At 43.9% G+C, this 57,671-nt stretch carries 39 protein-coding genes (2 of these 39 running past the window's edge); 12 read left to right on the forward strand and 27 right to left on the reverse strand.

The window, feature by feature from the left end:
* The 16 genes from AC5JP1_RS05880 to AC5JP1_RS05955 form a co-directional block, all read right to left on the reverse strand.
* Positions 1 to 198, reverse strand: the 5' end (the start) of a protein-coding gene (locus AC5JP1_RS05880; protein ID WP_493843503.1) for a lipopolysaccharide assembly protein LapA domain-containing protein. 210 nt of this gene lie to the left of the window's left edge; the window shows 198 of its 408 coding nt (coding positions 1-198); its start codon is at positions 196 to 198; its stop codon lies off the left edge, out of view.
* 57 nt (positions 199 to 255) lie between these two features.
* The gene (locus AC5JP1_RS05885; RefSeq protein WP_319050085.1) at positions 256 to 561 is read right to left on the reverse strand and encodes an integration host factor subunit beta; all 306 of its coding nucleotides are present in this window, start codon (positions 559 to 561) and stop codon (positions 256 to 258) included.
* A 322-nt stretch (positions 562 to 883) separates the two neighbouring features.
* Positions 884 to 2,572, reverse strand: coding sequence for a 30S ribosomal protein S1 (gene rpsA, locus AC5JP1_RS05890; RefSeq protein ID WP_443524522.1), 1,689 nt, complete (start codon positions 2,570 to 2,572; stop codon positions 884 to 886).
* Positions 2,573 to 2,868: 296 nt separating this feature from the next.
* A complete protein-coding gene (gene cmk / locus AC5JP1_RS05895; RefSeq protein WP_493843504.1) occupies positions 2,869 to 3,636 on the reverse strand; it encodes a (d)CMP kinase in 768 nt (255 codons plus the stop codon).
* A 178-nt stretch (positions 3,637 to 3,814) separates the two neighbouring features.
* Positions 3,815 to 4,402 carry a tRNA adenosine(34) deaminase TadA gene (tadA, locus tag AC5JP1_RS05900; protein ID WP_493843505.1) on the reverse strand — a complete coding sequence of 196 codons (588 nt, stop codon included), beginning with the start codon at positions 4,400 to 4,402 and terminating at the stop codon, positions 3,815 to 3,817.
* Positions 4,403 to 5,140 (reverse strand): uracil-DNA glycosylase, encoded by a 738-nt coding sequence (locus tag AC5JP1_RS05905; RefSeq protein ID WP_493843506.1) that lies wholly within the window; start codon positions 5,138 to 5,140, stop codon positions 4,403 to 4,405.
* Positions 5,141 to 5,349: 209 nt separating this feature from the next.
* Positions 5,350 to 7,896 carry an ATP-dependent Clp protease ATP-binding subunit ClpA gene (gene clpA, locus AC5JP1_RS05910; RefSeq protein WP_493843507.1) on the reverse strand — a complete coding sequence of 849 codons (2,547 nt, stop codon included), beginning with the start codon at positions 7,894 to 7,896 and terminating at the stop codon, positions 5,350 to 5,352.
* A gap of 711 nt (positions 7,897 to 8,607) precedes the next feature.
* Positions 8,608 to 8,988 (reverse strand): ATP-dependent Clp protease adaptor ClpS, encoded by a 381-nt coding sequence (locus AC5JP1_RS05915; RefSeq protein WP_493843508.1) that lies wholly within the window; start codon positions 8,986 to 8,988, stop codon positions 8,608 to 8,610.
* Positions 8,989 to 9,189: 201 nt separating this feature from the next.
* Positions 9,190 to 9,969 carry a hypothetical protein gene (locus tag AC5JP1_RS05920; RefSeq protein WP_493843509.1) on the reverse strand — a complete coding sequence of 260 codons (780 nt, stop codon included), beginning with the start codon at positions 9,967 to 9,969 and terminating at the stop codon, positions 9,190 to 9,192.
* A 190-nt stretch (positions 9,970 to 10,159) separates the two neighbouring features.
* On the reverse strand, positions 10,160 to 11,227 hold the full coding sequence (gene argC, locus AC5JP1_RS05925) for an N-acetyl-gamma-glutamyl-phosphate reductase (RefSeq protein WP_493843510.1): 1,068 nt from the start codon (positions 11,225 to 11,227) through the stop codon (positions 10,160 to 10,162).
* An 86-nt stretch (positions 11,228 to 11,313) separates the two neighbouring features.
* Positions 11,314 to 12,450, reverse strand: a complete 1,137-nt coding sequence (gene hemE, locus AC5JP1_RS05930) for a uroporphyrinogen decarboxylase (RefSeq protein ID WP_493843511.1) — start codon at positions 12,448 to 12,450, stop codon at positions 11,314 to 11,316.
* Between the two features lie 231 nt (positions 12,451 to 12,681).
* Positions 12,682 to 13,854, reverse strand: a complete 1,173-nt coding sequence (gene proB / locus AC5JP1_RS05935) for a glutamate 5-kinase (RefSeq protein WP_443524535.1) — start codon at positions 13,852 to 13,854, stop codon at positions 12,682 to 12,684.
* Between the two features lie 78 nt (positions 13,855 to 13,932).
* Positions 13,933 to 15,135, reverse strand: coding sequence for an Obg family GTPase CgtA (cgtA, locus tag AC5JP1_RS05940; protein ID WP_443524536.1), 1,203 nt, complete (start codon positions 15,133 to 15,135; stop codon positions 13,933 to 13,935).
* 303 nt (positions 15,136 to 15,438) lie between these two features.
* Complete coding sequence (locus AC5JP1_RS05945) at positions 15,439 to 16,881, reverse strand: glyceraldehyde-3-phosphate dehydrogenase (protein WP_493843512.1); 1,443 nt, start codon at positions 16,879 to 16,881, stop codon at positions 15,439 to 15,441.
* A gap of 353 nt (positions 16,882 to 17,234) precedes the next feature.
* On the reverse strand, positions 17,235 to 18,401 hold the full coding sequence (locus AC5JP1_RS05950; RefSeq protein WP_493843513.1) for a lipocalin family protein: 1,167 nt from the start codon (positions 18,399 to 18,401) through the stop codon (positions 17,235 to 17,237).
* A gap of 455 nt (positions 18,402 to 18,856) precedes the next feature.
* Complete coding sequence (locus AC5JP1_RS05955; RefSeq protein ID WP_493843514.1) at positions 18,857 to 20,044, reverse strand: NUDIX domain-containing protein; 1,188 nt, start codon at positions 20,042 to 20,044, stop codon at positions 18,857 to 18,859.
* Between the two features lie 298 nt (positions 20,045 to 20,342).
* Between AC5JP1_RS05955 and hemP the strand changes: the two genes are divergently transcribed.
* Positions 20,343 to 20,501 (forward strand): hemin uptake protein HemP, encoded by a 159-nt coding sequence (hemP, locus tag AC5JP1_RS05960; RefSeq protein WP_227672156.1) that lies wholly within the window; start codon positions 20,343 to 20,345, stop codon positions 20,499 to 20,501.
* Positions 20,502 to 20,627: 126 nt separating this feature from the next.
* Here the strand turns inward: hemP and AC5JP1_RS05965 are convergent, their stop codons facing one another.
* Entirely contained in the window at positions 20,628 to 25,622 is a 4,995-nt protein-coding gene (locus AC5JP1_RS05965; RefSeq protein WP_493843515.1) for a translocation/assembly module TamB domain-containing protein, read from the reverse strand.
* Between the two features lie 100 nt (positions 25,623 to 25,722).
* On the reverse strand, positions 25,723 to 29,118 hold the full coding sequence (locus AC5JP1_RS05970) for an autotransporter assembly complex protein TamA (RefSeq protein WP_493843516.1): 3,396 nt from the start codon (positions 29,116 to 29,118) through the stop codon (positions 25,723 to 25,725).
* A 448-nt stretch (positions 29,119 to 29,566) separates the two neighbouring features.
* Between AC5JP1_RS05970 and AC5JP1_RS05975 the strand changes: the two genes are divergently transcribed.
* The 7 genes from AC5JP1_RS05975 (at position 29,567) to AC5JP1_RS06005 (ending at position 39,129) form a co-directional block, all read left to right on the forward strand.
* Complete coding sequence (locus tag AC5JP1_RS05975; RefSeq protein WP_443524544.1) at positions 29,567 to 30,898, forward strand: MFS transporter; 1,332 nt, start codon at positions 29,567 to 29,569, stop codon at positions 30,896 to 30,898.
* Between the two features lie 217 nt (positions 30,899 to 31,115).
* A complete protein-coding gene (gene coq7 / locus AC5JP1_RS05980) occupies positions 31,116 to 31,754 on the forward strand; it encodes a 2-polyprenyl-3-methyl-6-methoxy-1,4-benzoquinone monooxygenase (protein WP_493844442.1) in 639 nt (212 codons plus the stop codon).
* A gap of 220 nt (positions 31,755 to 31,974) precedes the next feature.
* Positions 31,975 to 33,156 carry a tetratricopeptide repeat protein gene (locus tag AC5JP1_RS05985; protein ID WP_493843517.1) on the forward strand — a complete coding sequence of 394 codons (1,182 nt, stop codon included), beginning with the start codon at positions 31,975 to 31,977 and terminating at the stop codon, positions 33,154 to 33,156.
* Positions 33,157 to 33,480: 324 nt separating this feature from the next.
* On the forward strand, positions 33,481 to 35,952 hold the full coding sequence (locus tag AC5JP1_RS05990) for an esterase/lipase family protein (RefSeq protein WP_493843518.1): 2,472 nt from the start codon (positions 33,481 to 33,483) through the stop codon (positions 35,950 to 35,952).
* Positions 35,953 to 36,404: 452 nt separating this feature from the next.
* Positions 36,405 to 37,901, forward strand: a complete 1,497-nt coding sequence (locus AC5JP1_RS05995) for a cytochrome ubiquinol oxidase subunit I (RefSeq protein WP_442967625.1) — start codon at positions 36,405 to 36,407, stop codon at positions 37,899 to 37,901.
* The gene (gene cydB / locus AC5JP1_RS06000) at positions 37,901 to 38,917 is read left to right on the forward strand and encodes a cytochrome d ubiquinol oxidase subunit II (RefSeq protein ID WP_443524549.1); all 1,017 of its coding nucleotides are present in this window, start codon (positions 37,901 to 37,903) and stop codon (positions 38,915 to 38,917) included. The genes AC5JP1_RS05995 and cydB overlap by 1 nt, the downstream gene beginning before the upstream one ends.
* 95 nt (positions 38,918 to 39,012) lie before the next feature.
* Positions 39,013 to 39,129 (forward strand): DUF2474 domain-containing protein, encoded by a 117-nt coding sequence (locus AC5JP1_RS06005; RefSeq protein WP_423725573.1) that lies wholly within the window; start codon positions 39,013 to 39,015, stop codon positions 39,127 to 39,129.
* A 111-nt stretch (positions 39,130 to 39,240) separates the two neighbouring features.
* Here AC5JP1_RS06005 and murU read toward each other — a convergent pair whose 3' ends face one another.
* Positions 39,241 to 39,987 (reverse strand): N-acetylmuramate alpha-1-phosphate uridylyltransferase MurU, encoded by a 747-nt coding sequence (murU, locus tag AC5JP1_RS06010; protein ID WP_493843519.1) that lies wholly within the window; start codon positions 39,985 to 39,987, stop codon positions 39,241 to 39,243.
* A gap of 111 nt (positions 39,988 to 40,098) precedes the next feature.
* Positions 40,099 to 41,214, reverse strand: a complete 1,116-nt coding sequence (locus tag AC5JP1_RS06015; RefSeq protein ID WP_493843520.1) for an aminoglycoside phosphotransferase family protein — start codon at positions 41,212 to 41,214, stop codon at positions 40,099 to 40,101.
* A 386-nt stretch (positions 41,215 to 41,600) separates the two neighbouring features.
* Here AC5JP1_RS06015 and AC5JP1_RS06020 point away from each other — a divergent pair, with 386 nt between their 5' ends.
* Together AC5JP1_RS06020 and AC5JP1_RS06025 are read left to right on the forward strand one after the other, a co-directional pair.
* Positions 41,601 to 44,492, forward strand: a complete 2,892-nt coding sequence (locus AC5JP1_RS06020) for an LPS-assembly protein LptD (RefSeq protein WP_493843521.1) — start codon at positions 41,601 to 41,603, stop codon at positions 44,490 to 44,492.
* A gap of 158 nt (positions 44,493 to 44,650) precedes the next feature.
* On the forward strand, positions 44,651 to 46,045 hold the full coding sequence (locus AC5JP1_RS06025) for a peptidylprolyl isomerase (RefSeq protein ID WP_493843522.1): 1,395 nt from the start codon (positions 44,651 to 44,653) through the stop codon (positions 46,043 to 46,045).
* A gap of 513 nt (positions 46,046 to 46,558) precedes the next feature.
* On the opposite strand, the gene AC5JP1_RS06030 is transcribed toward AC5JP1_RS06025, so the two are convergent.
* Complete coding sequence (locus AC5JP1_RS06030; protein WP_443524556.1) at positions 46,559 to 47,689, reverse strand: endonuclease/exonuclease/phosphatase family protein; 1,131 nt, start codon at positions 47,687 to 47,689, stop codon at positions 46,559 to 46,561.
* Positions 47,690 to 48,136: 447 nt separating this feature from the next.
* On the opposite strand from AC5JP1_RS06030, the gene asd reads away from it, so the two are divergent.
* Positions 48,137 to 49,270 (forward strand): aspartate-semialdehyde dehydrogenase, encoded by a 1,134-nt coding sequence (asd, locus tag AC5JP1_RS06035; RefSeq protein ID WP_443524558.1) that lies wholly within the window; start codon positions 48,137 to 48,139, stop codon positions 49,268 to 49,270.
* Positions 49,271 to 49,383: 113 nt separating this feature from the next.
* Here the strand turns inward: asd and AC5JP1_RS06040 are convergent, their stop codons facing one another.
* A complete protein-coding gene (locus AC5JP1_RS06040) occupies positions 49,384 to 50,040 on the reverse strand; it encodes an SOUL family heme-binding protein (RefSeq protein WP_443524560.1) in 657 nt (218 codons plus the stop codon).
* Between the two features lie 293 nt (positions 50,041 to 50,333).
* Between AC5JP1_RS06040 and tgt the strand changes: the two genes are divergently transcribed.
* Complete coding sequence (gene tgt / locus AC5JP1_RS06045) at positions 50,334 to 51,485, forward strand: tRNA guanosine(34) transglycosylase Tgt (protein ID WP_319050055.1); 1,152 nt, start codon at positions 50,334 to 50,336, stop codon at positions 51,483 to 51,485.
* Positions 51,486 to 51,630: 145 nt separating this feature from the next.
* Here tgt and AC5JP1_RS06050 read toward each other — a convergent pair whose 3' ends face one another.
* The 5 genes from AC5JP1_RS06050 to bamA all read right to left on the reverse strand — a co-directional run.
* Positions 51,631 to 52,983 (reverse strand): sodium-dependent transporter, encoded by a 1,353-nt coding sequence (locus tag AC5JP1_RS06050; RefSeq protein WP_443524561.1) that lies wholly within the window; start codon positions 52,981 to 52,983, stop codon positions 51,631 to 51,633.
* Positions 52,984 to 53,291: 308 nt separating this feature from the next.
* A complete protein-coding gene (gene lpxA / locus AC5JP1_RS06055) occupies positions 53,292 to 54,071 on the reverse strand; it encodes an acyl-ACP--UDP-N-acetylglucosamine O-acyltransferase (protein WP_493843523.1) in 780 nt (259 codons plus the stop codon).
* 176 nt (positions 54,072 to 54,247) lie between these two features.
* Positions 54,248 to 54,775, reverse strand: a complete 528-nt coding sequence (gene fabZ / locus AC5JP1_RS06060; RefSeq protein WP_443524564.1) for a 3-hydroxyacyl-ACP dehydratase FabZ — start codon at positions 54,773 to 54,775, stop codon at positions 54,248 to 54,250.
* A 46-nt stretch (positions 54,776 to 54,821) separates the two neighbouring features.
* On the reverse strand, positions 54,822 to 55,838 hold the full coding sequence (gene lpxD, locus AC5JP1_RS06065; RefSeq protein WP_493843524.1) for a UDP-3-O-(3-hydroxymyristoyl)glucosamine N-acyltransferase: 1,017 nt from the start codon (positions 55,836 to 55,838) through the stop codon (positions 54,822 to 54,824).
* A 138-nt stretch (positions 55,839 to 55,976) separates the two neighbouring features.
* Positions 55,977 to 57,671, reverse strand: partial view of an outer membrane protein assembly factor BamA gene (gene bamA, locus AC5JP1_RS06070; protein ID WP_443524566.1) — the 3' portion only. It continues 705 nt past the right edge of the window; only the last 1,695 of its 2,400 coding nucleotides appear in the window; its start codon lies off the right edge, out of view; it ends in the stop codon at positions 55,977 to 55,979.

Consider the following 57,671-nt stretch of genomic DNA (forward strand, 5'->3'; position numbering starts at 1 on the left):
GACACGGAATATAAGCAATGACAGCAAGATGCCAATGACAATACCGAGAATTAAGCACAGGATGAGTAGCAGCCCCAAGTTCATCGTAGGCGCTTGCGAAAACAGTAAATTGACTCCGACCTCGGTATTATTTGCTAACACCAAACCAAGCGAATAAGCAAAGCTCAAGAACAGCAATACAAATAGTAAAAAGCGCATGAGACAGTTACCCCTGTTTGAAATGATAAGGTGTGCTTGGTCAATAATAGATAAATATTAGCTATGGGCTACTTTATCGTTGACTGCTTCACGCAGAGCCTTACCTGGTTTAAAGTGTGGAATGGCCTTGGCTGGGACTGGTACACTTTCACCCGTCTTAGGGTTGCGTCCCACACGAGCACGGCGATGATGTAGACAAAAACTACCAAACCCGCGAACCTCGACTCGACCATCACTAGCCAAAGTATGAGTCATTAAATTTAATATTTCACGAACGGCATCATCGACAGTAGTATCTGCCATGTTGTCACAATTCGCACTCAAGTTACTAATAAATTCAGATTTGTTGATCGCTTGCTGCATTATTACACTTGCCTTGTTGATTAATGGATAAACTGATGATGAAACAGTATCGTGTGCTTAGTAAGTAATTTAATAGCTAATGATTAGCTATTCATTAAAAAATACATTCATGGCTAAAGTTAGGTTATAGCTCTGCATACACTGATGCTCACATCTCGTTACTCAATGTTGCAAATGATAGCGGATATTGCGGTAAATAGGAATAAGAGTTTGTCCATTTAGCCAAAAACCTTCGTTATTAATTATCCCTATCAAAATTTAATCAAAAAAAAAGCGACCGAAGTCGCTTTTTTATATTACTACTATATCAATAACTTACAGCTTACTGCATTTGTTCTTTGATCAAGTCACCAATAGTTTTTGGCTGTGCATCAGAACCTGGAGCAGCAGCAGTATTGGTGCTACCAAGATCTTTAATCGCTTGACGCTCTTCAGCTTCGTCTTTCGCTTTGATAGACAAGTTGATGTTGCGTGTTTTACGATCAACACTGATGATTTTCGCTTCAACGTCATCACCAACGCTCAGATGCTTAGTTGCATCTTCAACGCGGTCACGTTGGATCTCAGAAGCACGTAGGTAGGCTTCAACTTCGTCAGCAAGCTCGATAGTAGCGCCTTTAGCGTCTACTTCTTTTACTTTACCATTAACGATAGCACCGCGGTCGTTACCAACTAGGTATTCGTTAAATGGATCAGAGCTCAACTGTTTCACGCCTAGGCTGATACGGTTAGCTTCTGCATCTACAGACAATACCATAGCTTCTACAGTATCGCCTTTATTGTAGTTACGGATAGCATCTTCGCCAGTCTCGTTCCAAGAGATATCAGATAGATGAACAAGACCATCAATACCACCGTCTAGACCGATAAAGATACCGAAGTCAGTGATTGATTTGATCGTACCAGTGATTTTATCACCGCGCTCATGTTTCTTATCAAACTCATCCCATGGGTTAGCTAGAGTCTGCTTGATACCAAGGCTGATACGGCGACGTTCTTCGTCGATATCAAGAATCATTACTTCAACTTCATCGCCCACTTGAACAACTTTAGATGGGTGGATGTTTTTGTTGGTATGATCCATTTCTGATACGTGTACTAGACCTTCAATACCTTCAGAAATCTCAGCAAAACAACCATAATCAGTTAGGTTGGTTACGCGTGCTTTAACAACACTACCTACTGGATAAGTACCGCCAACGTTATCCCAAGGATCAGTACCAAGTTGTTTTAGACCTAGGCTTACGCGGTTGCGCTCACGGTCAAACTTCAATACTTTAACTTTTAGGTCTTGGCCAACTTCAACAACTTCAGATGGATGCTTGATACGGCGCCATGCCATGTCAGTGATGTGCAATAGACCATCGATACCACCTAGATCAACGAACGCGCCGTAATCAGTAAGGTTCTTAACGATACCTTCGATCTCGATGCCTTCTTCAAGCTTGTTCAATAGCTCTTCGCGCTCAGCTGAGTTTTCAGCTTCCATAACTGCACGGCGGCTAACAACAACGTTGTTGCGTTTTTGGTCAAGTTTGATGACTTTGAATTCTAGCTCTTTGCCTTCAAGATGCGTTGTATCACGGATAGGACGTACATCTACCAATGAACCTGGTAGGAACGCGCGTACTGAACCGATATCTACGGTGAAACCGCCTTTAACTTTGCTTGAAATAATACCTTTAACGATTTCATCGTTATCAGCGATTTTTTCAAGGAAGTTCCAAGTTTCAACACGCTTAGCTTTCTCACGTGACAGCAAGGTTTGACCCATGCCGTTATCAACCGCTTCAACTACGACATCAACGCTATCGCCAACTTCAACTTCAAGTTCGCCTTCTTCGCTTAAAAACTCTTCACGAGCGACGATACCTTCAGATTTCAGACCAGTATCTACTGTGATCCAATCGCTATCGATGGCCACAACAGTACCGTTGATAACCGAGCCACGCTCGATATCTAGGCCTGTTTCTTCGATGCTCGCTTCAAATAGTTCAGCAAATGATTCCATTATGTCTACCTTTGTATAGCCGTATCCTGTCCAGCACAGTACGGATCAAATTTATGATTGCATAAAACGAGGATACTGGTTTTATATCTCATACAATCATATAAAAAAACGTTTGTTGTTAGTAAGCATATTATCGAAATTACTAACAACAACTGTCTTTTTCTGAATTTTTCAGCTGACTATCATAGTCTGGTTAAAATACTGAATCCTAACTGTATAATTCTACATCAAAAACAAAGCTTGTGTTGAACTTTTTGGTACTTAATATGTTGTTTTTATTAGCTATTACTCTTTTATTAACTACTAAAAAAAACGCCTTGATCTTGGCAGTGCTTCTTTACTTGCTCATAAACAGCATCGGCATTGAGAGTAGAGCTATCAAGTAATAGAGCATCTGTCGCAGGTTTTGATGGCGCTGTACTACGATTTTCATCACGGTCATCACGTGCTTTGATCGTTGATAAAATCGCCTCAAAATCTGCCGTTTGACCCGCATCAGTCAGCTGGGTAACACGGCGCTGAGCACGCGCTTCAGCACTGGCAGTCAAATACACTTTGACATCCGCATCTGGGAATACAACCGTTCCCATATCGCGACCATCAGCGACAAGCCCTGAACGTGTGGCCATGTCTTGTTGTAATGTGAGCAAAGCCTCACGAACTTGTGGAAACACTGCAATTTGCGACGCATATCCACCGACTGTCTCATTGCGTACTTGATCACCAACTGCTTGCCCATTCACGATGATGTCTACACGTCCTGAGTCATTGTTCGGTACAAACGCTATATCCAAGCTTTTTGTAAGTGCCAATAAAGCATCTTCGTCAATTGGTTGGCTAGCATCTGCGGTTATTAATCCAGCTTCAAATGCCTTGAGTCCTACGATTCTATATAGCGCCCCGGAATCCAACAGTTGATAACCCAGTACTTGTGCCAAACGCCAAGTCACTGTGCCTTTGCCAGCACCGCTAGGACCATCAATACAGATCACAGGATAGCGCCTTGGATAACCTTTGCTGTCATTTTTGTTGAGCAAATCGTTGTCGGATGTGGAGACGGTCATAGTGCTTACTCAACAATAATAATTGCTACTTATGGGATCTATCACATACTCTCAAGAAAGTAATATTTACTGATATATCATACGTTTGGTAGCAGAACAAAAGGTTCGCTACCAAATAGGGCGACATTATAGCAAAAAATAGACGCTATCACTAGCACCAAGACTGATATCTTGTTTATTAGTTATTTTCAATCAAAGCCTTACTTTTATTCTTTTTTGCTGCTCGCCTACGCTCACGAAAAAACGTCTTTAGCATCTGACTACTATGCTCACTGCACAACCCTCTATGAACTTGGATATTGTGGTTGTAAAAAGGCTGAATTGATAAATCGAGCTGACTACCTACCATACCAGCACGCGGTTCATTCGCTGCATATATGAGCCTGTCTACACGGGCGTGAATCAAGGCGCCAATACACATCGTACACGGCTCCAAAGTCACATATAGAGTTGTGTGTAGTGGCAATCGATAGTTTTCTAAGCGTTGACACGCATCTCTCAACGCGACTATCTCAGCATGAGCTGTCGCATCGTGACCGCCAATTGGTTGATTAAACCCTTGACCGATTATCTGCTGCTCATGAACTAACACTGCCCCGACTGGTACTTCCCCACACTCAGCTCCCTGTTCAGCGAGCTTCAGCGCTTTTTGCATCCATTTGGCATCTTCAGCTAACCAAAATGTACTGGTATGCACACCTTCGACATCTGGCTGACGACTCAACGATTGATAAGGTTTCAAACTTGTACTCGATATGGTCATCATCTATTGTGGCAGTTGCCAATTAATCGGGGTCTGACCATATTGCACCAAATAATCATTGGTTTTGGAAAAAGGTTTGGTACCAAAGAACCCACCACGGTTGGCAGCCAAGGGTGAAGGATGTACTGCAGTCAGAATCAGATGCTTGTCGGTATCAATATACTTTCCCTTCTTCTGTGCTTTACTACCCCATAGTATAAACACAGTATGCTCTGTCTGTTCGTTCACCGCATCGATGACTGCATCAGTGAACTGCTCCCAGCCTTTATTTTGATGACTATTCGGCTCGCCTTCTCGTACAGTCAGTGAACTATTTAACAGTAAAACACCTTGCTCAGCCCAATAGGTCAGATCCCCATGCGCTGACGGACGAATACCAATATCATCTGCCATCTCTTTTAGGAGGTTATTGAGTGATGGCGGCTTGGGGATGGCTTTAGGAACAGAAAATGACAAACCCATAGCCTGTCCTGGGCGATGATAAGGATCCTGACCCAAGATAACAACTTTGACCTGTGATAAAGGGGTAAGATTCAGCGCATTAAACATAAGTGGTGCTGGTGGGTAGATACTATCACTCGACTGGTAAGCTTCTTTCAAAAATGCGCGTAAAGTATCCATATTTTCAGACGTCAACTCATCGGCCAATGCCGTCTTCCAGTCTTCTGGCAAGCGGACATTATCTAGAATAGCTTGTTTTTGCTCTGGCGTTTTGGTTGTTTGTTCGTCAAACAGTTCCATAGTAAATCCTTTTTATATTTATTATGAGATAGGGCTCAATAATTGGTTTATTTTAAAGGTTAATGGTAACAAAAAACCATATGAGCTTTGTTGATAAATTATAGCAATAAAAAAACGGCTACCGCATTCATACGGTAACCGTTTGTCATTCACTCGAACTCAGCACCTTAGAACTAAACGCATTAGTAGTAAGCGCTTTAGTAAGCTGCTTAGCTGGCTACTGACTCAGAGTCCGAACGCGGCTCGTGAGTTTCAACGACTGTCAGAACGATTCGACTGTCAGATGAGCCTTTATCCGTAGACTTATCTAGCTTCACGGTATCGCCATCTTGTATGTCGTCTGCTTTGGGTTCCAAGGTCAAGTGAACTACCCCACCATTCACCAATTCGCCGAATAAGATCATACTTGCCAATGGCTTTTTGATTTCATCCTGAATCAGGCGCTGCATCGGACGCGCACCCATCAGACGGTCATAACCTTTGTCAGCTAGATAATCCCGTACGTCATCATCAATCTCTAAAGTGACTTGCTTATCATCAAGCTGTACTTGCAGCTCAACCAAGAACTTATCAACAACCGATACGACAACTGAAGTATCTAGGGGATTGAATTGAATAATCGCATCTAAACGGTTACGGAATTCTGGCGTAAAGACGCGCTTGAGTGATTCGGTATTATCACGACTATGATCTTGCTGAGTAAAGCCCATAGAAGAGCGACTGATACTATCAGCACCAACGTTCGTCGTCATAATAACGATGACTTGCTTGAAGATAGCAACACGGCCGTTATTGTCCGTCAAGGTACCATGATCCATGACTTGCAGTAACAAGTTGAACACATCAGGATGCGCTTTTTCAATCTCATCAAGAAGTAATACGCAATGCGGATGTTGGTTGATTTTTTCAGTGAGCAAACCACCTTGATCATACCCGACATAGCCTGGAGGCGCACCAATCAGGCGCGAGGCAGTATGGGCTTCCATATACTCTGACATATCAAAACGTACCAGCTCTACGCCTAACAAGTTAGCAAGCTGACGTGATACTTCTGTTTTACCCACGCCTGTTGGTCCTGCAAACATAAACGAGCCAATTGGCTTATCTGGTGCTTTTAATCCTGCACGAGACAGTTTAATGGCATCAGCAAGTGTTGCAATCGCCTCATCCTGACCAAACACTAGATGCTTAAGGTCGCGATCCAAATGTTCAAGAATGCTCTTGTCATCACTTGATACAGACTTAGGCGGAATACGTGCAAGCTTAGCAATAATAGCTTCAATATCAGCCACGTCGATTTTCATTGGCGGTTTCTCTGCTTTTGATACTTTTACACCATCAGTAGACTTAGCGCGGTCATCTGCCTTAGCAGCTTCGGCTTCATCTAACATTTCATTATCACTGTCATTGTCTGCATCGATATCAACCTCTTCAGCATCGATTTGCGCATCAAAATCTTGCTCTAAATCGGCAATAAAGCTCTCTTCGGCATCAATGTCTTCTACATCAGGTACCACGCCCAAACGCTTATAAGCACCTGCTTCGTCGATTACGTCAATAGCTTTGTCAGGCAAGAAACGTTCGTGAATGTGCTTGGCTGATAATTGTACTGCCGTGACTAATGCTTCATCGGTATATTCGACATTGTGGAACTCTTCGTAACGAGGTTTGAGACCGCGTAAGATATCAATAGTATCATCGACGCTAGGCTCTTTTACATCGATCTTCTGGAAGCGACGCGATAGTGCATGATCTTTTTCAAACACCTGACGATACTCAGTAAAGGTAGTTGAACCAATACAGCGTAGCTCACCATTAGCAAGTGCAGGCTTAATTAAGTTTGATACATCCATATTACTACTCATCGACGACCCTGCGCCAATGATCATATGAATCTCATCAATAAAAAGAATAGCATTTGGTTTCTTCTTCAAAGCATCAAGCAATGATTTCATACGCTTTTCAAAATCACCGCGATATTTGGTGCCCGCGATCAGTGAACCAATATCAAGGCTATAGATCACGCAACCATTAAGTGGTTTTGGCGCTTTGTCATTGATGATTAACCATGCTAAACCTTCAGCGATAGAGGTTTTACCAACACCAGGCTCACCCACCAATAATGGGTTGTTTTTGCGGCGGCGACATAAGACTTGAGCTGCACGCTCAATTTCAGAAGCACGTCCAATTAAAGGATCTGTCTTACCTTCTGCAGCACGTTGGTTTAGATTGGTCGCGAATTCAACCAATGGATCTTTGCTGGTTTTTTCAGATGCACTGCGGCGCTCGCCAGACATAGAAGTACGAGGTTCAGACGGCTCTTCTTTGTCTTGACCATGTGACAAATACTGGGTCAGCTCAAGGCGACTAATGCCCTGTTTTTTGAGCAAATAAACGGCATAAGTATCATGCTCTGAGAACATAGATACCAAAATATCAGAGCCTTCAACTAGGCGACCACCGCCTATAGATTGCACATGAAAAATAGCACGCTGCAAAATACGATCAAAGCTTTGCGTTGGTTGCGGCGATTGTTCCGTGTTTGCATCGATAGTTGGCGTATGCTTATTGATATACGCTTCAAGCTCAGACCGCAGTGCCGACACGTTGGCATTACAAGCAGTCAACGTATTGGCAGCGTGGGTGTTTTCTAGTAGCGCTAGTAGCAGATGTTCAACAGTGAGATACTCATGCGATTTTTGGCGCGCAAGCGTCATTGCTAAACGTAGAGAAACTTCAAGATGACGACTTAACATAACAACTTCCTACGGTTATATCTATCTTTATAATTGATAGTTTTATGAATGAGTTAGTAAGTAAATCAGGGCGGCAGATCGATTGTTCAAGGGTGATATTCGTATTATTACAAGCCGTGGATATATTGTTTGTGATAACGATTGTTTTACGAATGCTTAACCTATCTACCAGTTAGCAGTGATTGTGATAATTCATAGTCGCTTGTCTTTATATCAACACGATATTTGGACGGAGTCAATCTATTAACGCAGACTAAAGTGTATCAAAGCATACAAAAAGTAAGTGTTAAAAGGCTAAGCAGCAACGACTGACACTCAAAATTTTGAGCAGATAAAAGATGAATGGACTATTAGGGGTATTAATATCGAAAGGATTATTTGAGTACTATGCCAAATGACTATGCTAAATAGCTCTGTAGCCAACAAAGCAGCTATCATAATAGTATCGAATTCAAAGCTATTTATAGATACACTTTAATATATAAGGATATATTATGAAAAAATCAAGTCTATCATAGCGACGTGGCTGCTCACTAATATGGTTAATACAATGAAGATTTGAAACGAAGTAATTAGAAAAATAAGTATTGAAAGAAAAGCAGATGTTGGGAAGATAAGTGATCAAGCTCACTGTAATAGTGAGCCATTTATATATGTTAAAAAATTCGGCATGGTAAGGCAAATACTGATAACAAAACGAGATATAAAAGCTTATTCACCTTGATGAGGTTCAATCTGTGTCAGCAACGGATAACCTTCACGGTGCGCTAAGCTATTTACTTTTTTGGCTTTGGTCTCAGCAATATCCTTGGGGTAAATGCCAGCAATGCCTTTGCTACTGTTATGAATCGTCAACATAATCTCAACCGCAGAATCCATGGTATGGCGAAACTCTGACTGTAAAATATAAACAACGAATTCCATTGGCGTATAGTTGTCATTGTACATAACCACTGCATACATTGGTGGTTTAGCGACTTCTGGTTCTGCGACCAATACATCTGCTTGCGGTGATGTTTCATCATCGGTATCGCCATCTTGTGCACGATACGCAGGTATATGTGGAAAGTGCCAATCAGCAGTTGTTGGCATGTCTTGTGATATCATTTTTTTCATCATAATCAAAGTATAATTATAAGGTAAGTTTAAAATAAAAGAAGTTATAAAGGCAGGCGGTGAACCATGATGCAAAATATAATTACTAACTATAGTCGCTCTACTTTCTATGACTATAATCGTTCTACTTTGCTTTTGGCTATATCATCGCTATTAGATGTTTATTAGGACACGTCCCTATTGCGAAATAGGACTTTCATCGACTTCTGGCAAATCTAAAAGTGATGGTAACATGTTATCAACTCTATCGCCGAGTCTCCAATCATACAGTTGTTCCACCTCTTGCCCACCTGCTTGCAAGCTAAGCTTTGCTTGTAAAGGCTTGAAACCTGATGGCATCACAAAGCGACCACGTATACGGACAATACCTTCAATAGCATAGCTTGCAGGATCTAGGGGCACTTCTACAAGGTCATCATTGTTGAGCAGTGTCAACGTTGGTCTAAGACGCTTGGCCTGACCATCGCTGCTAAGCATCCCGATGTCAAAACCATACTCAAAAGCATTTTCGGGTAGTGGCTCAATCTTGGCGCCTAATACTTGCAGTGGCATACCGCCTTTATCACTAATGACATCAGCATATAATTCATTGAGCTGTGTGACTTGTCTGTTTTCTACTGTCAACGCTTGCTGGTTTTCACGCAGCTCGTTGAGGTTCGCTAAGCTTATGGCCAATTCTTGCTTGGCAGTTGCCGCCTGATTCATCGCTATCTTGTTACTGAGACGCAAGTCCTCAAGTGCTGCTGTCGCTTCAGTACCATCGATAATTGCTTGTTTAGCTTGTGTTTCCATCGAGTGAAAGCCGCGCTGATAGCCAAGCTTATGACCAAATACTAATCCAACCACAGCTGTTACTAATACGGCTACCACGAACAATGCCAGTACTAGCGTAGATGCGCCGCGTTGATTGCTCCCGACATGCTGTTCAAAACCATTATCATCTTGATTGGAATGCATTTTGTATCCCAAATCAGATAGAACAGGTTCTTGACACGATAAGTGTGCTGACTTCGAGAAAAAGCGTAGTTCAAGCTTAGTACGCATCTAGAGGGTATCTCTTAAAAGTAAGGGCAAGTCATTATAGCGGAATTTATAATCAATACCTAGTATCATAAATATGAATGACTTAAACGCAACAAAGTCAGTATTAAGGAACAATAGGCGCAAAATTTAGTCCCATTGTCTCATCAAATCCAAACATCACATTCATATTTTGAACGGCCTGTCCTGCTGCACCTTTTACCAAATTATCTTGTACGACAATAACCGTCAATTCGGCGCGCTCATTGTCTTGGTGTATCGCAATGCGCAAACGATTACTAGCACGCACACTGCGTGTGTCTGGATAAATACCTTTTGGCATGACATCAACGAAACTTTCTAAGGCGTAGCTGTCTTCAAACGTTTGCTGCCAATCAATAGCCACGCCCTCATCAGTCAATTCCATATGAATCGAGCTGAGCATGCCACGTATCATCGGTACCAGATGCGGTAAGAAACGGATACGGTGGTCAAACTGACTACCCAATAACTGTGCAACACCCTGCTCTATCTCAGGTAAATGGCGATGACCTTCAACGCTATAGGCTTTGAAGTTATCGGTTGTCTCAGCATAGTTGAGTGCAAGCGATGCTTGGCGACCAGCACCAGATACTCCAGATTTGGCATCAATTACGATACGAGACTCAATCAACCTTTTTGTTTGTTCATTTTGTGCTTCGATGATTGGTTTTAGTCCCAAGATTGCAGTGGTTGGATAACAGCCAGGATTACCTACTAACAATGCACTGGCAAGCTTATCACGATTGATTTCAGGCAATCCATAAACCGCTGTCTTCAACAGCTCAGGACAGGCGTGAGACTGTTTGTACCAGTGCTCAAACTCAGTCAATGATTGCAAACGAAAGTCAGCAGCCAAATCAATAACTTTTACGCCAGCTTGCGTGAGCGCTTCAGCTTGCTTCATCGCTACACCATGTGGCGTTGCAAAAAACACAACATCACACTCTTTTAGTGCACTCAGCGTGTTATCACCCAAATCACTGAACACGATGTCAGAGATACCGCGCAAACTTGGAAATATTTCATCAGCACGAGTGCCAGCTTCGCTACGCGAGGTAAGCAAATCAATAGAAACCTCAGGGTGAGCAGACAATAAGCGAATGAGCTCGATACCTGTATAGCCTGTACCACCAACAATAGCTGCTGAAATCATAAAACACTCTCTTTTATTCAAAATTACTAGACAATACCAATAGGTTCTTACATGGCTCATCTAGCCATACAAGAGTAAGCCCAATTTTAGATTTTATAGTCGTGTACTGCATCGACAAAGACTTTGGCATTGTCAGGATTGACCCATTGAGTAATGCCATGACCTAAGTTTGCTATATAGCCTGTCTTTTCGCCATCTGCATAAGCACGATCAAGCATCGCATTCACCTCAGCACGAATAGTCGCTGGTGATCCATATAGTGTTGCTGGATCTAAATTACCTTGAATGGCTTTGCTACTTTGCAGCTTTTTATGTTTTTTGGTCAATTGGCGCTGGCTTTCAGTCAATACTTGACGCGCACGGTCAAGTGGCATCGTCCAGTCTAGACCTAGCACATCAGCCTCACTATCAGCCTGAGTATCAAGCCATAACCCGCCACCTTTAGTAAACAATACTACTGGTACTTGCGGGTGACGCAGCTTCAGTTCAGTGACGATGCGTTTGTTGTAAACGTGCGAAAACTCAATAAACTGACGATGGCCAAGTGCGCCGCCCCAACTGTCAAATATTTGTACAATCTGAGCACCGGCAACGATTTGTGCATCTAGGTAATCGATAACCGAGGTAGCAAGCTTATCCAATAATTGATGTAAAAAACCAGGATTACTGTACAAAAAACCTTTTGTATAGCGGTAATCTTTTGAGCTTCCGCCTTCAATCATATACGTAGCTAGCGTCCACGGGCTGCCTGAAAACCCAAACAATGGTACTTGACCATTCAATGCTTTACGGATACTTGTGACGGCGCGCATCACATAGTCAAGAGAATCATTAGGTTCAAGTACCGGCAATCTATCAAGATCTGCCTGTTCACGAATCGGGTGTTTGAACTTAGGACCTTCACCCGTTTCAAAATAAAGACCCAATCCCATAGCATCAGGAATGGTCAAAATATCACTAAATAAAATAGCAGCATCTAGATCAAAACGACGTAATGGCTGGAGCGTCACTTCAGTAGCTCGATCTGTATCTTTGCACAGACTCATAAAGTCGCCTGCTTCAGCACGAGTGGCTTTGTACTCTGGTAGATAACGACCAGCTTGACGCATCATCCAAACTGGCGTGGTATCGATGGGTTCAAAGCGCAATGCGCGGAGCAGTCTGTCATTTTTTAAAGGGGCAAACTGCTGCTGAATCGAGTCACTATTGTCTAAAGCACTCATGTACAAATCTCCAAAGTAACACAATATCCATAATCGTTAACGGATGCTGTATTGGATAAAATAGATTGAATAAAATAATAAACGGTTATAGCGTATGAACCACATCAACTGAGGTTAAGAAAAACTTACCACCTATTTGTAGCTGATAAATTCATCTAACGCACCTAATATCTAGCGTACCTAAAACTTAGAGACGCTAGATAAAGTAAAGGCGGCTACACAACTTATGCACTATACGGTGAGTGCAAGATTATCACGATGTACCATAACCACGCGTTCTTCATTGTTGCCAAAGATCTTATCGAACTGTTCAGTACGCTCACGAGCGACGCGGCGTGCATCATTCGATGAAAAATTCACCTGTCCCACTGCAATACGCTCGCCAGTATCTTGATGGGTGATTTCTACGACGTCGCCTTCATCGAAGTCGCCACGCACATCTACCACGCCAACAGGCAATAGACTTCTATTGTGTTCAGTGAGCGCGTTGGCAGCGCCAGCATCAACCATCAGACTTCCTGCCATGCGCAAATGAGCTGCAAGCCACTGTTTACGTGCAATGATTTTGTCTTCGTCATTGGTAGTCAGCAATGTGCCTACCGCCTCACCTGACACCACACGAGTGATCACATCATCAATCGCACCGCTCACGATAACAGTTGGGCAACCGCCCATCGCAGCCAGACGACCCGCACGGATTTTGGTCAACATACCACCGCGTCCGAGCTTGCCACCGTCACCTGCTATGTCAAATAAATAATCAGCCATCGCACGCTCTTGACGGATCATTTTGGCATTGGGGTTGTCACGTGGGTTATCAGTAAATACCCCATCTTGATCCGTTAAAATAATGTACAAGTCTGCATTGATCATCGCCGCTGCCATGGCACCCAACGTATCATTATCACCGAATTTGATTTCATCAATAGTGATGGTATCATTTTCGTTGATAACGGGCAGTACACGCCATTCTAATAGTTGCGTCAGCGCACTTGTGGTGTTGAGATAACGGCTACGATTGGACAAATCATCGTGCGTTAATAGAAGCTGCGAGCTTTGAATACCATGCTGAATCAGAGCTGACCACCACGTTTCGATCAAACCCATCTGACCGATAGACGCACAAGCTTGTAGTGCAGCCAGTTTTTTGGGACGCTCCTCGAGATCCATACGTACCACACCTTCGGCAACGGCTCCTGATGACACCAGCAACACCTCTACGCCTTTTTTGTGTAAGCGAGCAATTTGCTTTGCCCACTCATATATGGCAGTACGATCCAGCCCCCGACCATTGTTAGTCAGTAACGACGAGCCAATCTTGACAATAACGCGCTGAATATCAAAGTTGCGATCTTGTTTAATAAACCTTGCTTCTTCGGTCGTATTTGCGATGTCACCTGCCATATAAACTCCTTTTTCTCACATAAATTGATTAGAGGGATTAATTTAATCATTCAAGTATATCAGCTCAAGCATACTAGCTTAAGGAACGTACATTACTTCAACACCATCGTCGTCATCGTCGTCATCAGACAAATCTAAACCTTCACGTGCCGCTTTTTTGGCTGCACGGTATGCTTCACGCTGTGCTTCAGTATTTAGACGTACTTCTGCTTCTAGTCGCTCAAAACGCTCTTTTTGTGCGTCAGCAAAGATAGGATCTTCTATCTCGCGCTCACGCTCACGTTCGATCTCATTCATTAAGTGATATTTGACTGCATCGACGCCTTCACCCGTTAAGGTTGCTGTGCGGAATACAATGCCTGTCCAGCCCAGTTCTGCTACGATATGCGTACATAGCTCATTCAGCTCTTCTTCAGCCACTTGGTCAATTTTGTTCAATACCAAAATCTGCGGTAGATTAGCCAATTCGGGCGAAAAACGCTCAAGCTCATTTAAGATAACGCGGGCATTCTCGACCGGATCACTACCATCGACTGGCTTTACATCAACCAAATGCAATAGACGACGGGTACGCGCAACATGCTTTAAGAAACGAATGCCAAGTCCTGCGCCTTCTGATGCGCCTTCAATTAGACCAGGAATGTCAGCCATCACAAACGAACGATGACGACCGATATCAACCACACCGAGGTTAGGAACTAGCGTGGTAAAAGGATAGTCAGCAACTTTTGGTCTGGCAGCAGAAACCTGACGGATAAAGGTAGACTTACCTGCATTAGGCAAACCAATCAGACCCACATCAGCCACTACTTTTAGCTCAAACTTAAGAACCTTTAGCTCACCTTCAAAACCTGAAGTGGCTTTACGCGGCGCTTGGTTGGTAGAGCTCTTAAAATGCGTATTACCCAGACCACCGTCACCACCTTTGGCAATCAGCAACGTCTGACCAATTTCAATCAAATCACCCAATACTTCATCGGTTTCAGTATCAACGACCGTCGTGCCAACTGGTACAGGTAAATAAAGATCATCTGACCCCTTACCTGAACAGTTTCTACTATGACCATTTTCTGCTCTCATGGCGTCATGACGACGTGTGTAACGATAGTCAACTAGGGTATTGGTGTTGTCTTCTGCAATGACATACACATCTCCACCCTTGCCACCATCACCACCATCAGGACCACCGCGCGGGACATATTTTTCTCGGCGAAAACTGGCGATTCCGTTACCACCGTCACCTGCTTTTACCGTTACGACGGCTTCATCAATAAATCGCATTCTACGTTCCTTAATTCACAATCCAGTGTATAAACTGGTAACAACCAACGGCTGTATTTTGGGTTTTGCTAGACTATTACGTCATAATGAAAACTAGACAAGCATCTATTACTCAACGCCCATTATGACAATAACACCCGATAATCAATCGGACTATCGGGTGTCTAAGTATGACAGTTAAAGTCATATCAATCTATTCAAAGTGGTATCGACGAGCGCATAACTATTAAATAACGCTGATCTAAAGTAAATACGACTTCGATATGATTAATAGCATGTCATTGCTCTATTGTGTTCAGTACACTATGCTGGAATTTGAGCGTAGCTGATTCCTGCCATTTGTGTCGCGAGACGTAGTACCTGAGTGCTGTAACCTACTTCATTATCATACCAAACATATACGATAGCTTGGTTGTCAGTTAGGATAGTCGCTTGCGCATCAACAATACCAACGTGAGTTGTACCCACAAAATCTGTCGATACTGCTTCTGTAGAGTCTGTATAAGCGATTTGCGACTGCCACGTGCTGCTGTTAGCCATTTTACGTAAGAACTCATTTAAAGCTTCAGCATTTGCTGGTGCATTTTTTAAGTTCAAGTTCAAAATAGCTAAGCTGACATTTGGCGTTGGTACACGGATCGCGTTACCAGTTAGCTTGCCATTCAATTCTGGCAATGCTTTACCAACTGCTTTTGCTGCACCTGTGCTGGTAATAACCATATTCATGACAGCACTACGACCACGGCGATCTGCTTTATGGTAGTTATCAACCAAGTTTTGATCGTTGGTAAATGAGTGAATAGTCTCTACGTGACCATTTTCGATACCGTACTCATCGTTTAGTACGTTTAGCGTTGGCGTAATCGCATTGGTCGTACAGCTCGCAGCACTAACGATAGTATCGTCGCCAACGGTATCGTTGTTCACGCCATAAACGACGTTTTTGATATCACCGCCAGCAGGTGCTGTTAATAAGACCTTTTTCACGCCTGTCGCTTGCATATGCTTACCAAGACCAGCTTCGTCTTTCCAGATACCTGTGTTATCGATAACTAATGCATCATCAATACCATAAGCAGTATAGTCAATCTCGCTTGGGTCTTTAGCATAGATAACTTGTACAAAACGGCCATTCACAATCATGCCGTTATTGTCGTCATCAATACTAATGCCGCCTAAGAATCTACCATGGATTGAATCACGTTCAAGCAATGAAATACGCTTAGCCAAGTCACCAGCAGCAGCTGGACGCACAACGATGGCTTTTAATTGTAAGCCTTTTGCACTTGAGGCTTGTGACAGTAATAGTCGAGTCAAGATACGACCAATACGACCAAAACCATACAGCACAACATCTGTCGCGCCATTTGTAGCGCCAGCATTGTTGATAGACTGTAAAGCAGTTTGTAAGTCAGTATCGTTAGCGATCAGTTGTCCAACATCGATACGAGTGGCTTGGATATCAGTATTTTCTGAGATAACTTTTACCATTGCTAAAGTATCAGAGATATCGATAGATTTGGCACCGTGGTCACGTAGGGCTACTTTTTGATGTAGCGCTAATATCTGACTGACTGAGGTAGAATCTAGCGTTTCACCAAACAAAGTCACTTGTACATCTTGCGCATTGTAAAGCTTGTTCAATAGCCCCATAAGCTCAATGGCTTGTTGCTCTTGATTGTTGTAATTTTTCAAGTGGTCTTGATGTAATTGGCGTAAGGTATCAGCGTTGCTCACGAGAAACATCCTTATGGTCAGTAATGTATGGTCAATAAAATACGGAGAAGTATAAATGAGATAGGTCGTGTATGCTCTAAGTGGTGACTGTAATGCGATTATCAACCACTATCAACATCAGTTCTTGACGTCAGAGTATTCAAATCGCCTCGATTTTAGCCTAAAACGCCTTATTTTGCCAGTGATAACCGTTTACATAGTATGTATTAGCATCCTAATTCTGATGTATAGCAATAAAAATAAAGCAGCACGGACGGCTGCTTTATCTTGAATTAGTCTAACTATTGAATATGAATTGTTGATGATATATCAAAAATTTGCATCTAAATCTCTGTAGAAGAAGATATGTGGCTTATTCAGCTTTATGGTACCAAGTTCACGGTTTGATCAGTTTGTGACGTCAGCGTAAACTCTTTTAAATCGTAACCTTGCTGCTGCGCAATTTGGCGGTACTTAGCATAGGTCTCTTGGCTGATATTTGGTGAACGTGCCAATAACCATAAGTATTTTTTGTCAGGTGTGCCCACGAGAGCCGTTTTGTAGTCTTCATCACGTGCCAGCACCCAATAATCTGCACGACCTACTGGAATCCATCTGATCCACTTAGGTAGGAATGTCACTTTTAGTTTACTACCACTATCATCTACTGGCTTTGCTAGACCTTCTGCAACGATATCTGAACCATCTGCAGCCACACATTTATTGGTGACTGTAATGCCTGAACCATCATTATTTTGAGCATAATTTGCGGTTACGTCACCCGCGCACTTACGCTGAAAGTACATCGGCAAACGACCAACTTCATACCATGTCCCTGCGTAAGAATTTAGATCTACATTATCTACTGTGGTTGGTGTATTTGTAGACTTATAGATAATATCACTTGGCTTAACTGATAACATGTCAGTTGTGGTTTTTTCGCTCATCGCATTACTAGACGTTTCAGTAGTTGCCATATCTACTGGTGGTGTGGCTGCATAGGCTGAAAACGCCGCTAACGGTATAATAATCGCTAACGCAATGCCCGTATGTTTGATAAGTCCATTCATAAACACGCGCTCCGGTATCTCTTTGTACGATGAGTCGATATCAGCTGATGACATGTTATCATCCTGTGGGACGTTATCTTTTAAGTTGCTCATTTGATCATCCAAAAGCCCTGATATCAACGGCTCATCTTTGTTCAGTGTTTTTGGTCGTTTGTAGCCATTAGCAGTATTGAATTGTTCTATGACCTGACGATTCATGGCTGACTCTTTTGTATCATTGGAATCTTGGTCAGCGCTTTTGTATCCAGAATAGTTATGCGACAAGACGTTATCTTCTGCTAAGTAGTCTGAATACTCATTATCTGAACGTTCATTATTTATGTCTTTATGGCTATAGCTAGCGTCATTACTGGCGTTTTTGGTCTGCTGCGTGACATAACTGTGCCTGCGATAATCGCTAGACGGTATAGACTGCTGAGATTGAGAACCAGCTGCCTGTGTGTCAGTCCATTCTGACTTAGGTAACTTGTTGGTTTTCATAGGGATACCATTATTAATAGTGACTGTTGAAGTTCTTTGCGTATATCATCTATCTAGTTCCATTTATCTATCTAATTTCTAAATGAATATTGGCTATAAAATCGAGAACATATTCAAGCTTTACTACTACCAACGCTTTTATTTATTATAATTATTATAGAATCGTCGTTAGTAGATCCATCACTGAAAAATAAATGTACTTTAGATATGCAATATATATTAAGGGCAGTCAGGCGATTAAAACAGTAGTCCAATGTAGGGAAACGCAACGGTTTGTAAATAACGATGTGTTTGTGCATTGCTATAAATACATCATAACCACACAGTTACTTACTGAATAAATATTTTAAAAATCAGTTATCTACATTTACTTATTTTAATAGTCGCATGTGATGATCTAGCCAAAGTCTATACAAACAATATCGATAGTTGAACTATATTTATTTTTACATTCTTTACAAATGAAACTGACTGATACCAGCAATACTGAGACCGCCATGGTTTAATGCTTGTTCAATCATCGAAGGCGCCAATCCGCCTAAGCTGATAACAGGCATATCAGCCAACTGTGCCAATGATGACCATGACTGCCAACCAAGTGGTATGGTATCAGGATGCGTTTGGGTCGCTAATACAGGAGACAGGAGCATGCCGATGACTGGAGGTAAACCCTGCTCGATACGCGCGCTGGCAAGCTTGTTGACAGCATCAATACTGGCAGTATCATGGCAACTAACAATGAGTGGATAATTATTGAGCGAGTGATCAGCGAGCAACTGGCAAGTGAATGAATAGTTATCAGGCAGTAACGGTTCAGACGCTATAACGCCCTGAGTATTAGTAAGCCATTCCATTAATGCTGAATGTGTTAAGTGCCTAGCGACGATTGAATCGTTGGTTTTTTTGTGAGTAGCTTCTACTGATACTTCAGTGTCAGTGTCAGTGTCAGTGTCAGTGTCAGTGTCAGTGTCAGTGTATTGATAATCGCTGCTATACGGTAAAATTGCCAGAAGATCTGGACGTGCGTCCATTAGCTGCTTGGCTATAGACTCTGAACCATTGTGCTTCAAGCGAATATATGCCCAAGATTTTGGAGGTAGTTTTTCTTGATGATATTGTAGCCATGCTGTTTTTGGATCAGTATGCTGATGAAAATCAGCTAAAGGATAAGTGATTGCTATTTGTGTAGGTAGCTTCAACCATTCTAGAATAGTTTTGTTGGCAGCAGGCAACGGGTAGTCGCCTGCCAGTAGACGCGACTTATCTGCCCACGTTATTGCCTGCCCTTCTAGACCATACTCATGGCTCTTATACTGCTCGTACTGCTGCGCTGTCAGCTCAATCTTATAAACCTGCAAGCTGACTTGCTTATCACCATAATCATGGTGCAAACGCCCAAGCTTAACGATAGTATTATCATCAACTAAGATACCTGTCTCTTCAGCTACTTCTCGTTTTAGTGCCTGCTCTGCTGATTCAGTCGCCTCTATCTTGCCGCCTACAAACTCATAGCGATTGCCTTGATGCTGTGCTGCATCTCGGAACCCAAGCAAATATTGGTTTTGGTAATGTATAACTGCGACAGCCACATTGACGATGGTTACGTTTGTTATTGCTGACGGGCTGTTTGATTCGCTTGGCATGGCGTTGTCCTCTACTATTATGTCTGTTGATGATTTTTAATTATTTGGTTTGAATCGGCTGTATCAATGAAGTTGATTCAAGCATACGAGATTTTTGTGCATGCAAATGTGCGTACATAACTTTCGAACTTTATCGTTTGTGACGCTAATATTAGATAAGTTTACATAATAACTGCATTTTATTTTATCAATTGCTTGCAAATTCCTTTAATCTAAATGATAATTATTATCGTTAAAGTCAGTTACGATATAGCTAATTTACTAAGCCACTTACTATCAAAAGGAATTCACCATGAGCATGGTTATCTCTCGTTATTTAAACTGCCGTGAAAATCGTCTGCCGACTCTACAATCACAGCATCTATTTGCTTTGACCAAAGAAGTACGTATCGAACATGAGGGCGAAGAGTATCGACTACGCCTAACTCGTAACAACCGTTTGATCCTGACCAAATAGTTTAGTACCGTTTATTTGTACTTATAAAAAAACGCCTTCATTACAAGGCGTTTTTTGTTGGGTAGCAATTATTCAAATAGATTTAATTAACGTCAATAGTGAAATATCTGTCCTTTAGATACGTTATTAAAACTGCCAACTGTAGACGACATCCACGGCGTTTTCTGCCGCTGAACTCGCTTCTACGTAAATACGGCGAGTCAACTGATAGCGAACCGACAGACTGTTTTGAGCATTGAACACGCCCACTCCATAGCGGATATACAGATCAGGGGTCACGTAACCAGTGACGTTGACATTAGTATCTTCACTACTGCCTGAGGCATCGACCGTTAGACTCTGTAGGCCAAAAGCTTGGCCAATTTGGTTGGTTAGACCACGTGTCCCACTCAAGCCAAAGCTCAATCCAGCAGCGGCAAGATTATTGGTCACCTGAGACTTAAATCCTTGCTCACTGATTTGAGTGGCGCTCTTATTATCAATACGTCCTGTTACCAGAGCGTTCATTGCTTGTTGCTGGGTCAGTCCTGCATTATTGAAGACAGTGATGTTCGGACTCTCTGTACTGCCTTTCACACGTACGCCTACTGTTTTGCCAGTGATCGTTTTGACAGCTTCAATACTCAATATCGGCTTCATCACATCACCATTGAAGCGTACTTGACCATAATTAAGCTCTAAGTTCTGACCAAAGGCATTGATATTGGTACGGCGTGAGACCTGTACGACACCTGTTGCGCGCATGATACCTGTGCCGCTTTGTGTGATATTAATCGCACCTGCTAATGGAATAACGGCACCAAAACCGCGGAAATTAATATCATCACCCAAATCGACACCGATATCAGCGTTGATTGACCATGGTTTTGAGATGGCTAATACTTCATCAATGTTACCAATTAAACGACGGTCCAATACGACGGCATCTTCAGTTTGAGTGATGATGTCTTCACTGGCTTCTGGTGGACGTATGGTAGCTGAGGGTACGCTAATAGCGCCTTTGATATCGACATAGCGATCACTTGGGCGCACGATAATATCGATATCAGGATCAATCTCAGCCACTAATAATGGTGGCTGAGTGATCACTAAGCGCTCGCCAACGATACTTAATTTGGCCTGAAGCTTTTGCTGCCAGTTGACGGTACCAGACAATTCACCTTTACCATCACCGCTGTTGAACGTCCCATCGATAGTCGCTTGCGTACCGCGTATTTTTGCTTCGGCATTCACGTTGGTTAGATTGACTGGTAAGTCAAGCATCGCGACGCGGCCGTCAGAGAGTTTTACATCACCGTAGAACTGCGGCTTAGTCAAAGTACCTCCCAGTCCGCCTGCCATCGTGACATTACCTCTTAGGACACGCATACCCGGGAAGAAAGGCTTTAATATCGCTAAATCAAGCTCGTTGAGCACTAGGGCACCAGAGATTGGCTTAGGATCTTTGTAAGGATCAACGACAACCTCAGCATAGCCACGGGCACCGCGTCCTGTATTGATATCAGTACGCAGCTTAATACCTTCCGGCACAGACAAAGCTATAAGAGAAACGCGCTTATAAGGCAAGGTCATTGGCGTGCTATCGCCATCTTGAATCAGGCCGATTTTGCCATTGTCTGAGTATAGGGTTGTGTTTATGGTTGGTGGACGCCCCCGTTGCCAGCCGACAACGGCTTTACCGTTGATTTTGCCATGCCAATCAATATCTTTTGGTAAAAATACTGAAAATAGTGAGGTGTCTAAATTCTGCAGTGCCACATCGACTTCACCATTGGATGGTGAAGCGACCAGTTTTTGGCGCAGGCATAGCTTGCCCGTTTGGTCAGCCGCCTGCCAGCAATGCGCTGCTAACTGTACCTTTAGGTCTGTATTGTTGCCGTTTTGGTTATCAGGCAAGTTCACAATCAACTGTGCTGGCTGTAATTGGTTTAAGGTGGCGTATTTGGATTTGACGCGGCCTTTACCAATAACCCCTGACCAGCTGAGCTTATCTCTATCAAAGCCACCTTTGAGTCTGGCCCCAATATCTAACTTACTATTGGCGACGTTTAGATCGACTACATGAGATTTTTCAGTACCGTTAAATGATGCTTTTATACTATCGAAACTTTGTCCAGCAGCATCTAATCCCTCAGCAGTAACGATGAGCTGACTGGGACTATTGGCTAAGTTGACAAGCTTGCCGCGGATACGGCCCTGACGTAAGATAAACCCTGGTAGTGCAAGTCGTTCACCGACCAAGTCGATATAAATCGTTGGTAACGCCTGTCCTGTTGGCTGAGCCAATGTGGCGCCGCCAGTCACTTTTCCAGCAAGCTTATCAGACAATTGATCTAAACTTGTGATATTGATTTTGGTTTGCAGCTGTTTGGCATTGCCATTGGCAGTGACGTAGTTATCACCCCAGCGCAGCACTAGATTATCAGCGTTCAAACTATCCACTAAAGCATTTACTTGCTTATATTGTGCCTGTGCATCCTGTGCCTGCAGACGCTTAAAATAACTGGCCACATCTTTTGGCAAGCGCAGTTTTGCAGCCAAGCTACCTTTGGCACTGAGTGGTTGACCTTTTAGCATACCGCTCAAGTTTATTTGATTGATATTGATGGTCTGCTGCGTATCACCCCAGCGACCATCGGTATCGATAGTACCCGTGATCAGGCTTGGCGTGTCTTTTAGGAAATACCCAATGTTGAAACGATCCATGACTGCATTGATATCCCAGGCAATGCCTTGTCGCACATCGACTGTTCCTTCTGCATTGATACTACCTGCTGCCCCTACATGACGGAAGCGATTGATACGAATCAATTGACTATCGCCGCTGGCTTCAATATTAAGCTTACCTGCTGGCAATTGCTCAGCATCCAAAACCCCATCGAAGTTAATGGCAAAACGCTGCAATTTACCTGCGGCATTCGCATTGTTTTTAGCAGGAGTTTGCCACTCACCGCTGGTTTTTAGATTGCCTGTGATAATGGCTGGATTGTTGGGTAAAAAATACCCTACATTAAATTTGTCAAAGCGGCCGTCGACATTCCAGCCGATATTGTTCCGTAGATCTATGACGCCTTTTGCATTGACTGCACCAGCTTCACCGTTATAGTTTAACTTGCGAATACTGATTAGCTTTGGTGTACCAGCAGCATCAATTGAGAGACGACCTTTTGGTACATCTGCTGTATCGACCTGACCATCAAAGCGCGCGTCAAATACAGACAACTCACCACCCACGATATCAACACTGGCATCGCCACTACCTGTCAGCCCAATAGCACGGCCGTTCTGCGTGGCATCAAGCTGCGCCTGTAAGTCGGTATTGTTTAAAGTAATCACATGACGCTGACCACTTACACCGTTTTTGCTGATATTGAGCAATCGGCCACGAGCACTTAGGCGCCCTGTAAGACGCTCAAGTGGTAGGTCGCTACGGTATTTTTTAGGCAGTAGACCTTTGGTACTGGCGTCGATCTGCCATGTCAATGGGCGGTTACGGTTTGCAAGCTGGATCTGCCCAGTACCTGATAGATCACCCACGATACCATCGTAATTGAGTCGATTGATATCAATGACGTCACCTGCTTTACGTAAGCGCACGTCGTAGTTACCCTTAGGCGCAGCGTTGAGCTCATTAATAACTGCATTGGCATCGACTGATAAATTCGAGCCACGAACGATAACATCTGCCTGACCACGAGGACTGTCGATATTACCGATATTAGGGACATCGCGGCGGATCAGATTCTGCCACGTGGCATCGATATACCAAGGCGCCACCTGCTTAGATTTAGCAGAGGTTTTGCCGCGGACCATATTCGCATTGATATGTTCACCATCTCGCTGGCGTAAGTCAGCATCGATCTCTGTATTGCCCATAAGGTTCTGCTGCTGATAGCGTAGTGATAGTCTGCCATTCAGTGTTTGCGGGGCATAAGCTTTGAAATCAGCATAATCATTAGGGATAGCACGGCGAATATCAAAATTACGACCCGTTGCACGTATCGTGGCATCAAAGCCGTCGCTCCAGCCTAAAATACCTTGTAACGCCAGACGCCCCGCTGGGACATCAGCCTCCAAACGATCAATGCGCAATTGGCTATCGGCAATGACCGCGCGCCCTTGATAATGACCTGACGGAATGTCCTTTGCGGTCAGCTCGGTATTGATACGCAACCTTATTTCGGAGATAACCCCTGACGCCGTAGCCGTACCGCTTTGTAAACGGATATCTTGGCTGTCGGCATAAGGGATCAGAATATCATCCCATTGTAATGTTGCGTCAAACGGTGCGCCTGCATCTAACCCCTGCACCACAAAATCACCACTGACATCACTATCGTTGTAGCGACTACGCACCTTACCAACAGTACGTTTCAGTGTACCGGTCGCACTAATATTTAATGGGTCAATGTATGCTTTTTCAAGCGCACTGACTTCAGCTATCGCGCTCAGATCTAATGGATAGTCGCCTTGTAGATCAATCTCACCTTGTAGCGCACTTATTTTGACGATATCAGCATACTGCAAATCACCGCGGCCTACGGTCACGGTACTACCGACCCACGTCAGATCACGAGCTGTAATATTATTGATAACAACCGGATCTTTGGTAACTTGTCTATAAACGATTTTGTTAATTTTTGCTTGGTCAAAACGTAAATTAATGGGCAGTTTTAAGGTTTTATAATCGAACGGCTCACCCGTAGGTGGTTTTTTATTGATAATTTCGATGGTATTTATATCAGCATCACTCAGATGCACTTCTTTTGCAAATACTGCACGCCAGCCTATTTTGACATAGGCTTTGTCTACTAATATCTCAAGGTCTTCAGTTGCATCGACATCGATATCAGTTACCCAAATACCGTCACGCAAGTTACCGCGTCCATATTTAAAATCAATACCCGTCTCAGCACTGATTTTTTCTAAAATAAACTTGGTACCAGCATCGGTGCCTGCTGCATAAAAGAATATCGCAAACATAATCGCGAGTACGATAAGAATCAGTACCAGCAATTTGATGAGAAATGATAGCGGATACCAACGCTTGACTGCGCGGGCATCGCGCTGTGCTGGATCTTCATCTGGTGCGTGGTTAGGCGGGGTATTTTCTGTCAGCATGACACTCAACTACGTTAAAAAATGATGACCAGCGATCGGCGCGATGGGTAATAGATAAGACGGTTTAAACAATCTGATTGCACGTTTATAAAGCGAGCACTTACAATGGTGAGCCAATAAAGAAATGTAGGCGCACAGGAATACTTTCTTCTGTCACCCCTGCGGCGACATCGACGCGTACCATTCCAACAGGAGATGCCCAGCGAATACCGACACCAACGCCGACTTTTGTCTCAGTCTCAAAGTCTTTGTCATAGGCGTTACCAACATCGGTAAAGAACGCACCGCGAAAGCCTGGTCTGAACTCATAGTTATACTCTGCACTACCGACCGCCAATACTTGACCACCTGTCAGATAACCATTTTCTAGCGGTGACAGGCTCTCGTAATCATAGCCGCGGATGCTCTGATCACCACCTGCAAAAAAGCGCAGCTTATAAGGAACATCATAAAAATCATCCGCCCAAATATAACCACCATTCACGCTACCTAGCACTTGGTGTTTGTTGTCGTCACCGAAACTATAGATACCGCTGACACCAGCACGAACGATTGCCAAATCCGTATCACTTAGTGCTTTATCAGCACCTGCTTCAATCGAGTAATACTGACGTATACCGCGCGTCGGGTTAGTAGCACTATCCGTATCAGTCTTGTTCATACCATAGCCAAATAGCAACGCTTGCTGCTTAGGGCTGGACGAGGTAAAGCGTATCGGCAAGTCGTCAAGCGCTGCTCCATCAACACCCGTCTCAAGCTCATCTAAACGATAGCGCACAGAGTAGCTGCGATTCCAGCCATTATCACTACGGATATTACGTGCTAGCGCTGCTTTTAGCGTTTTGGTAGACAGATCAAAGTTACCTTCACCTTGGTCAATGACTTCTTCTTCATAAGTAAGACGTGCGTCCAACTTATCATTGAGTGGATGATTCCAAGGGCGACTGGCATAGACCGCGACGTTTTTGCTGATTCTTGAGACCTCAGTCTCTGCACCTGCTTGATAACCTTGACGGTTCAGCAAGTTGTAATCTATCTTTGCCGTCGCTCGAACCCCTGTATCCGTACCATAACCCAAACCAACTTGAGCGTCACGGGGCTTATCAGCAGCTACAAAAACATATAGCGGTATTTTTTTGCTCGTCGCAACGTCTTGCGGCGTTTTGCGTCCCGCTAATGTCGGAGGAACGAAGTTTTCGTCGGCCAATATACTTTCTTCGTCAGGGAATATCTTTTGCGCCACGTTACTGATTGAGTCACTGATTTTTCCTAATAGATTATCAGCTTCTTGGTCTTTTTCATCTAGCACACGATCATTTGGTAGGCGGCTTAAGCGCTCTGCTTTTTGTCTTATTGCTTGTAGTTTATCGAGCGTCGCTTCATCAGCTTCAAATTCGATGGCAGCGATATCAGCTTCGTTGACCATCTCCCCGCTGTTGGCAGTCGATGCGCTGTCACCTTCACCGCCAATATCGCTATTGTCGTTGAGAGTATCTTCTCTATTAGTCAGGCTAGCAAACCCATTACCATTGGCAGCATCTAAAATACTGTCGTCATTGACATCATCATCTAATGTACCATCGCTATTGGTAGGCGTGTTGTCAAACGCCAATGTACTCGCTTGACTACTATCATCAGGTGGCAGTATGGACTCGACATTGACAGTATTAAAGTAACGGGTCGCTGATAAGTCATTACTGAACTTTGTCACTGATGGGCGATAAAACGGGTCGCCTGGTGTGAATTCGTACAGTTGCTGCAGTAATGACAACTCTACTGGTAGTTTGTCAGGGTCTTGTGTCAGCGTGTTGGTCTTTTTGTCATATGTAAAGAAAACCACATCATCAAACTCATAGCGGTCACCTGTGTTGTATACCAACGAGACATCAGCTTTGTTGTCTGGCAAGATAATATCGACAGATTTGTTCAACCAATACTGATCAAAATATCCGTAGGTATTACTCAAAGACTCAAGCGCAGCTTTGCTACTCTTGTACACACGGTGGTTGAAGATATCACCTTCTTGGGGTGGCAGCTCTGTTTTGAGCGCAACAAACTCTTCTTGCTCGCCACCTTCACCGCGAATCTCAACAATACGGCTGTCTACAAGTACAGGCTCGCCCAGCGCCTCAATAACAACGTTGACTGTATCGCGATCAGGCTGGCTCAAACGTAGGGTAACATCATAGTAGCCGACCGCTTTTGCCGCATCTAGTGCCGTCTCACGCAAGCGTGGCAATGCTGCTGTAAAATCAATAACCGACTGTACCGACGTATCATCAAGTGTAGCTTTGATGTTTTTTATCGGTTGAATATCGTTATCAGCCTCGACAAGTACAGCCTCACCATTAGGGGCATCTTCAGCTGACAGTTGCTCTAGATAGACAGTGGTCTCTACATTCGGCAGCGCCATCACGCCGCCGTTGAAAAAGCGATTATAGAGACGCTTAACAATATTGCCTCTGTTGCGAGCACGTGGCTTTGGTTTATCGGCTTGTTCGATACTTTGATTTACCGCTTGGGTATTGCTTTCGTAATCGGGTAAATAATCATCAGGATTGATAATTTCTGCAGGCGTACTGCCTTGATCTGATGTATCGCTGTTGCCCGCTATTATCTCATTATTGATATTATTTGCTGTATTGACACGTCCGCTACTTACAGAATCACTGACATCAATAGGACGTGCCATGATCTCAGCAGTAGCTGCCCGTTCCTCTATCGTCTCCCCTGTACCTAAGGTATCAAGATTGCTAGGTGTGGGTAGATTGGTCGCATCCAGATCAATATCCAAGCCTATAGGCGGTGTTGTATCATCTAACGTGGCGATTGGCGCATCAAAGGCACTGTCGCCACTGATATTATTTATGTTGTCAATATCTTGAGCGTTTTGCAAGTCCAGCATCGCAAGCTCACGATCGATCTGCTCAGGCGTCATCATCTGATAGCCTTGCTGCTGTACGGCCGTTGCCTGCTGCAACAAATCATCATTAAAGAGGTTCGAATTTCGAAGGGTGTTGTTTTGGGAGCTGCTACTTTGAACATTGCTACTTTGAACACTGCTATTTTGAGTGGACGACTGATTAGCACCAGAGGTTTGGTTACCTAAGGTTTGTTCGTTATAGTCATCTAAGACCGACTGATCGATGATGCCTTGTTCTACGGCTTTTTTTAGACGCAACGCATCCAAGGCAGCATTTAGCTGGGTATCATCGTCTGATAGCGTAGCTGATTGATTGTCAGCAGCTTGGTTACTAACCATCTGATTGCTGGTAAATTGGTTTGTAACCCCTGTGCTACTGGTTGTTTCCGCCAATGCTACAGGGGCAATACTGACTAGACTGGTTGCTAGCGCAGTACAAAGTGCTGAGCGCTTAAAATACATACGCGGCGCGGTGACATAGACGCTTTGAATACTGGTGTTGCTTTGAATACTCACCCTATCACGCTGCTTTGTGGTTGTGTTGCGTGCTCGAGTTAAAGGGTGCTGTGTCATATTTGTGTCCTATCGCCTCACACGGCGCACTTTTATTAACGATAGCTATCGCTAAGTCTGACCGGTGAATAAGCTTATCGCAGTTTGCTGAATGAATGGTTGACTACTTTGCTCTCAATGATGGACGTTACCAATGCAAACGGTAGCACTAGAACCATGACACCATACAGACAGTTTTGATTGATAGCAGGTCGTCAACTTTACCGTCGCTCTCACCTTTTAATACAACCATATAAAATTTATAAATCATAACTTAGTTAATTATGAAATCATAGCGCAGGTTACATGTATTTTTACCTAAGCCTTGCTATTATACGGCTTAATATTCATAAAACCTATGCTATATTTTGATAAGTTTTTGATAATACTGACGATTACCATAATACTATAAGCTATATTCAGGGCTTTTTCTTACTTTATTAGCCGCGTCTCATCTGTAGGAACGTTCATGTCCAATCAGTTTCAGTTGTTCAAGCGCCGCCGTTTTAGCGCCATGTTTTTCACGCAGTTTTTGGGCGCGTTTAATGACAATATATTCAAACAAGCGCTCATATTGGTTCTTACCTATACCGCTGCCAGTCAGTTGGGTGTAGAAGTCAGTATTTTAAATAATTTGGCGGCAATGCTATTTATTCTGCCTTACTTTTTGTTTTCGGCATTGGCAGGACAGATTGCTGATAAGTATGAAAAATCAAAGCTCACACGATTTATCAAAATGCTTGAGCTGGTCATTATGGCAATCGCTGCGGTTGGCTTTGTCTTTGAGTGGTATGCGCTCTTATTTGTCGCCTTGTTTTTGATGGGGACGCACTCGACCTTCTTTGGACCGATTAAGTACGCGTATCTGCCCCAAGCTATGAAAGAAGATGAGCTGGTCGGTGCTAATGGTCTGTTTCAGATGGGTACGTCCTTGGCTATTCTTGTAGGTATGATCGTCGCTGGTATATTGACTCAGCTATCACAATCGTTGTATTGGATCAGTGCCACGGTATTAGTTGTCGCTGTATTAGGCTATCTAGCGGCTCGTTATATTCCTAATATGCCAGCCATGCAGCCGGACCTCAAGGTCAACTGGAATATCATCACTACCAGTTTGTCCACGGTACGCTACTTATATTCGCTGCCGTTTTTATTCTTTGTCATTCTTGGCAACAGTTGGTTCTGGTTCTATGGGGCGACCTTTTTGACCCAAGTACCAGAATTTAGCAAGGTGATTTTGCACGGTGATGAGTCAGTCGTTATCTTTTTATTGACGCTGTTTTCGGTCGGGGTATCGATCGGATCACTATTATGCAAATCGTTGACCAAAAATCAAGTGAGCTTACGCTTGCTGCCGTTCGGTATTGCTGGATTGAGTATCTTTGCTATTGATTTGTACTTTTCCCTATCCAGCTTAAACATAAACGTGAATAATGATGTATTGCTCGGTATTGGTGATTTGTTTGGTACGAGTGGTAGCTGGCGCGTTTTTGCTGATTTGTTCTTTTTGGGATTCAGTGGTGGTTTATATATTGTGCCTTTATATGCCTCTATGCAGGCCTATGCCCCTAAAAGCCATCGCGCACGTATTGTAGGTGCTAATAACATCTTTAATGCGATATTTATGGTGACATCAGCGATTTTTGCGATTGTTATCTTAAACTCACTAGGACTAAGTCTACCGCAGCTATTCTTGGTAACTGGTGTGCTCAATATTGCCTTTGGTACTTTTTTATACATTAAATTGAACAAGCATATCAAACATGCCGTCATTCAAACCAATGACGAGATAACCCCATAAGAGTGATCTTATAAAAAACAGTCCTATGAACAGGCAATATTGAACTTGGTTGGCTATAGCAATTGATAGTGCTCAAGATCATAATATTGATGCCGATAATTTGGATTGTTTGCTATAGTAATGTGCATAAAAGCTGTGTATAGGATTATTGCCTGAGAGCAGTCGCTAGTCTTATTTTATTGATAGAATTTAACGCCATCAGGAGTGAACCATGGCCCTGCGTCCCTTATCCAAAGTCGACCAATTACTACTTGGGGTCGACAAAGCATTACGAGCTGTCGTGCCAAACTCAAACCCTAGTGCGCGCCCGTTACCGGTGAGCAGTGATGAGATTCCTGAGCTGACCATCACTGAGGCGCGTCATGTCGCAGGATTGATGCGTATCAACCATACTGGTGAGGTCTGTGCGCAAGGTCTATACCACGGGCAGGCGTTTGCAGCCAAAGACACAGATGTAAAACAAGCCATGCAAGAGTCTGCTGAAGAAGAAGTCGATCATTTGGTCTGGTGCGAAACGCGCTTAAACGAGCTCGGTAGCCATGCTAGTGTCTTTACACCGCTTTGGTATGGCATGTCTTTTGGGCTGGGTGCAGTCGCAGGGGCGATCTCAAATGAGTTTAGTCTGGGGTTTGTCGCGGAGACAGAAGCGCAGGTCAGCGAGCATCTCCAAGACCATATTAATCAGTTACCACAACATGATCAGCGCTCAAGAGAGATACTGGCACAAATGGATATCGAGGAGCTGCATCATCGCGAATTGGCTCTAGCGAGTGGCGGCGCTGCATTGTCACCACCTGTCCGCCAGACCATGCGCTGGATGGCCAATCGTATGAAAGCCACCGCTTATCATTTGTAGGTATTTGTAGATGAAGGCATCGTTGTTTTTATCACTAGTAAGGCGCGTACTGTTGAGCGTATCCAATACTAGCGATTAACAATCCTACCACAGATAGCGTAAAGCTTAATTTGCTAGGGTATTAAAAATTTGTACGATTTGGTAGTGACGATATATCCCGATGATCAACCGGCCAATGAATAAATAACGACTAAATAAATTAAACAAGGTAATGATTTCTATGAAAGCTATCTACTCTAATAATACTGCTGCCAAGTCACCGAACAAGTCACCGAAGCTTGCAACTTTGACCGCCCTAGCTGCAGCCTGTACGATGATGCTATCAGCACCTGTACATGCTGCAGAAGCTGATGCTACAGCTACTTCGGTACCCAGTGCTGTAGACTCGAGCAAGCGTGTGATTCGTCTGGCAAGGCCAGGTGCAGCGGCCAATACCGCTCAAGGTACAACAGAAGCTACTCCTTCTAATGGCACTCAGTCAGTTGGTACTCAGACAATGATGCCGTCAACCAACGCTCAGCCTAACCGTACTCCTTTGAGCACGGCACAGGCAGCACAGATGATGCAGTCAAGCAATACTCAACCAAATCGTGTACCTGTCAGCGCCGCTCAGCCACCAGCATCACAAATGATGAGTCCAGCTAATGCTCCCGTGATCAGCGGCACCACTCGCGTCTATGAGCCTGGTCCAATGTCTGCTGCCGGTATTGATCTTCGTAGCGGTCAGTTGCCAAATATTCCAACACCGCGAGTACAGCTTTCAGATATGAGCTTTGTTAAGACCGTACTGATTCCACAGCAAACAGGTCTAGGTACTGATAAACTTGACGTCAGCTTACTTGATGATTTCATCGCAGATGTATCGCCCAATGCTCGTCACTATCCACCAAACTTCCCTAACCGCACTCAGCGCCATTACACTCGCGAAAAAATCAAAGTCTTGACTGACTGGATCGAGCCATATGCCAAATCACCAAATGCCTCTTATGACGTCTTGCTCCGTGCAGCCAAACTAAATGGTATGGGTCGAAATCTAGATCTAGGCTCAGACTATACGGTGCGCGGCGGACAGTATGTCGACCGTGCTATCAAAATTCAGCCAAATAGCGGCGAAGCTAATTTCTTGTACGGTATGATGCTATCAGAAGGTGGCGGATTTAAGGAAGGTCAAAAGTATCTAGAGAAAGCGGTTTCTGTTGGCTATACCGAAGCTGAACAAAGCTTGGCGCAATCAGACCTACTCAGTGATCGCCGTGCTAATGCATTAGAGCGCTTACGTCGCCTTGAGGGACAATACCCTAACAATACGGTTATCCCTCAACAAATCAAACTCGTTGAAGAAGGTAAGTTCTACATTTGGGATATTCCAGCACCTGACATCAATGTCAAACCCGGTGCGTAGATTGAGTCTGCAGGTTTATGGCTAAAATGAGTAAACAACAGCACTAGCCTGGCACAATAGCTCCAAACAAAAAAGCGCCTTTGTTCTATTAATATAACCATTAATACAAACACAGGCGCTTTTTTGTGTCTGTTACAATAATAATTATAGCGCTCTAGTGGTTACTTCAGCTTATTCAGGCAAATACTCTCATTTTGAAGCTTACCGCTTAGTCATAGCACCTCAAATAACATAGTCTAATGTCACAAGTTGCGCTACACTCATTATAGTCAAAAGTATTTTAATTAATCTCTTCTCAAAACTACCCTTTTACTGGACTGACCTATGACTCCTGTTAGCCCTAGCAAGCATACGATGATATCCACCAATAAAAAAACGCCGTTTGTTACTTCAGTCGTATTATTGGTAGCGGCTACCCTACTACCAGCATGTAGTGTCGTCTCGGTAGAAAGACAAGCATCAGCCAAGACCATCTCAGCACAGCGCGGTAACATCGTCACTGATAATGAGCTGAGCAGCGATACTGCATCTGCCTTGTTATCTGCAGGTCTAAATGAACAAGCCTGCTTGCAGCAATTTGAGTTGTGTTTGACCCAGCTTACTGACAGTATTTTAAATAAGCACTACCGACCTGCACTGGCTATTTTTGCAGAATTGCACTACGCAAAAGCGCGCCAGCTCGCTGATTCACAAAACTGTCGTAATGCCCTTGCTCGCCCGCCACTTGACCCCTATTATGCCAACGCGCCTTTGAGCGACGCTGATGCGAAAAAACAGCAAGACGCAACCAATCTATGTCTCAATAGCTATCAGGAACGACTATTTGACGCCGTAAAATCTAGCTATACCTATTTATTTTATGACAGCTTGACCCATGACTTTGAGGGTGCCGATAAGAGTTACAGCAGTGCCCACGCACAGACTCGCATCCCAACTGACAACGATATTCAGACCCAAGATATCTACAATGCTGCCAGCAATGATGTCATCACTCAACTTTATCGATCGACAGAAGACGCCGATAAGTTGATGAATGACACAAAGGTAGAATACCTGCCCATCCCTGCTGCTAAACGCGATAGTAGCGAGCAAGCAGCCATTGCCAATCGCGCACCGCTACAAGGCAAAGCGGTTGATCAGATCAAGGTCATGAATGTACAAGTAGATGGCTATAACCTTGGTATTTATTTGCCAAATGAAAACAACTATCTGCAAAATGCTCATAAGCAAGACTCTGCACTAGCAGATTTAGTCTCCACTTATGAGCTGCGTTTGTCTGGACTCAACTCTGTCAGTAAACGCCCAGGTTTGGGCATCAGCTTGGTTGCTTCATTGGACGATCGTTATACCACGACGATTCGTCAGTTGCTCACGTCATCTCTATCAGGTCGATTAGCCGATGATGATAAGAATAAAACAGAGAGTGAACCAAGCACTCGCATTTACCCTACAGGTCACCTACTGCTAACAGGCCTGATAAAACCAAGCGGTGATAGCGTATTGGATGTGCTGGGTAGCCGTCAGCTCGACGTTCATTTGTACAACCCTTACCAGACCGAAACTGTCAACGTCCTCAACGATAACTACCCTTTGGCTGCCAACTTTTCAGCAGGCTACGGTATGTGGCTGGCAGAAAACCAATTGGATAGTGTCGGCTACCTGAACTTGATCACGCGTCAGCCGGAGGCAAGACTGCCTAAACTCTTTATGCTTGAGCCTTATGATCCTGATAAGCGTGTCATCATTATGCTGCATGGTCTGGCCTCGAGTCCGGCAACATGGGTTAATCTGACCAACGATATTCTTAATGACGACAAACTGCGTGACAACTACCAAGTTTGGCAGATATTTTATCCAACCAACTTACCTATTTTAGAAAACCGCTATCAAATTCAACAGTTAATCAATAGTACTTATGAGCAGACGGATCCCAATGGGCAAAACCGCGCCAGTCAGAACAGTCTGATTATCAGCCACAGTATGGGAGCACTCATTGCCAGAATGATGCTATCTGATGATGATTTGGTTGATGACTTAGACAGACTAGATGACCAAGAGGTGCTGTCCAATAGCGAAAAACGACAAATTCGTGATGCACTCAAAGCCTCTTTCGGTGAAAAAGAACTCAAAAAAAGGTTTGAGCTACAATCACTGCCACAGGTCGACACCGCTGTGTTTCTGTCCGCACCCTTTCGAGGTACTGACTATGCAGACCGCTGGTTCACGCGTGCACTGCGCCGCATTGTCTATTTGCCAGTTGGGTTGGCGAAAACCGTCACTGATAACTTAGCCACCATTGCGACACAAGGCGATCTGGCGCAAAACCCATTAGGGGCCTTGTATTTACAAAACGGTGCCAGTCAGTTAAGTAACAAATCCTCCTTTATCGAACTGACCAAAGACCTGACGATTAATGACCGTGTGACCTATCATTCGATTATTGCCAATAATGATGCCGACATTACCCAAGGGCTAGCACAAACACAGCCAGAAGGTGTCAAAGTCGACCTATCTCAAGCGACAGAAAAAAATATCGAAGACGAGAATGCTAGTGTTAGCGTGACAGAAAACACATCAAATCAGTCAGATAAGCCAACAGTCGCAGCGGTGACTGTCAATGATGACATTAGCCAAGCACTGACTGAACGCCTGTCAGATGGTATCGTCCCTTATACTAGCGCGCACTTAGATGGCGCTGCTTCTGAAACTGTTATCAGCGGTGGTCATAGTATCCAAACCAATCCACAGACTATTTTGACGTTACGAAGAATACTTCATAAACAGTTACAAGAATGATGTATGTTTTTGTTATCTATGGGTATCTGGTAGCGTAGATCACCACACAAAAACAGAGACAGCAGCTTTCTTAAACGATATGGCTAATTTTTAAGCTGTTGTTTTTTATAAAATTAATATTATTTTTCAAGGGCGATTAGCAGTTATTTCGATGACTGTTAGGTACGTGACTGGCTACCTACTCGGGTTGCGTGACTATCTAGGGAAGCGCATAATATATCTATAGCACATGACTGTAATATATGAATTTATAGGGACATAAATTATTCAATCCAGCTAAACCGTGACTCGCAAGCTTAGCCACAATTTATGCCTAATGTTGCTAAAGTTTGTATCACCAAAAGCCATTGCCCGTAATCATTGTCACCTTGATCTATGTACAGTTACGGACAGTTACTTGAGCGTTGTACGGAAGCCAGCGCTATTCAGCTAACAGATGAGAGTAACCGTTTATGTTCGCTACATTTATGATAGACCAGCTCGATGCGCTGATGCTCGCACGCATTCAGTTTGCTTTTGTTATCTCGTTTCATATTGTCTTTCCTGCCTTCTCTATCGGACTTGCCAGCTGGCTTGCAGTGCTTGAATTTCGCTGGTTGAGAACTGGTAATCCTATTTATGCTGAAGTTTACAAGCATTGGGTCAAGATATTTGCCGTCGTTTTCGGTCTGGGTGTGGTATCTGGCGTGGTGATGTCTTACCAGTTCGGTACCAACTGGGCTGTCTTCTCTGACAAGGCAGGTAACGTTTTAGGCCCACTACTCGCCTATGAAGTATTGACCGCATTTTTCTTAGAAGCTTCTTTTTTGGGTATCATGCTATTTGGCTGGGGACGTGTCAGCAAGCGCATGCACTTTGCCTCGACTGCCATTGTCGCCATCGGTACGCTAATCTCGGGATTTTGGATCCTGTCTGCCAACAGCTTTATGCAAACCCCTCAAGGTTTTATGATGGGTGCAGACGGTCTACTTTATCCAACCGACTGGCTTGAGATCATTTTCAATCCTTCGTTCCCTTACCGCTACGCCCATATGATGACTGCAGCATTCTTGACGACTGCCTTTGTTATCGGTGGTATTGGTGCTTACTATATCCAATCCAAAAAACACGCCGATCACCGTGAGCATGGTCGCGTGATGCTTGGTATGGCGATGATCATGGCTATCTTTGTCGCGCCAGCGCAGGTGTTGATTGGAGATGAACATGGTCTAAATACGCTTGAGCATCAACCAGCCAAAGTGGCTGCAATGGAGGGTATCTGGGAAGATGAGCGCGGTGCCGCTCTACGACTATTTGCGATTCCTGATCAAGAAAACCAGACCAATAAATATGAAGTAAAAATTCCTTATGTGACTGGTTTGATTCTTACCCATTCATTGGATGGTGAAGTCAAAGGTCTGAAGAACTGGGCCCCTGAAGATCAGCCACCGGTCATCATTGTGTTCTGGGCGTTTCGTATCATGGTTGGTATCGGTATGCTTATGGTACTGGTTGGCTTATTTAGTCTCTACAAATACTTTAAGAAACAACAATTCAATTCTGATAGCGTGTGGTTCCACCGTGCGTGGATGATGATGACCCCGCTTGGCTTTATTGCTCTATTGTCCGGTTGGTTCGTGACTGAAACAGGACGTCAGCCTTGGACAGTATATGGGGTGATTCGTACTGCTGAAAGTATGTCTCCTCTTGCAGCGCAGCAAGTGGCTACGACACTCATTGGCTTCATTGTGCTCTATATATTTGTTTTTGGTGCCGGTAGTTTTTATATCTTACGCTTGATTGCTCAAGGTCCTAAGCCTTATACAGATCCTGCTGAAGACAACTTTTATGAGCACTCAGTAACAGAAAGCCAAGGTCGCGCATTGAGTGGCGATAGCAATCCTGCCAAAAATACTGAAGAGGACTTAGATGCGCCTGCAGATGATGTCGATGATGGAGGATTACGCTAATGTTTAACTTCGGTGATGTATTAGACTTACCTCTCATTTGGGGCGGATTGATTGCTTTATCTGTCTTTATCTATGTGCTGCTTGATGGGTTTGATTTGGGCTGCGGAATTTTGTTCCCATTTGCAGGCTCAGACAAAAACCGCAGTCGTATGATGAATTCTATCGCCCCTTTTTGGGATGGTAACGAGACATGGTTAGTATTAGGCGGCGGCGGTCTATTTGCCGCATTCCCTGTTGCTTACGGTATTATCATGACAGGTCTCTACCTGCCTGTGACTGCCATGCTTTTCGGTCTTATCATGCGCGGGGTGGCGTTTGAGTTTCGTTTCAAGTCATCGTCGCGTCGACATGTATGGGACACTTTCTTTTTTGTAGGCTCAGTCGTTGCTACCTTTTCTCAGGGCATTATGCTTGGGGCGTTGGTGCAAGGGCTAGAGGCCAGCAACCGTCTCTATACGGGTGGTCCGTTTGATTGGTTTACGCCTTTCTCGATCGTTTGCGGATTTGCCATGATTATTGGTTATGCCTTACTTGGCTCGACGTGGCTTATCATAAAAACAGAACATACTCTACAAGTATGGGCGCGTAGAGTCTCAGGCTGGATGCTGAGCGCCTTAGTGGTAGCGATGATTGTTGTCACCGCGTTTATGTACTTCTCGGACATTGATGCGTTAGAAGGATGGTTTGGTTTTCCAGAGCTGCTATATCTTGCCCCTATGCCTGTCATTGCTGTGATTTTGTTCTTTGTCATGCGTAAAGACTTGAAGACCGAACGTGAATATCGTCCGTTTTTATTGACAGTTGCGCTATTTCTGATGGGTTATATTGGTGTTTGTTTTGCGCTATTCCCGTATATCGTACCGTATCAGATGACGATTTATGAGGCAGCGGCGGCGGATACTTCGCTATCATTTATGCTTATTGGCGCGGTTATCATGCTACCGATTATCTTGAGCTATACCGCTTTTGCTTACTATACGTTCAAGGGTAAATCTGATCATAATCCGATGTACTGATCGCTAATAGTGATAAGTAACGGATCAGCTAGAAACGGTGGCTATTACTGTTGATAGTCGATAGCCACTGTTCATACGCTAATCAGGAGAAAGATATGAAAAAGCTCAGTAAAAAACAATCTCAATGGTTATGGTTTATTGGTCTATATACAGCAGGGTTTTTAGTTGTGTTTACGATTGCACAGCTCATTAAACTTGCTATGGGTGTTTAATAAACAACATCTGGGACTATAGCTACTGACATTGAAGATAAATGTCGAAACCCATAAAAAAGCAGCGTTGATGATTCAACGCTGCTTTTTTGTGAGTTTTTGCTAAATTAGCTAGTCTGCTCTACCTTGGTGACTCTCCATATCATTTTGTTCAACAAAGTCATTTACTTGTGTCAGACGCTCAGGGGTGCCCACGTCTATCCAGTTATCCGTAATCACTTCAGCAGTAATCTGAAACTTAATCATCGCCTGCTTGAGCAGCGGCGCCAATGCAGCAGGCTGCCCTGGTACTAATCCCTCGACCAATGCGGGTGACATCACACTAATACCTGCAAAGGTATATTTGTCTGCGTCGCCAACCGGGTGCTCACTAGCCAGACCATTATTGATCGCAAAATCGCCACCATTGTTGTGCTCTGGGTTATCAATGAGTAGCAAATGCGCGCGCTGGTCGGCGCTCAGCACATAGTCTTGTAACTGAGCGAAATTGTAGGTCGTCCAAACATCAGAGTTGACCAAAATAAACGGCTCATCTCGCAGCTTTCCTGATTGTAGCGCTTGAAAAATACCACCTGCCGTCTCTAACGGCTCATCGTCCTCTACTGACCAATGCAGCGTGACTCCGTATTGCGACCCATCACCTAAGCTATCCATAAGTTTGTCAGCCAACCAGGAGGCATTGATTGTAATGTCAGTAATACCTGCTGCCTGTAATGCTTTGATGTGCCACACAATAAGCGGCTGACCACCGACCTCGACCAAGGGCTTTGGCGTCTCTAATGTTAATGGACGCAAACGTGTGCCCTTGCCAGCAGCCAAAATCATTGCTTGCGTAATATTAGACGTAGATGTCGACATGTACGCTCCTTTTTATATTATTATTTGAGTACTCGTTATTTAAGTACTCGTTATTTAAGTACTCATTGTTTCAGTGCTGAGTTTGACTGATAATTATTGTAGCGACTCATCCTAAGAACGTGAAAGTGACGTAAATTTGTCCTGATATGCAGGCAAGATCGTCTCTTGTAGCCATTGATTGAACGGTCGAACGGCAAGCGCGATGTCGTCACTTCCTTGTTTAGCCAACCAGTTTAATTCAATAATTAGATCACGCATGACCTTGGGAATATCCGCTAGATAGCGATCTTTGCCATCACGCTCAGATAATCGAATAAAAATACCCAGCACCTTTAGATGACGCTGTACACCCATGACGTTCACATCGTTTTCAAGCTGTGACGCAGTGTCTGCTGTAGAGAGTGATTTTTGCTGTTGTAACTGCCAAAAGTCGTTAATCCATGTAGACACTTGACTCTCTGGCCATTCGACATAGGCATCGCGTACTAGCGACACCAAATCATACGTGTAAGAGCCGATCACGGCGTCTTGAAAATCAATCACACCCAAACGTGATGTGTCCGCTTGGTCTTGCATCAGGTTGCGGCTATGATAGTCACGATGGACAACTACTTGTGGTTGCAACAAGATTGCATTTATCAATGCGGTTTTCAAATTCTCCCATACCGTCTCGTTTAGATCGACCCCGATATAAGGTATAAACCATTCGCTAAATAGGTTCATCTCACGATCCAGTAGCGCTGTATCATAATCTGGCAGCTGGTGCTCAGATTTTGCAGCCTCAACGGGTACCGTTTGCAGCGCTACTAGTGTCTGCATTGCCAGTTGATAATAGTCGTTGATTTGCGCTGGCGCTGCGTCTGTGAGCAGATGCGCAAATTCTGTAGCACCAAAATCTTGTAGTACCAAAAACCCTTTTTCCAAATTTTGCGCGACGAGCGTCGGTACATTGATGGCAGGCGACATGAGTTTGGCAACATTGATAAACTGACGCATAGCATCTTGTTCATCAGCAGAGTCCATAACAATGTAACGCGTACTTTCTGACTTATTAGCTTCTAATAGTTGAATGCGATGATAGCGACGCGCGCTCGCATCACCTGGCAAACTCTCCAAATTAAAAGCTTTGTCTGTAAATACTTGCTGCAGCCACTGCTCTAGTTGTTGTTTGCGATTATCGTTATTGTTATCGATCATGTCAGGCTCTATAGTCATTTTATCAGTCATAATGGGTGTCGTTGGTTAAATATAAATCATAAATAATTAAAGTAGTGATAAGTCAGGCAAATACTTGCTAAAATAGCCCTGTCCTGGGCCGCAACATCAGCGCCAGTAGACGTATAAAGATATTACTCAGTATTTGATGCTCAACTGAACGCTCTATCTCGTTCACAATCAGCTTGCTTATATTATAAATTTTGGTAAATAGTGTAGCTGATTTGGTTTTTTTTGACTATGATTAGTCGTCATTATATGTAAATAGCCAAACTCTTGAGACGACGCTACCAATAAGTGATCTTTTAGCCACTTGTTGACAGTGATGTGTTGTCGAACAGTATGGCTATGCAATTCAGTATCGCAATCCAATAGGCTCTGCAATCATAGGTGTGCCCTTGTTATATTCTCCGCTTTACCAAAGCATTCGTTTGATCTTATTTGGTGCCTTAGGCTTTTCTAGTCTATCTGTCAGTGCAGCTATCAACGATGCTGACACCCAGTCAACTGAGCCATCAATGAGCAGTGCGAACAGCTACGCCTCTGACGACTCAGACGTTGACTCAGAGCTAAGCATCACAGCAATTAATGAAGCCGATGATACGTCATCTCTACAACCCGTAGATACAGTGGACAGTGCTCCAAAAATCAATGACACACGGGCCAGCACGACTATTACACCTAACCGCACAGTAACAGATAACCAACAGCTCGATACTAGTGATGAGAGCATTCAAGCCAGCCTCACGCGTTTGGCAGAATTTTATGAGCTCACGCCAGAAACAGACACTTCTGCCTTAAACACTTCTACCTTAGATAATGTCGATGAGGTAACGATCGTCGAATCAGAGGATACCCAAAGCACCTTAGCACCAGCAGCCCAAACCATTCCAAAAGTCGGTAAAGACTTACGGCTACTTCCAAGTGCGGTAGATAGCGCGCAGCGCTGTGAAGGTCAATGGGTCTATCCACAAAGCAACCCTAATTACCAGCGTGCTGTGAATGAAGCTGGTGCTGATGTAGATAGCGTACCGAATAACCAAGCGCCCCTGTTTACAGAGTCAGACTATGGTTATTACAACAATATTAACTATGCTGAGCTGTCAGGCAATGTCAAAGTCGATCAAGGCACCCAGCACATTGAAGCAGAAAAGGTCGTTATTGACTTGAGTAACGGCGTTGCCGCTGCACAAGGCAAGGTTATGTTTACTGATCAGGCAACTGGAAAATCAGTCAAAAGTACGCCAAACCGCTCTCAAACGAGCCTAAATGATAAAGCGAGGCAAGGCGGTCTGATTGGAGTCGCAGATAGCCTGAACTATAATACAGAAACTGGACAATCAACGGCCAATGATGTGGCCTTTGCTAGTGTCGAGTTACAAGCACATGGTTATGCTAAGCGCTTGAACAAACCCAACGATAGTGAGTACGAGTTGGACGAGGTGATGTTTAGTACCTGTCCGCCTACCAATCGTAAATGGCAGTTCGATGCAAAAAGTATCGATCTAAATACCGATACTGGACGCGGTGAAGCTTACGACACTACCTTTCGTATTGCTGACGTACCTGTATTTTATCTCCCCTACTTTAATTTTCCGATAGACAGCCGGCGTAGCAGTGGGTTTTTGTTACCTAGTGCTAGCGTGAGTAGCGAAAGCGGTGTCGAGCTTGATGTGCCTTATTATTTTAATCTAGCACCCAATTATGACGCCACGCTCAACACTCAAATATATACCAACCGCAACCCTATGTTGTCAGGCGAGTTTCGCTACTTGACCGAAAATTATGGTGAAGGGATCGTTAGCGGCTCTTACTTGCCTAACGACAAAGAATTCAATGATGAAGATCGTAAAAGCTTATTTTATGATCACTATTGGACATCTAAAGATATTCCACGCTTGAGTGCGGATGCCAAATATAGCTATGTTTCGGATTCAGACTATCTTGATGATTTTGATAATTTAGGTTTATCAGATAACACCATCAACCTACCACGCCGTGCTCGCGTTAACTATTATAATGATTACGTCGATGGTGAGCTAAAGGTTGAAACCTTTCAGACACTAGATGCTTTTACCGATGATGGTGAGGCGTTAGAAGACAAGGACAAGCCCTATTCACGCCTACCACAGCTTAAGCTTGACTATAGACTACCGTGGGCAAAGAACTTTGACATCACTGGCGTACATGATTCTGCCTATTTCAAAAAATCTATCGATGATGGTTCTGAGGATGAGAAGAGCGGCGCACGTATCTATAATAAACTGAGCGCCGTTTACCCGATGGAGAGATCTTGGGGCTATATTAGACCGAAGCTGAGCTTGCAACATCTTTATACCTCATATGATGAGGACAGCTTGGCAGATAATGATATTAGTGAGGAAGATGGTAGCCAGTCCGTATTCGTGCCACAAGCCAGTATTGATGCGGCACTGAACTTCTATCAAGCAGGCTCACCTTTTGGTGCTTTTGATGACACTATGGGTGGCTACCGCTTGCTCAGTCCACGAGTCAAATACACGTACTCGCCGTACAAGAACCAAAATGATATCCCTAACTTTAATACTCGTATTGCCTCTATCAACTATGAGCAGCTATTTTCGGACAGTTGGTTCTTAGGGCATGATCGCTTGCAGGATTTGCACTCTATCACGCCTGGCGTCAATTATCGTTACATCGATGCAACGGGTGTGACACGTTTTGATGGTAGCATTGCAGAACAGTTCTATATAGATGATGGACGTGTAACGCTTGATGATGAGCAACGAGTTTTCAACTCCTCGTCTTCGGGCATGGTATGGGATACCAGTACCCAACCTTACAATAATTTTTGGGTTGATGTCAGCGGTGCGCTGACTAACGACTATGATTTGAACTATATTACGACTGAGCTACGCTATCAACCCTCAGACAATAGCTTATTCAATGTGGGCTATGTTAAACGTCAGCGCGACGAAAATACGGATCAGTTGCCATTGTCTGCTTTTACGGCTTCTGCTGTTTTCCCTATCAATAATAGCTGGCGGATATTGGCTCAAGGTCAATATGATTATAATAGTAATAAGATGCTTGATTCACTTATCGGCGTTGATTACGAAGATTGTTGCTTTGGTTTTGCAGTTTATGGTCGTCGTTACTATAATGACCTAAATGTGAAAGACGAACCAACAGAAGCGGTTATGGCAGAGATACGGTTGAATGGTCTTGGTAGTGGCAGCAGCCGCTTAACACGATTGCTCGCTGACAAAGTGTTGGGCTTCGAACCTGTTCAGACAGCATGGAAAGACTAATGCACTTTTTGCTAGCGTGACCTATTATTTAGACGAATATTTGTAAGACATTACTTGAACCCCTATTATGGTCAACGCTGTCGAATAATTGATTATTAACAGTATTGGATAGCGTTGACCAACTACCATCCGATGCGATGACATTGATGAGGAGCATCATGAGATTTTTTTCTTTACGTCAAACCAGCCGTGCTGTACTGCTATCTACGGGCGCTAGCCTTGCGCTTACCTTAAGTGCTCAAGCAGCCACTGTAAAACCTGCAGCAGTACCAGCATCGTCGACCGCCGAACAAAGCACGGCAGCTCGTTTGACACCTGCTACTAGTACAGATGGTATCGTTGCCTTAGTAAACGAAAATGCCATTCTAAAAAGTGAGCTGGTCAATGCTATTACGCAAACTCAAGCGCGTGCACGAGCAGCAGGAGAACCTATTGCCAACTCATCGCAGCTACAGTCTGAAGTGCTAAATGCCCTGATCTTGCGTGAACTGCAATTATCAATGGTAAAACGTGTCGGTGTATCGCCTGATGAAGCGGATATCAATCAGCGCTTAGCTCAGATCGCCCAAGCTGAAGGCATCAATAGCATCTCGGGACTGCAGCAACGTCTAGATGCCGCCCGTCCTGGTAGCTACGCTGCGCTGCGTGCTCAGCTTATTGAAGAGGCTTCTATCCAAGCACTGCAGCAGCGTCAAATCAGTCGCCGTGTGCGCATTAGTGAACAAGATATTGATGCGTTTTTGGCATCACCAGAAGCAAAGCGTCTAAACCAAAGTGAATATCAAACCGTACACGTCCGTGTTCCTTATATAGATGACTACAGCCGCTTGTCAGAAGCGCAGCGCGCAGAAGCCTTAGCAGTGGCTCAAAACTTACGTACTCGCCTGCTTGCGCCAAACGTCAGTGTCTCTGAAGCTGTTGCGGCAAGTCAAGGAAGCTACCCTATTCCTATTCAAGGTGGAGATATGGGCTTTCATAAAGCAGCCTCTCTACCTACAGAGTTATCGAGTAAGATAACCAAGCTTGATGTTGGCGCAGTTAGTGAGCCACTATTAACACCTGAAGGTATCGATATCATCAAATTGGCTGATAAAAAGGCCAGCGATACAATGCTCATACCGCAGTGGCATACTCGTCACATTCTAGTTAAAGTAGATGAACTTCAGACTGATGCGCTTGCTGAACAAAAAATCAACGACCTGTACGACCAATTGCGTAGCGGTGCTGACTTTGCTAGTTTAGCGTCGACTTATTCAGATGACCCAGGCTCAGCTGGGCGCGGTGGTGATTTAGACTGGGTCAGTGAAGAAGATATGGTTGGCCCATTCGAAGCCACTATGAAAAACACTGTAGTTGGTGATTACTCTGCACCGTTCAAAACTCAGTTTGGCTGGCACATACTAAAAGTCGATGGCAAGCGTGAGCAAGATGTTAGCGAACAGTATCGCCGTAATATGGCACGTCAAGCGTTGTATCAGCGCCTAGCGCCACAAGCCAAAGAAGACTGGTTACAAGAGCTACGTGCAGGTGCTTACGTCCAAGTGTTGGGCTAAATGCTCATTGTTTGATTACTCGGCAATAAGTAGTAATACCAGTATCAGACAGCTTAACGAAAAAAGGGTATGTGCAGTAGCATGTGCCCTTTTTTGCTACCTAAAAATGGATAACTTATTATTGAATCATAAAGATAGCTGACAACAAACTTATCCAATACAGATGTCTGAATACCGCTAGCTATTTAGCAACCCATTGCCTTTCCAAATAACACACAAAGAAAAGCCCCGAACCTAGGGCGATTGGTTCGGGGCTTTGACGCTTCATATTATTGTTATTATCTCTCTTCCATGTTGACTCATCCTGAGTCATAAACAGTAACATATAAGACAGCGGGCTGACCTGTTCTTTTATTGGTACCGTCTCAACACTGCATCCTTGCGTATCCTTGTGTTGATGGAGGTATTATAGGACAATCAATGTAGTACGAATAGAAGCTAAAGACCTTATTTGACGTAAGCATATGCTTACGTTACGACAGCACCAGTTCCAGCTGCCTGTAATATTGATTATTAAGCAAAATTGCGCTGCTCTTCTCTATGCTCATCTGATACTTTTTTGCCTTCTTTTTTGCCCTCTTCTATCTTATGGTCTGCTTCTTCAACATCCTCTGCTTCGGCAGTAGGTGCATTGCCCTCTTGGTTACTAGTCTCCTCTGGCTCGTATTGCAGAGTGGTCATTACAGGAAAATGATCTGACCCTATAGACGGCATACGCTTGATATCGACGACCGTAAAACAAGCACTGTGAAAGATATGGTCTAAAGCCCAACGCAAAAACGGGTATTTGACATGAAAAGTATTGATAAAATGTCGACCAATACGAGGATCTAGTAGACCCGAGATGCGCTGAAAACGTCGCGTTGTTTTTGACCATGCCACATCGTTGAGATCACCAGCCAATATCGCCGTTTGGTTATTTTCTTTAATGTGTTTGCCAACCATGAGCAACTCAGCATCACGCGTGGTTGATTTATCAGCTTCAGTTGGACTAGGCGGCATGGGATGTAAGCAATATAACCAAATCACCCGTCCGCCCTGCAGACGCAGCTGAGTATGAACAGAAGGTATGTCATCGATCATCAGATACTTAACCTCAGGATCTATCAGCTCAAGCTTAGAATACAGATGCATACCATATAGGTTGTCGAGTGGTACCTTGACCGTATAAGGATAATCAGATTCAATTTGGTGCAATGCTTTTTCCCACTTTTTGTCACTCTCTAAGGTGATTAAAATATCAGGCTGCTTTTGTCCAACCAAATCAACCAGTTTTTGCGTCTCATCATTAGGTGTCAGTACGTTTGATACCATAATTTTTAAGTGATGGACTTTTCCTTCTGGCTTATCTTTTGCTTTTTGGACTTCCTTTTTCCATAGCTTGGTATAAGGCAGGACCATTCTCAGCTGAAAGGCTAAAGTAATGCTAAGTATAACGAACAGTACCCATTGACCCAGCTCCCACTCTGAAGAAAACACAATCATTCCCAGCCAAGCAATAATACCAAGCACCATGATTTGGATACGTGGAAACTCAACACCGCGCACCCACCAGTTATCAAGCGGTATCCAGCCCCAGATTGTGACAAATGCGATGAATCCTGCTAGCCACTGTAGGCCATAATATAATAGTGAGAGATCCATAGTATGTACTAACCGTTTATTGAGAGGATAATAGAGTCCATGATGTCAGGTATCGTTTGTTCAATGACGCAGTGCATCATAGTCTTAATGTGACCGAACTGACGTTAGGTAATGATGCTAGACGCTTACTTTAGCATTTCATAGGATTTTCGCCTACAAGTGAGTCATGATTATGGGGCAACTGTCATAAAAATTTACAATGTCAGACCCCTTAGTATAATGAGTATGTGTAAATGCGCCGACATTCTGAGCATTATTCTACGATACTAGAAACGAGTAGATGTCTCAGTGATTTTGAATAGTGATAACCTAAAGTTATAGTGAGCATATTTAATAGTGTATAGAAAATGACCAAATAATAGCCAAAACGCCTTGCTTTTTTGTGCCATTCACGGCATTGTTATCGGTTGATGACGCAACAAATAATTGTAAATAGGATTGAATTTCATGAGTAATTTAACAGTAGGCTTGGTAGGCTGGCGCGGTATGGTAGGGTCAGTATTGATACAACGTATGCAAGAAGAGAATGACTTCAACGGTATCACGCCTGTGTTTTTTTCGACCAGCAATGCGGGTGGCGATGCACCAAAATTTGATGGTATTGAGACCGGTCAACTAAAAGATGCTCATGATATTGAAGCACTCGCTGCTTGTGACGTGGTTATTACTTGCCAAGGTGGTGACTATACCTCAAAAGTTCATCAACCACTGCGTGATAGCGGTTGGAGTGGCTACTGGATTGATGCGGCAAGTACCCTACGTATGAAAGATGAGAGCATCATCATTCTTGATCCCGTCAATCGCAGTGTTATTGACGATGCCCTAGTTGGTGGCAAAAAAGACTTTATCGGTGGCAACTGTACCGTATCATTGATGCTGATGGCCATCGGTGAGCTGTTCAATAGAGGCTGGGTTGAATGGGTCAGCGCAATGACGTATCAAGCGGCAAGTGGCTCTGGTGCCAATAACATGCGCGAGCTGATTTCAGGCATGGGTGTCTTGCATGACGCTGTACAGGATGAGCTGGCCAATCCTGCGAGCGCTATCCTTGATATTGATAAAAAAATCGCGCAAACTCAGCGCTCAGCCGACTTTCCTACGCAGTACTTCGGTGTACCGCTTGCAGGCAGCTTGATCCCTTATATCGATGTTCAGTTAGAAAACAAACAATCAAAAGAAGAGTGGAAAGGTGGTGTTGAAACCAACAAGATCTTGGGCAATGATGACGCAAGCACCATTCCTATCGATGGTATGTGTGTACGCGTGGGCGCCATGCGCTGCCATGCACAGGGCCTAACCATCAAGCTCAAAAAAGACATCCCACTAGAAGAGATCGAAGCGGCGCTCAAAAACAGTGGCAACGAATGGTTGGACTTAGTCGAAGATGACAAAGAAGCCACTATGAATCGCCTCACCCCAGTGGCAGTAACTGGGACACTAACTGTTGCGCTAGGTCGCCTGCGTAAACTTAATATGGGTCCTGAATATTTGGGCGCATTTACTGTTGGTGATCAGCTACTATGGGGCGCAGCAGAGCCATTACGCCGTATGCTCAACATCATCCGTGAGCAAAACAGCTAAACCAGCTGGCTAAAAATTGAACACAAAAAAGACAGCAATGGCTGTCTTTTTTTGATTAATAATCGAGATAGTACAGGAAACTGGTAGCATTCCTTTAGAGTCCAGTATAACGACTACTTTTGCTCATAGGCAATCATGACTTCGTTGCGACGCAAGAACGGTAATGTCCATGGCTCATCATAGCGTGCTAATTCAGGATCACCTGTAGGCGTTAGATTTTTGCTTTGCATCCAATCCTGTAGCTCTTGTGTCTTTTTATCTACTTTTTCACTTCCAGTAAACCCTGAAAATTTAATCACACCGTACGTTTGTGCAGGTGCTTCTACGATTTCAACATCTGGATTGTTTGGCTTAGGCAGTGTTTGCATCGTATATTTGCTAGGCATTGTAAATTGTACGCGCCACTTCCCGTCATCTTGTTGCATACTGACTGGTGCAGTCATCGCGATTTTTTGTGAGTCACTGTCATCATCGTTATTGGGCTGCATAGTGACAGGCGCTGTCATGCTGATCTTACTACTGCCACCTGTTGGTGCGGTATTGTTACCAAAAATATAGTCTGCGAGTACTTTAAACCCTGCACGACTTGCCGCGCGTTGGTCACCGCTTACCCACGTCTGTGCTACGAGCTGTTCATCATAGCGACGTAGTTCAAAATCGCCTGTTTGTGCCAATAACGTGTACTCAGGCTCTTCTACATCAGCCGCCATCGCCCCTTTCGATATCAACAATAATCCGCCTGCTAATAATAAATACCCTGTCTTTTTCATATTATTTTCCTAGTTTTTTAAAGTATGGTTTCTTAAATTTTAGTTTTTTAACATATAGCCTAATGACGCTAAATGCCTCACCAGTATGATTGATACTTTATCAATGACGACTCGTACTGTTTGTGTCTTTTAAGGCATGGTCTGTGTTTTTTGGTTATGACAAAGTGACCATAGCCAATGTTATTGAGTACCGCGTCCACCGTATATGGATAGCACTCAATATCTATGTCCAAAAAATTAACCAACAATGCTATAATTAGCGCCATTTTCATAGCTTACATAGCGGTTATCATATGCAATTTGTCTTACATAAAACGGCCAGCGGTGACACGCGTGCACGCCGTGGTACGGTTCATCTCAATCATGGCGATGTGCAAACGCCTGCTTTTATGCCTGTTGGTACTTATGGTACGGTCAAAGGTATGCTGCCACGTGACATCGAAGCCATCGGTGCTGATATTATTCTAGGCAATACTTTTCATCTTTGGCTACGTCCGGGTACTGAGGTGATTGATAAATTTGGTGGTTTGCATAAGTTCATGCATTGGGACAAACCTATCTTGACCGATTCTGGCGGTTTTCAGGTATTTAGCTTGGGCGCCATGCGTAAAATCACTGAGGAAGGCGTTAATTTTAAATCGCCTATCGATGGCGCTAAGGTATTTCTTTCTCCAGAAAAATCGATGCAGATTCAGTACAGCCTGAATTCAGATATCGTCATGCAGTTCGATGAATGTACGCCTTACCCAGCGACTCACGAAGAAGCAAAGAAATCTTTAGAGCTATCGCTACGTTGGGGACAGCGCTGTATTGATGAGCATAACAGATTGGGCAGCACCAACGCCTTGTTTGGTATCGTACAGGGCAGTATGTATCCTGATCTACGTCAGCAGTCACTTGAGGGCCTGCTAGAGATTGGCTTTGATGGTTATGCTATCGGCGGTCTATCAGTTGGTGAACCTAAAGAAGAAATGATCGATGTCCTAGACTACCTCCCTGATGATATGCCAGCAGACAAGCCGCGCTATCTTATGGGCGTTGGTAAGCCTGAGGATTTGGTTGAAGGCGTACGCCGCGGCGTAGATATGTTTGACTGCGTTATGCCTACTCGTAACGCGCGTAATGGTCATTACTTTGTGACGGGCGATGCAGACAATGCTGGTGTGGTACGTATCCGTAATAGCCAGTACCGCAATGACGAAGGTCCATTAGATCCTGAATGTGACTGCTATACTTGTCAGAACTTTAGCCGTGCGTATCTGTATCATTTGAATAAGTGCAAAGAGATGCTAGGAGCTCAATTGGCAACTATTCATAACTTGCGCTACTATCAGCGTTTGATGCAAGGGATTAGAGATGCTATTGAACAAGATCAGTTCGATGAGTTCGTGAACGAGTTCTATAGTAAACGTGGACAAACCGTGCCTGAGCTGAACTTACGTTAGTCTGTTGCAAGCCTTACTGATAGCTTTGATTATTGATAGCTTCATTGTTAAACATAGAAAAAGGGCTTAAGAATTATCTTAAGCCCTTTTTGCTGTGCGCTATTTTAACATTAGATGATTTAGTAGTGCTAAATCACTATTAATATTAGCCCATTAGCGACGTTACAAATACCACCACAACAGCGATTGGGGCGATGAATTTTGCAACGATCTGCCAAAGCTGCCATGTGCCATTAGATAAACCAAGCTCTTGCTGGATAGCACGTTGATCCATCTTCCAACCAACGAATAAAATAGCAGCAAGACCAGTCAGAGGTAATAAGAACTTACTGGTAAGCTTATCAAGTGCATCAAAGATACCATTACCCATGATAGTAAAGTCCGACCATAGGTTGAACGATAGCAATGCAGCAATACCTAATAGCCAGATTACCGTACTTGCAACGATAGTCGATACAGTACGACTCATCGAGGTACGCTCTTCTAATAACTCAACGGTTGGCTCAAGTAGTGAGATAGATGAAGTGATAGCAGCAAAGGTGATAAGCAAGAAGAACAATGCACCAACAATAGTACCTGCACTCATGCTACCAAAAGCAATCGGTAGACTAACAAAGATAAGACCAGGACCTGCAGCAGGGTCTAAACCATTACTAAAGATAATTGGGAAGATGGCTAGACCAGCAGCCAACGCAATAACGGTATCTAAAATAACAACCGTACGTGCTGTTTTTAGTAAGTTCACTTCACGGCCTAAGTACGAACCATAAGCAACCATGATACCCATACCAATCGATAGTGTGAAGAACGCATGACCTAGTGCTGCCAGCATAACGTCAGCTGTCAGTTTGCTAAGGTCTGGCGTGAATAGATAAGCCACTGCCTCACCAAAACCACCATTCATCACGTTATAACCAACGATAACGAACAAGATAACACCCAGTAATGGCATTAAGATCTTAGCTGTTTTTTCGATACCACTTGTGACGCCAATACCAACGATGACCGCGGTTAAGATCATAAATACGGTATGCCAAATCGTCAATGTACCCGCTGATGCGAGCATAGCGTCAAAGGTTGCAGCGACAGAATCGCTGTCTTGACCCACAAAGCTACCTGTTGAGATTTTTGTAATATAGTTAAGTGCCCAGCCACCAATGACACTATAAAACGATAGAATCAAAAAGCCACCCAAGATACCAGTAGCACCAACGATGCTCCAGCTACGTGACTTGCCTTCACTAGCAGCGACATCTGCAAAAGTGTTGACTGGGTTTTTTTGTCCACGGCGACCAACTAGCCACTCAGCAACCAGTATAGGAAAACCAACCAGAGCGATACAGAATAAATAAGCAATAACGAAAGCTGAACCACCGCTTTCACCTACCATGTATGGAAACTTCCAAATATTTCCTAGACCTACTGCCGAGCCTACTGCTGCCAATACGAAGCCAAAACTTGAGCTCCACTGTGCATGTTCTTGTTTGTTGATAGCCATTTTTTCCGTCCTCGTGCTCAAATTAATGTCACTGATAATCATCCTTGATCACCACAAATAGCCAGTACCACTACCGAACTATTCAGTAAACACTTCGATGTGAAGCGCCCAGTAACATTAAGAAAGAATTGTTTACAATATCGTAAACGCTCAGTTTCTGCTAAGCGACTAAAAAAGTCAAGTATTCATAAATATAAAAAGCCATAACAATTGGTTATGGCTTTTGGCGCTATTATCTTTTATTAATAACCTTTTGGCAAATTAAAAAATATAAAATGGCATCATAGGTTAGTAGTCATAATACCCTTTTAGCGCACCACACCGCGGCGACTGTTTTGTAGTGAATCGATAAGCAGCTGTATTTTTGGCTCTTTAGGCAGTAGCTCATTGTTAAGCGTTTCGAGCGCTTGTACCGTCGTCAAACCTGACCTAAAAATCACACGGTACGCTTGACGGAGTGCGTTAATAGTCTCTTTCGACCAGCCTTTACGGCGCATTCCCTCAACATTCATACCATGGGTTTTGGCTGGATTACCAGACACCATAGTAAAGGCAGCCACATCTTTTAGAATCAAGCTGGCCCCACCCACTAGACTATAATCATCTACGGTGCAAAACTGGTGGATACCTGAGTTACCACCTATAATTGTGTGATTACCGATGGACACATGACCTGCTACCCCGACGTTATTTGCCAATACATTATGATCACCAATCACGCAGTCATGCGCCACATGAGTATTGACCATCAGTAGATTGTGGCACCCTATTTTAGTCAGCCCGCCATCCTGAGCAGTCCCGCGATGTAAGCTGCACGCTTCGCGAATGGTATTATGATCGCCAATCTCAAGCCAAGTGCGCTCTCCTGCATACTTCAGATCTTGTGGATCTTCGCCAACACTTGCAAACTGATAAAACTGATTGTGCGCACCGATACGTGTTAGCCGAGTCACGACTACGTGGCGATGCAGTACCGTATGTGCACCAATGGACACCTCATCACCAACGATACAATAAGGACCAATAATGGCAGTCTCATCAATCTGCGCAGATGGGGAGATGAGTGCTGTTGGATGAATCTGACTCATAGTGTGAACCCTTGTATCATTTAATACGAGTAAATAGTAAGCCCAATACAACCCATCTAGCCTCATTAATGATATTAATACTAGGCTGTATTGTTAAATATACCTGCTAATTATAATTGTAATGGTCGGTTTGATATCACTTTTTATGCGCTTTTATTGACTACGCACTTTTTCGCTTATGCATTTTTGATTTTTTGCTGCTCTTGGCGTGCAATCATAATTTGCGCACTGGCAGCAAGCTCATCTTCAACATGTACTGTACAATCAAACTTATAAATACCATGACGTTGCATGACTGTTTTTGCACGAATGATGAGTTGATCACCTGGAATGACACGACGCTTAAAGCGCACTTTGTCTACGCCTGCAAACAGGTAAAGATAACCATCTTCTGCGGTCAAACCAGCACTAATAAACCCAAGCACGCCTGAAACCTGTGCCATTGACTCTACCATCAGCACCCCTGGCATGATCGGCTCATCAGGAAAGTGACCATTAAAAAACTCTTCATTGATCGTCACGTTCTTGATACCCGTGATGCACTCACCAGGTGTACAAGCGACAATTCTATCTACCAACATAAAAGGATAACGATGCGGCAAATAATGCTTAATCGTCTGGTACGTTAGTGGTAGCTTAAGACCTTGCTCAGCCAAGCTTTTGATATCTTCATCAGTTGGGATATCTATGTTGTTGCTGCTCATAATGCCGCTTCCTTGCTGTGTTTTGAATATTGATTGATTGTGTAGATTAATTGCGACCAAGCTGACGAAAGCGTACTGCTGCACGTCGCCAATTAGCAGTTGGCATCGCAGCGGTGCCAGAAGAGTATGAACCAGCAGTTTTTATGGATTTAGTGACCATCGTCATACCAGACAACACGACATCGTCTGTAATTTCGATGTGGCCTGTAATACCAACAGCACCGCCAATAATGCAGCGTTTGCCAATGGTAGTACTACCTGCAATACCCGTATGGGCAGCAATAGCTGTACCATCGCCGATACGCACATTATGAGCAACCTGTACTAGGTTATCAATAATAACATGGTTGCCGATGATCGTATCGTCAATGGCGCCGCGATCGATACAAGTCTGGCTACCAATACGCACGTGATCACCAATGACCACACGGCCTAATTGAGCAATACGTTCCCAACCCGAGGTACTAGGATCTGAGGTAGGTGCAAACCCAAAACCTTCAGCACCTACGCTCACCCCTGTATGTAGTCTAACGTGGCTACCAATAACGCAATCATGGCCGATAACGACTTGTGGCTTGATGACACAATCCGTACCGATATCAGTATGTGCTTCGACGACCACATGGGACTCTAGCGAGCTACGTGACCCTACCTGTACATGCTCACCAATCACACAAAAAGGACCGATAGTAACCTCATTGCCAATAATAGCACTATCAGCAATGACAGCACTGGGATGAATTCCTTTGGACGATAGCTTACGAGCAAACAGCTGACTGGCGCTGGCATAAGCCAAGTATGGATTTGATACTACCAATGCTACGGCTGATGCAGGCACTTGATCCCGATACGAGTCTGTAACTAGAACGGCACCTGCTTGGCTAGTAGACAAGCTAGAGATGTAGTTAGGGTCTGCTAGAAAACTGAGCTGTTGCTCACCAGCAGTGGTTAGACTGCCGACGCTGACAAATGGTCGACATAACTGATCAGCATCCAGATCAGCCTTATTGATAATAGGCTGCCGCTGCTCGATCCGAGTGATAAGTTGCTCAATCGTTATCATAATGACTATTAATAGAATATAGGTGTATATAAAACGGTCGTCAAAACACATTGTTATTTTGACGACCTACTGGAAACTAATGACATTCTAACCTATTCACATAAACATAAGCGCGGTTAGATAGATTTTATTAGTAATCTAGAATGTATTACCGATCTGGAACTGAACTTTTTCGGTCTCATCACCTTCTTTGTCATTGAAAGGCACCGCGTAACTGAGTGAGATTGGACCAATTGGCGTATACCACGTCACACCGGCACCAGCACTAAAGCGGAATTCATTGTCTTGCGTTAATAGAGGTACATCTGAATCATTAAAGGTTCTGTCTTCTTTATCAGAGGTATCAAAGACCTGACCACCTTCGGCAAATAGCACTGGACGTACTTGATCTGCCCAATCGCCTTTGAATGGCATCGGTAAAATCAGCTCGCTACCAAAAGTAACTAATGCATTACCACCAACCTCTTCTGCTAAAAAGGTTTGGTCGTCTGGATCAGTGACCGCGTCATAATACACTTGTGATTTAGGCCCTAGAGTAGACGACTCATAACCACGTACTGAGCCGTAGCCGCCTGCGTAGAAGTTCTCGTAGAAAGGCAAATCATTACCATAGCCAAGCTTGGTGTAACCACGTGCGACTACATCTTTATATAGCGGATAATATACGTTGCCGCTATACACAAGTTTTTGATAATTTGCGTCGCCCAAACCGATAGTGGCATCGACACTATGGCTCATACCCTTAGTTGGAAATACTGGACGATCTAGCGTACTGTAGTCCCAACCAAGTAATAAGTTATAGGTTTGATAGTCATTTCTGAATGTCGAAACGCCATCATCGTCTTCGTCAAATGTTTGTGTACCACCATCATCAAGAATTTCTTGAGCATTCGAGATACCTAGGAAGCGACCGCCACGTACTTTTGTGTTGTCAACATTGAGACCTGCACTAACACGCTTGGTTTCATCAACAGGATAGCTATAATTTAGCGTTGCACCATATGAGTCTGTCACATAGTTACTGACGTTGTCATCATCATACTTGGTCTTACGATAGTAGGCACTAACACCCTGCGAGACGCCATTTTCTGTAAAATACGGATCGGTATAGCCCAAGCTATAAGAGTCACGTGTCTCTGAGCGAGAAAGTGCCGCTTTGACGCGGTTACCTGTACCCATAAAGTTATTTTGGGTCAAATCTAACTGGAACGTCACACCGCCACTCTGAGAGTAACCCGCTGCAATCGTTGAGCTACCAGAAGGCTGCTCTTCTACCGTGTAGCTAACATCTACCTGATCTGGCTGATTAGGCACTGGCTTTACATCGACATTGACCGCTTTAAAAAACCCTGTACGCATAAGGCGTGTGCGTGACAATTGGATCTTTTCGCTAGACGCAAGCGCCCCTTCTAGCTGGCGCATTTCACGGCGCAGTACTTCGTCTTGTGTTTTTAAGTTACCTGTAAAGTTAATACGGCGAACATAAATAGGACGTGCAGGATCAATATAGTAGTCTACATCAACCATTTTGGTATCGTCATTGATACGTGGTACTGGTCTGACTTGGGCTAGATAATACCCTTCGTTACCATAGCGTCTTTTGAGCGCGGCAGTAGTGGCATCTAATTTGGCTTGTGAGTACTTTTCGTTAGGTGCAAAAGTAACCAGCTCATTCAATTCATTGTTATCAAAAGTAGGTTTGCCTAAGAAATTGGTCTCACCAAACTGATATTGTTCACCTTCAGTCAGACTGACTTCAATAAACACACTCTGCTTGTCTTCACTGATATTTAGTACCGCATTATCTACTGCAAAACGTACATAACCATCATT

Source organism: Psychrobacter sp. H29, assembly GCF_059073055.1.

What these genes read in the sequence shown, in the direction of transcription:
- AC5JP1_RS05885 (WP_319050085.1), bottom strand. Translation starts at nt 561, where the DNA reads ATGCAGCAAGCGATCAACAAATCTGAATTTATTAGTAACTTGAGTGCG.
- rpsA (WP_443524522.1), bottom strand. Translation starts at nt 2,572, where the DNA reads ATGGAATCATTTGCTGAACTATTTGAAGCGAGCATCGAAGAAACAGGC.
- cmk (WP_493843504.1), bottom strand. Translation starts at nt 3,636, where the DNA reads ATGACCGTCTCCACATCCGACAACGATTTGCTCAACAAAAATGACAGC.
- tadA (WP_493843505.1), bottom strand. Translation starts at nt 4,402, where the DNA reads ATGATGACCATATCGAGTACAAGTTTGAAACCTTATCAATCGTTGAGT.
- AC5JP1_RS05905 (WP_493843506.1), bottom strand. Translation starts at nt 5,140, where the DNA reads ATGGAACTGTTTGACGAACAAACAACCAAAACGCCAGAGCAAAAACAA.
- clpA (WP_493843507.1), bottom strand. Translation starts at nt 7,896, where the DNA reads ATGTTAAGTCGTCATCTTGAAGTTTCTCTACGTTTAGCAATGACGCTT.
- AC5JP1_RS05915 (WP_493843508.1), bottom strand. Translation starts at nt 8,988, where the DNA reads ATGCCAACAACTGCTGATTGGCACTTTCCACATATACCTGCGTATCGT.
- AC5JP1_RS05920 (WP_493843509.1), bottom strand. Translation starts at nt 9,969, where the DNA reads ATGCATTCCAATCAAGATGATAATGGTTTTGAACAGCATGTCGGGAGC.
- argC (WP_493843510.1), bottom strand. Translation starts at nt 11,227, where the DNA reads ATGATTTCAGCAGCTATTGTTGGTGGTACAGGCTATACAGGTATCGAG.
- hemE (WP_493843511.1), bottom strand. Translation starts at nt 12,450, where the DNA reads ATGAGTGCTTTAGACAATAGTGACTCGATTCAGCAGCAGTTTGCCCCT.
- proB (WP_443524535.1), bottom strand. Translation starts at nt 13,854, where the DNA reads ATGGCAGGTGACATCGCAAATACGACCGAAGAAGCAAGGTTTATTAAA.
- cgtA (WP_443524536.1), bottom strand. Translation starts at nt 15,135, where the DNA reads ATGCGATTTATTGATGAAGCCGTCGTAACGGTAAAAGCAGGTGACGGT.
- AC5JP1_RS05945 (WP_493843512.1), bottom strand. Translation starts at nt 16,881, where the DNA reads ATGTTTCTCGTGAGCAACGCTGATACCTTACGCCAATTACATCAAGAC.
- AC5JP1_RS05950 (WP_493843513.1), bottom strand. Translation starts at nt 18,401, where the DNA reads ATGAAAACCAACAAGTTACCTAAGTCAGAATGGACTGACACACAGGCA.
- AC5JP1_RS05955 (WP_493843514.1), bottom strand. Translation starts at nt 20,044, where the DNA reads ATGCCAAGCGAATCAAACAGCCCGTCAGCAATAACAAACGTAACCATC.
- hemP (WP_227672156.1), top strand. Translation starts at nt 20,343, where the DNA reads ATGGTTATCTCTCGTTATTTAAACTGCCGTGAAAATCGTCTGCCGACT.
- AC5JP1_RS05965 (WP_493843515.1), bottom strand. Translation starts at nt 25,622, where the DNA reads ATGCTGACAGAAAATACCCCGCCTAACCACGCACCAGATGAAGATCCA.
- AC5JP1_RS05970 (WP_493843516.1), bottom strand. Translation starts at nt 29,118, where the DNA reads ATGACACAGCACCCTTTAACTCGAGCACGCAACACAACCACAAAGCAG.
- AC5JP1_RS05975 (WP_443524544.1), top strand. Translation starts at nt 29,567, where the DNA reads ATGTCCAATCAGTTTCAGTTGTTCAAGCGCCGCCGTTTTAGCGCCATG.
- AC5JP1_RS05985 (WP_493843517.1), top strand. Translation starts at nt 31,975, where the DNA reads ATGAAAGCTATCTACTCTAATAATACTGCTGCCAAGTCACCGAACAAG.
- AC5JP1_RS05990 (WP_493843518.1), top strand. Translation starts at nt 33,481, where the DNA reads ATGACTCCTGTTAGCCCTAGCAAGCATACGATGATATCCACCAATAAA.
- AC5JP1_RS05995 (WP_442967625.1), top strand. Translation starts at nt 36,405, where the DNA reads ATGTTCGCTACATTTATGATAGACCAGCTCGATGCGCTGATGCTCGCA.
- cydB (WP_443524549.1), top strand. Translation starts at nt 37,901, where the DNA reads ATGTTTAACTTCGGTGATGTATTAGACTTACCTCTCATTTGGGGCGGA.
- AC5JP1_RS06005 (WP_423725573.1), top strand. Translation starts at nt 39,013, where the DNA reads ATGAAAAAGCTCAGTAAAAAACAATCTCAATGGTTATGGTTTATTGGT.
- murU (WP_493843519.1), bottom strand. Translation starts at nt 39,987, where the DNA reads ATGTCGACATCTACGTCTAATATTACGCAAGCAATGATTTTGGCTGCT.
- AC5JP1_RS06015 (WP_493843520.1), bottom strand. Translation starts at nt 41,214, where the DNA reads ATGACTGATAAAATGACTATAGAGCCTGACATGATCGATAACAATAAC.
- AC5JP1_RS06025 (WP_493843522.1), top strand. Translation starts at nt 44,651, where the DNA reads ATGAGATTTTTTTCTTTACGTCAAACCAGCCGTGCTGTACTGCTATCT.
- AC5JP1_RS06030 (WP_443524556.1), bottom strand. Translation starts at nt 47,689, where the DNA reads ATGGATCTCTCACTATTATATTATGGCCTACAGTGGCTAGCAGGATTC.
- asd (WP_443524558.1), top strand. Translation starts at nt 48,137, where the DNA reads ATGAGTAATTTAACAGTAGGCTTGGTAGGCTGGCGCGGTATGGTAGGG.
- AC5JP1_RS06040 (WP_443524560.1), bottom strand. Translation starts at nt 50,040, where the DNA reads ATGAAAAAGACAGGGTATTTATTATTAGCAGGCGGATTATTGTTGATA.
- tgt (WP_319050055.1), top strand. Translation starts at nt 50,334, where the DNA reads ATGCAATTTGTCTTACATAAAACGGCCAGCGGTGACACGCGTGCACGC.
- AC5JP1_RS06050 (WP_443524561.1), bottom strand. Translation starts at nt 52,983, where the DNA reads ATGGCTATCAACAAACAAGAACATGCACAGTGGAGCTCAAGTTTTGGC.
- lpxA (WP_493843523.1), bottom strand. Translation starts at nt 54,071, where the DNA reads ATGAGTCAGATTCATCCAACAGCACTCATCTCCCCATCTGCGCAGATT.
- fabZ (WP_443524564.1), bottom strand. Translation starts at nt 54,775, where the DNA reads ATGAGCAGCAACAACATAGATATCCCAACTGATGAAGATATCAAAAGC.
- lpxD (WP_493843524.1), bottom strand. Translation starts at nt 55,838, where the DNA reads ATGATAACGATTGAGCAACTTATCACTCGGATCGAGCAGCGGCAGCCT.